At 40.3% G+C, this 57,671-nt stretch carries 60 protein-coding genes and 1 tRNA gene (2 of these 61 running past the window's edge); 26 read left to right on the top strand and 35 right to left on the bottom strand.

Annotated elements, in window-relative coordinates; all coding sequences use genetic code 11:
• From QDI94_RS08895 to acpP, 6 genes are all read right to left on the bottom strand, one after another.
• Positions 1-860, bottom strand: the 5' portion of a protein-coding gene (locus tag QDI94_RS08895) for a glutamate-5-semialdehyde dehydrogenase (protein WP_278868417.1). Its footprint begins 385 nt before the window's first position; the window shows 860 of its 1,245 coding nt (coding positions 1-860); the start codon lies at positions 858-860; the stop codon falls past the left edge of the window.
• Positions 861-873: 13 nt separating this feature from the next.
• Positions 874-1,689, bottom strand: coding sequence for a glutamate 5-kinase (proB, locus tag QDI94_RS08890; RefSeq protein WP_278418213.1), 816 nt, complete (start codon positions 1,687-1,689; stop codon positions 874-876).
• A 120-nt stretch (positions 1,690-1,809) separates the two neighbouring features.
• Positions 1,810-2,742, bottom strand: coding sequence for a homoserine O-acetyltransferase MetA (metA, locus tag QDI94_RS08885; RefSeq protein WP_046431362.1), 933 nt, complete (start codon positions 2,740-2,742; stop codon positions 1,810-1,812).
• 72 nt (positions 2,743-2,814) lie between these two features.
• Positions 2,815-3,003 carry an antitoxin VbhA family protein gene (locus QDI94_RS08880; protein ID WP_101029748.1) on the bottom strand — a complete coding sequence of 63 codons (189 nt, stop codon included), beginning with the start codon at positions 3,001-3,003 and terminating at the stop codon, positions 2,815-2,817.
• A gap of 40 nt (positions 3,004-3,043) precedes the next feature.
• On the bottom strand, positions 3,044-4,483 hold the full coding sequence (proS, locus tag QDI94_RS08875; RefSeq protein ID WP_278474684.1) for a proline--tRNA ligase: 1,440 nt from the start codon (positions 4,481-4,483) through the stop codon (positions 3,044-3,046).
• Between the two features lie 213 nt (positions 4,484-4,696).
• Positions 4,697-4,924, bottom strand: coding sequence for an acyl carrier protein (gene acpP / locus QDI94_RS08870; protein ID WP_101029746.1), 228 nt, complete (start codon positions 4,922-4,924; stop codon positions 4,697-4,699).
• Positions 4,925-5,169: 245 nt separating this feature from the next.
• Here acpP and QDI94_RS08865 point away from each other — a divergent pair, with 245 nt between their 5' ends.
• The 8 genes from QDI94_RS08865 to QDI94_RS08830 all read left to right on the top strand — a co-directional run bounded on the left by QDI94_RS08865 (position 5,170) and on the right by QDI94_RS08830 (position 13,220).
• Positions 5,170-6,015 carry a shikimate dehydrogenase family protein gene (locus tag QDI94_RS08865; protein WP_278868414.1) on the top strand — a complete coding sequence of 282 codons (846 nt, stop codon included), beginning with the start codon at positions 5,170-5,172 and terminating at the stop codon, positions 6,013-6,015.
• 18 nt (positions 6,016-6,033) lie between these two features.
• Positions 6,034-6,570 carry a shikimate kinase gene (locus tag QDI94_RS08860; RefSeq protein ID WP_278418206.1) on the top strand — a complete coding sequence of 179 codons (537 nt, stop codon included), beginning with the start codon at positions 6,034-6,036 and terminating at the stop codon, positions 6,568-6,570.
• A 110-nt stretch (positions 6,571-6,680) separates the two neighbouring features.
• A complete protein-coding gene (gene aroF / locus QDI94_RS08855; RefSeq protein WP_278868412.1) occupies positions 6,681-7,697 on the top strand; it encodes a 3-deoxy-7-phosphoheptulonate synthase in 1,017 nt (338 codons plus the stop codon).
• Between the two features lie 88 nt (positions 7,698-7,785).
• Positions 7,786-8,616, top strand: a complete 831-nt coding sequence (locus QDI94_RS08850) for a prephenate dehydrogenase (RefSeq protein WP_278868402.1) — start codon at positions 7,786-7,788, stop codon at positions 8,614-8,616.
• Positions 8,617-8,634: 18 nt separating this feature from the next.
• A complete protein-coding gene (gene aroB / locus QDI94_RS08845) occupies positions 8,635-9,684 on the top strand; it encodes a 3-dehydroquinate synthase (protein WP_278418200.1) in 1,050 nt (349 codons plus the stop codon).
• Positions 9,685-9,720: 36 nt separating this feature from the next.
• On the top strand, positions 9,721-11,019 hold the full coding sequence (aroA, locus tag QDI94_RS08840; RefSeq protein WP_278418198.1) for a 3-phosphoshikimate 1-carboxyvinyltransferase: 1,299 nt from the start codon (positions 9,721-9,723) through the stop codon (positions 11,017-11,019).
• Complete coding sequence (gene aroC / locus QDI94_RS08835; protein ID WP_278868399.1) at positions 11,000-12,070, top strand: chorismate synthase; 1,071 nt, start codon at positions 11,000-11,002, stop codon at positions 12,068-12,070. Before aroA ends, aroC begins: the two co-directional genes overlap by 20 nt.
• A gap of 7 nt (positions 12,071-12,077) precedes the next feature.
• Positions 12,078-13,220 carry a bifunctional chorismate mutase/prephenate dehydratase gene (locus QDI94_RS08830; RefSeq protein WP_278868396.1) on the top strand — a complete coding sequence of 381 codons (1,143 nt, stop codon included), beginning with the start codon at positions 12,078-12,080 and terminating at the stop codon, positions 13,218-13,220.
• An 80-nt stretch (positions 13,221-13,300) separates the two neighbouring features.
• On the opposite strand, the gene QDI94_RS08825 is transcribed toward QDI94_RS08830, so the two are convergent.
• From QDI94_RS08825 to QDI94_RS08815, 3 genes are all read right to left on the bottom strand, one after another.
• On the bottom strand, positions 13,301-13,810 hold the full coding sequence (locus QDI94_RS08825) for a shikimate kinase (RefSeq protein WP_176789773.1): 510 nt from the start codon (positions 13,808-13,810) through the stop codon (positions 13,301-13,303).
• Position 13,811: 1 nt separating this feature from the next.
• Entirely contained in the window at positions 13,812-15,254 is a 1,443-nt protein-coding gene (gene pyk / locus QDI94_RS08820) for a pyruvate kinase (RefSeq protein ID WP_169923320.1), read from the bottom strand.
• A 214-nt stretch (positions 15,255-15,468) separates the two neighbouring features.
• Positions 15,469-17,457: a CotH kinase family protein gene (locus QDI94_RS08815; RefSeq protein WP_278868393.1), complete on the bottom strand. Its 1,989-nt coding sequence runs from the start codon at positions 17,455-17,457 to the stop codon at positions 15,469-15,471.
• A gap of 242 nt (positions 17,458-17,699) precedes the next feature.
• Between QDI94_RS08815 and QDI94_RS08810 the strand changes: the two genes are divergently transcribed.
• The gene (locus QDI94_RS08810) at positions 17,700-18,707 is read left to right on the top strand and encodes a cohesin domain-containing protein (protein ID WP_278868390.1); all 1,008 of its coding nucleotides are present in this window, start codon (positions 17,700-17,702) and stop codon (positions 18,705-18,707) included.
• A 380-nt stretch (positions 18,708-19,087) separates the two neighbouring features.
• Here QDI94_RS08810 and QDI94_RS08805 read toward each other — a convergent pair whose 3' ends face one another.
• On the bottom strand, positions 19,088-21,412 hold the full coding sequence (locus QDI94_RS08805) for a SpoIIE family protein phosphatase (protein WP_278868387.1): 2,325 nt from the start codon (positions 21,410-21,412) through the stop codon (positions 19,088-19,090).
• A gap of 235 nt (positions 21,413-21,647) precedes the next feature.
• Here QDI94_RS08805 and ruvX point away from each other — a divergent pair, with 235 nt between their 5' ends.
• From ruvX to QDI94_RS08790, 3 genes are all read left to right on the top strand, one after another.
• Entirely contained in the window at positions 21,648-22,073 is a 426-nt protein-coding gene (ruvX, locus tag QDI94_RS08800) for a Holliday junction resolvase RuvX (RefSeq protein WP_278868385.1), read from the top strand.
• 140 nt (positions 22,074-22,213) lie between these two features.
• A complete protein-coding gene (locus QDI94_RS08795) occupies positions 22,214-22,906 on the top strand; it encodes a zinc ribbon domain-containing protein (RefSeq protein WP_278868383.1) in 693 nt (230 codons plus the stop codon).
• A 129-nt stretch (positions 22,907-23,035) separates the two neighbouring features.
• A complete protein-coding gene (locus QDI94_RS08790) occupies positions 23,036-23,275 on the top strand; it encodes a helix-turn-helix domain-containing protein (protein WP_306540659.1) in 240 nt (79 codons plus the stop codon).
• 394 nt (positions 23,276-23,669) lie between these two features.
• Here the strand turns inward: QDI94_RS08790 and QDI94_RS08785 are convergent, their stop codons facing one another.
• Positions 23,670-24,422, bottom strand: coding sequence for a DeoR/GlpR family DNA-binding transcription regulator (locus QDI94_RS08785; RefSeq protein WP_278868380.1), 753 nt, complete (start codon positions 24,420-24,422; stop codon positions 23,670-23,672).
• Between the two features lie 460 nt (positions 24,423-24,882).
• A complete protein-coding gene (locus QDI94_RS08780) occupies positions 24,883-27,576 on the bottom strand; it encodes a valine--tRNA ligase (RefSeq protein WP_278868377.1) in 2,694 nt (897 codons plus the stop codon).
• 215 nt (positions 27,577-27,791) lie between these two features.
• Between QDI94_RS08780 and QDI94_RS08775 the strand changes: the two genes are divergently transcribed.
• Entirely contained in the window at positions 27,792-28,169 is a 378-nt protein-coding gene (locus QDI94_RS08775) for a hypothetical protein (RefSeq protein WP_278868375.1), read from the top strand.
• A gap of 109 nt (positions 28,170-28,278) precedes the next feature.
• On the opposite strand, the gene QDI94_RS08770 is transcribed toward QDI94_RS08775, so the two are convergent.
• The gene (locus tag QDI94_RS08770; protein ID WP_278868373.1) at positions 28,279-28,617 is read right to left on the bottom strand and encodes an SLOG family protein; all 339 of its coding nucleotides are present in this window, start codon (positions 28,615-28,617) and stop codon (positions 28,279-28,281) included.
• A 114-nt stretch (positions 28,618-28,731) separates the two neighbouring features.
• Between QDI94_RS08770 and QDI94_RS08765 the strand changes: the two genes are divergently transcribed.
• Positions 28,732-28,908, top strand: coding sequence for a hypothetical protein (locus QDI94_RS08765; protein ID WP_015523241.1), 177 nt, complete (start codon positions 28,732-28,734; stop codon positions 28,906-28,908).
• A 96-nt stretch (positions 28,909-29,004) separates the two neighbouring features.
• On the opposite strand, the gene QDI94_RS08760 is transcribed toward QDI94_RS08765, so the two are convergent.
• Complete coding sequence (locus QDI94_RS08760) at positions 29,005-29,559, bottom strand: adaptor protein MecA (RefSeq protein WP_278868371.1); 555 nt, start codon at positions 29,557-29,559, stop codon at positions 29,005-29,007.
• Positions 29,560-29,787: 228 nt separating this feature from the next.
• On the opposite strand from QDI94_RS08760, the gene QDI94_RS08755 reads away from it, so the two are divergent.
• Positions 29,788-31,323 (top strand): alpha-amylase family glycosyl hydrolase, encoded by a 1,536-nt coding sequence (locus QDI94_RS08755; protein WP_278868368.1) that lies wholly within the window; start codon positions 29,788-29,790, stop codon positions 31,321-31,323.
• Between the two features lie 78 nt (positions 31,324-31,401).
• Here the strand turns inward: QDI94_RS08755 and QDI94_RS08750 are convergent, their stop codons facing one another.
• Both QDI94_RS08750 and QDI94_RS08745 read right to left on the bottom strand, forming a co-directional pair.
• The gene (locus tag QDI94_RS08750) at positions 31,402-31,896 is read right to left on the bottom strand and encodes a zinc ribbon domain-containing protein (RefSeq protein WP_278868365.1); all 495 of its coding nucleotides are present in this window, start codon (positions 31,894-31,896) and stop codon (positions 31,402-31,404) included.
• Positions 31,897-31,906: 10 nt separating this feature from the next.
• The gene (locus tag QDI94_RS08745; RefSeq protein WP_278868361.1) at positions 31,907-33,301 is read right to left on the bottom strand and encodes a WG repeat-containing protein; all 1,395 of its coding nucleotides are present in this window, start codon (positions 33,299-33,301) and stop codon (positions 31,907-31,909) included.
• Between the two features lie 177 nt (positions 33,302-33,478).
• On the opposite strand from QDI94_RS08745, the gene QDI94_RS08740 reads away from it, so the two are divergent.
• Positions 33,479-33,835, top strand: coding sequence for a helix-turn-helix domain-containing protein (locus tag QDI94_RS08740; RefSeq protein WP_117931210.1), 357 nt, complete (start codon positions 33,479-33,481; stop codon positions 33,833-33,835).
• A gap of 128 nt (positions 33,836-33,963) precedes the next feature.
• Here QDI94_RS08740 and QDI94_RS08735 read toward each other — a convergent pair whose 3' ends face one another.
• Together QDI94_RS08735 and QDI94_RS08730 are read right to left on the bottom strand one after the other, a co-directional pair.
• On the bottom strand, positions 33,964-34,101 hold the full coding sequence (locus QDI94_RS08735; RefSeq protein WP_278868358.1) for a hypothetical protein: 138 nt from the start codon (positions 34,099-34,101) through the stop codon (positions 33,964-33,966).
• A 10-nt stretch (positions 34,102-34,111) separates the two neighbouring features.
• On the bottom strand, positions 34,112-35,554 hold the full coding sequence (locus QDI94_RS08730) for a nicotinate phosphoribosyltransferase (protein WP_015523285.1): 1,443 nt from the start codon (positions 35,552-35,554) through the stop codon (positions 34,112-34,114).
• Between the two features lie 210 nt (positions 35,555-35,764).
• Between QDI94_RS08730 and QDI94_RS08725 the strand changes: the two genes are divergently transcribed.
• Both QDI94_RS08725 and QDI94_RS08720 read left to right on the top strand, forming a co-directional pair.
• The gene (locus QDI94_RS08725) at positions 35,765-35,932 is read left to right on the top strand and encodes a hypothetical protein (protein WP_015523284.1); all 168 of its coding nucleotides are present in this window, start codon (positions 35,765-35,767) and stop codon (positions 35,930-35,932) included.
• A gap of 178 nt (positions 35,933-36,110) precedes the next feature.
• A tRNA-Trp gene (locus QDI94_RS08720) sits at positions 36,111-36,186 on the top strand.
• 157 nt (positions 36,187-36,343) lie between these two features.
• Here the strand turns inward: QDI94_RS08720 and QDI94_RS08715 are convergent.
• The 9 genes from QDI94_RS08715 to QDI94_RS08675 all read right to left on the bottom strand — a co-directional run bounded on the left by QDI94_RS08715 (position 36,344) and on the right by QDI94_RS08675 (position 43,330).
• Positions 36,344-37,519, bottom strand: coding sequence for a site-specific integrase (locus tag QDI94_RS08715; protein ID WP_278868354.1), 1,176 nt, complete (start codon positions 37,517-37,519; stop codon positions 36,344-36,346).
• A gap of 79 nt (positions 37,520-37,598) precedes the next feature.
• The gene (locus tag QDI94_RS08710; protein WP_117520720.1) at positions 37,599-37,784 is read right to left on the bottom strand and encodes a helix-turn-helix domain-containing protein; all 186 of its coding nucleotides are present in this window, start codon (positions 37,782-37,784) and stop codon (positions 37,599-37,601) included.
• Between the two features lie 15 nt (positions 37,785-37,799).
• Complete coding sequence (locus QDI94_RS08705; protein WP_117886817.1) at positions 37,800-38,225, bottom strand: hypothetical protein; 426 nt, start codon at positions 38,223-38,225, stop codon at positions 37,800-37,802.
• Positions 38,218-38,676, bottom strand: a complete 459-nt coding sequence (locus tag QDI94_RS08700) for a hypothetical protein (RefSeq protein ID WP_278868352.1) — start codon at positions 38,674-38,676, stop codon at positions 38,218-38,220. The genes QDI94_RS08705 and QDI94_RS08700 overlap by 8 nt, the downstream gene beginning before the upstream one ends.
• A gap of 142 nt (positions 38,677-38,818) precedes the next feature.
• Positions 38,819-40,114 (bottom strand): replication initiation factor domain-containing protein, encoded by a 1,296-nt coding sequence (locus QDI94_RS08695; RefSeq protein WP_278867605.1) that lies wholly within the window; start codon positions 40,112-40,114, stop codon positions 38,819-38,821.
• Between the two features lie 131 nt (positions 40,115-40,245).
• Positions 40,246-40,587, bottom strand: coding sequence for a hypothetical protein (locus QDI94_RS08690; protein WP_278868350.1), 342 nt, complete (start codon positions 40,585-40,587; stop codon positions 40,246-40,248).
• Positions 40,588-40,693: 106 nt separating this feature from the next.
• Positions 40,694-41,512: a helix-turn-helix domain-containing protein gene (locus tag QDI94_RS08685; protein WP_278867600.1), complete on the bottom strand. Its 819-nt coding sequence runs from the start codon at positions 41,510-41,512 to the stop codon at positions 40,694-40,696.
• Positions 41,513-41,862: 350 nt separating this feature from the next.
• Positions 41,863-42,585 (bottom strand): type IV secretory system conjugative DNA transfer family protein, encoded by a 723-nt coding sequence (locus QDI94_RS08680; RefSeq protein ID WP_169923300.1) that lies wholly within the window; start codon positions 42,583-42,585, stop codon positions 41,863-41,865.
• Complete coding sequence (locus tag QDI94_RS08675) at positions 42,575-43,330, bottom strand: hypothetical protein (RefSeq protein WP_278418488.1); 756 nt, start codon at positions 43,328-43,330, stop codon at positions 42,575-42,577. The genes QDI94_RS08680 and QDI94_RS08675 overlap by 11 nt, the downstream gene beginning before the upstream one ends.
• 529 nt (positions 43,331-43,859) lie before the next feature.
• Between QDI94_RS08675 and QDI94_RS08670 the strand changes: the two genes are divergently transcribed.
• The 5 genes from QDI94_RS08670 (at position 43,860) to QDI94_RS08650 (ending at position 49,306) form a co-directional block, all read left to right on the top strand.
• Entirely contained in the window at positions 43,860-44,348 is a 489-nt protein-coding gene (locus QDI94_RS08670) for a DnaJ domain-containing protein (RefSeq protein ID WP_278868348.1), read from the top strand.
• 448 nt (positions 44,349-44,796) lie between these two features.
• Positions 44,797-45,474: a hypothetical protein gene (locus QDI94_RS08665; RefSeq protein ID WP_278868346.1), complete on the top strand. Its 678-nt coding sequence runs from the start codon at positions 44,797-44,799 to the stop codon at positions 45,472-45,474.
• Between the two features lie 15 nt (positions 45,475-45,489).
• Entirely contained in the window at positions 45,490-46,827 is a 1,338-nt protein-coding gene (locus QDI94_RS08660; RefSeq protein WP_278868344.1) for a hypothetical protein, read from the top strand.
• 103 nt (positions 46,828-46,930) lie between these two features.
• Positions 46,931-48,622, top strand: coding sequence for a sigma-70 family RNA polymerase sigma factor (locus QDI94_RS08655; protein ID WP_278868341.1), 1,692 nt, complete (start codon positions 46,931-46,933; stop codon positions 48,620-48,622).
• Between the two features lie 558 nt (positions 48,623-49,180).
• A complete protein-coding gene (locus QDI94_RS08650) occupies positions 49,181-49,306 on the top strand; it encodes a hypothetical protein (protein WP_278868339.1) in 126 nt (41 codons plus the stop codon).
• A gap of 306 nt (positions 49,307-49,612) precedes the next feature.
• Here the strand turns inward: QDI94_RS08650 and QDI94_RS08645 are convergent, their stop codons facing one another.
• The 8 genes from QDI94_RS08645 to QDI94_RS08610 form a co-directional block, all read right to left on the bottom strand.
• Positions 49,613-50,782, bottom strand: a complete 1,170-nt coding sequence (locus QDI94_RS08645) for a tyrosine-type recombinase/integrase (RefSeq protein WP_278868337.1) — start codon at positions 50,780-50,782, stop codon at positions 49,613-49,615.
• 32 nt (positions 50,783-50,814) lie between these two features.
• Positions 50,815-51,009, bottom strand: a complete 195-nt coding sequence (locus tag QDI94_RS08640) for a helix-turn-helix domain-containing protein (RefSeq protein ID WP_278868335.1) — start codon at positions 51,007-51,009, stop codon at positions 50,815-50,817.
• A gap of 89 nt (positions 51,010-51,098) precedes the next feature.
• Positions 51,099-51,290 (bottom strand): helix-turn-helix domain-containing protein, encoded by a 192-nt coding sequence (locus QDI94_RS08635; protein WP_278868334.1) that lies wholly within the window; start codon positions 51,288-51,290, stop codon positions 51,099-51,101.
• Positions 51,291-51,296: 6 nt separating this feature from the next.
• Entirely contained in the window at positions 51,297-52,151 is an 855-nt protein-coding gene (locus QDI94_RS08630) for a ParB/RepB/Spo0J family partition protein (RefSeq protein WP_278868332.1), read from the bottom strand.
• Positions 52,152-52,168: 17 nt separating this feature from the next.
• Complete coding sequence (locus QDI94_RS08625; RefSeq protein ID WP_278868330.1) at positions 52,169-52,510, bottom strand: hypothetical protein; 342 nt, start codon at positions 52,508-52,510, stop codon at positions 52,169-52,171.
• 191 nt (positions 52,511-52,701) lie between these two features.
• Positions 52,702-53,043 carry a hypothetical protein gene (locus tag QDI94_RS08620; protein ID WP_278868328.1) on the bottom strand — a complete coding sequence of 114 codons (342 nt, stop codon included), beginning with the start codon at positions 53,041-53,043 and terminating at the stop codon, positions 52,702-52,704.
• Positions 53,027-53,344, bottom strand: a complete 318-nt coding sequence (locus QDI94_RS08615; RefSeq protein WP_278868326.1) for a hypothetical protein — start codon at positions 53,342-53,344, stop codon at positions 53,027-53,029. The genes QDI94_RS08620 and QDI94_RS08615 overlap by 17 nt, the downstream gene beginning before the upstream one ends.
• 109 nt (positions 53,345-53,453) lie before the next feature.
• Complete coding sequence (locus QDI94_RS08610; RefSeq protein WP_278868324.1) at positions 53,454-53,834, bottom strand: cysteine-rich VLP domain-containing protein; 381 nt, start codon at positions 53,832-53,834, stop codon at positions 53,454-53,456.
• An 832-nt stretch (positions 53,835-54,666) separates the two neighbouring features.
• Between QDI94_RS08610 and QDI94_RS08605 the strand changes: the two genes are divergently transcribed.
• The 3 genes in view from QDI94_RS08605 to QDI94_RS08595 are tightly spaced (at most 1 nt apart) and all read left to right on the top strand, a layout consistent with a single transcriptional unit that may run on beyond the window.
• Positions 54,667-54,849 carry a hypothetical protein gene (locus QDI94_RS08605; protein WP_278868322.1) on the top strand — a complete coding sequence of 61 codons (183 nt, stop codon included), beginning with the start codon at positions 54,667-54,669 and terminating at the stop codon, positions 54,847-54,849.
• Between the two features lies 1 nt (position 54,850).
• Positions 54,851-56,872 (top strand): N-6 DNA methylase, encoded by a 2,022-nt coding sequence (locus tag QDI94_RS08600; protein ID WP_278868320.1) that lies wholly within the window; start codon positions 54,851-54,853, stop codon positions 56,870-56,872.
• Positions 56,866-57,671: the 5' portion of a restriction endonuclease subunit S domain-containing protein gene (locus tag QDI94_RS08595; protein ID WP_278868319.1), read on the top strand. It continues 670 nt past the right edge of the window; only the first 806 of its 1,476 coding nucleotides appear in the window; its start codon is at positions 56,866-56,868; its stop codon lies off the right edge, out of view. The genes QDI94_RS08600 and QDI94_RS08595 overlap by 7 nt, the downstream gene beginning before the upstream one ends.

The following is a 57,671-nucleotide window of genomic DNA, read 5'->3' as shown; positions in this document are numbered from 1 at the left end:
CCTCTGATTTCAACATTCTTTTTATCAAGCTCTGCTTTGATTACGGGCAGAGCTTTTTCTGCGATATCCTTGTGTACAAGCAATGTTTCAAGCGCATTGCACACAGATGGGCGAGAGGTTTTGCCGTTGAAAACAATATTCTTCGCCATTTCAATATCTGCACTCTTGTCAACATAGATATGGCAGTTACCTACGCCTGTTTCGATAACGGGAACCTTTGCATTTTCAACAACGCTTTTGATAAGTCCTGCACCGCCACGGGGAATGAGTACATCGAGATAATCGGAAAGCTGCATAAGCTCTGTTGCGCTCTGTCTTGTTGTATCCTCAACAAGTGCTACGCAGTCACGGGGAAATCCTGCCTTTTCAAGTGCGTCACGCATAACCTTTGCGATTGCCATATTTGAATGAAAAGCCTCCTTGCCGCCGCGAAGAATTACGGCACTGCCTGCTTTAAGGCAAAGAGCCGCAGCATCGGAAGTTACATTAGGTCTTGCCTCAAAGATGATTCCGATAACACCCATCGGAACTGTTACCTTTTCAATTTGCAAGCCGTTTTTGAGGGTTCTGCCGTCAAGAACTCTTCCCACGGGATCGGGCAAAGCCGCAACCTGTCTTACCCCGTCAGCCATACCGTTGATTCTCTCCTCCGACAGTCTGAGTCTGTCGAGAAGTGACGCTGTAAGACCGCTTTTTTCACCGTTCTCAAGGTCAATTTTGTTAGCCGCAAGAATTTCCTCGCAGTTTTCGCAGAGTGCGTCTGCAATTGCACCGAGGGCAATGTCCTTTTTTGAACCGGCTGTCATAAGAAATCTTGACGCCTCTTTTGCCTTTGCGCCCATTTGTTCAAGTGTAGTCATAATTTTCCTCCGATTATTTAACAGGTAAAAATTTTGTTCCGATTTTTTTCCCGTCAATCACTTCGTAGAGATTTTCAGGATTTGAGCCGTTGATAACGCTGACCTCAACGCCTCGTTTTGTGGCATAATCAGCCGCATGAAGCTTTGTAATCATACCGCCTGTGCCACGGTTTGAACCGGTACCTGCCGCCATTTCAAGAATTTCGGCATTTATTTTCTCGATAACATCAAGCTTTTTTGCATTTGGATTTGTTCGTGGGTTTGAATCGTACAGACCGTCAATGTCGGTAAGAATGATAAGTCTGTCTGCGGAAACAAGGCCTGCAACAATTGCGGAAAGCATATCGTTATCTCCGAAATTGTTGCCCTCAAGTTCATCAATTGTAACTGTATCGTTTTCGTTGATTACAGGGATAATGTTCATTTTGAGAAGCTCATCAATTGTGTTGATAACATTCTGCCTTTTCTGCTCTGTTTCAACAGCGTAACGCGTAAGAAGCAGCTGTGCAACGGAGTGGTTGTACTCGCCGAAAAGCTTGTCGTACATAAACATAAGCTCACACTGACCGATTGCGGCAAGAGCCTGTTTTTTCTTGGTTTCGGAAGGTCGCTTATCAAGTCCTGCCTTGCCCATTCCGACAGCAATAGCACCCGAAGAAACAAAGATAACCTGTTCCCCGCGGTTCTGCAAATCGGAAAGAACCTTGCAAAGCTGTTCAACTCTTCTGTAATTTATTTTTCCGTTTTCATAAGTCAGCGTTGAAGTGCCAACCTTGATTACGGTACGCTTTTTCTCCATAAAAACACCTGTTTCGTTGCGGATTTTCATTTTGCACTTTTTCATTATGTACAATCAAGGTAATTATAACATAATGTGTATGATAAATACAACACTTTACATAACAAAACCCCGAAGTTTTGGCACTTCGGGGTTGATTTTATATTTAATTTAGTGAGGATATCTGTTGATAAGCTCACGGAGATCATACGGAGTTGCCTGATATACGAAATAGTTGAGCCAGTTTGTGTAGAGCAAGGTTGCGTTGCTTCGCCATATCATCGGCGGAGTTTTTGACGCATCGTCATTCGGAAAATAATTGTAAGGAACATTCGGATTGAGTCCCTTGTTTTTATCTCTGAAATATTCCTTGGCAAGGGTGTCACGGTCATACTCTGCGTGACCTGTAACAAACACCTGTCTGCCGTTTCGGCTGCAAATTACGCATGAACCTGCAATCTCGGAAACAGCAAGTACTTCAAGCCCTCTGCACCTTTTCAACGCCTCTTCATCAATTCCCGTATGCCTTGAATGAGGGATTGTGAATGTATCGTCAAAGCCTCTCATAAGCTTATGATGCGGAACAAGCACCTTGTGGGTGTAAATTCCGCTTAATTTTTCGGGCAAAAGGTGCTTTTTTATGCCGTAGTGATAATAAAGACCTGCCTGAGCGCCCCAGCAGATGTGGAATGTTGAGCATACATTATGCTTTGACCACTCCATAATTTCACAAAGCTCGCCCCAGTAATCGACCTCTTCAAAGTCGAGCTGTTCAACAGGCGCACCCGTGATAATCATTCCGTCAAAGCTCTCGTTCTTCACCTGATTAAAGGTCTTGTAAAAGGTTGTCAGATGATGCGGAGAGGTGTTTTTAGAGGTGTGTGATGCCATCTGCAAAAGCTCGATATCAACCTGCAGAGGACTGTTGCCGAGCAGCCTTAAAAGCTGGGTTTCGGTTTCGATTTTTGTCGGCATAAGATTCAGAATAAGAATTTTCAGCGGACGGATATCCTGCCTGAGAGCGACCTCGTTCGGCATTACGAAAATATTTTCCGATTCCAGCACCTTGATTGCCGGAAGATTACTTTGTACCTTGATTGGCATTTTCTCGCCACCTTTATTTTTTCTTACGAGCAGACAGTAAGGCTTATATCATACCTTAGCGTCCCGAACCTGTCATTGTACTATTGATGTCTTATATTTTACAAGCAACTCTGTCTTCATCTGTTCGGTTGTTATTTCACCGTTTGACCAACGGTCTGACAACAATTTTGAACTTTCAGAGGCAGGAACATCCTCGATACTGTTTACGGCATTTGCAATTTTTACTGCACGCCTACGCTTTTTCAAATCAACCGACTGCATTCCCGTCGCCTCCGAAAATATTATTGACTTTATTTACAAATTAATACTGCTTACCCCAGAATACCATATGCTTTGCAGGCTTGCCGCAGCATACGCATACATCCGAGAGATGCTCCTCGTTGAATGGGATACATCTGCTCTTTACGCCGCCTGTAACTTCTTTGATTTTTTCTTCACAGGCTGTATCGCCGCACCACATAGCCTTGATAAAGCCGGGCTTGTTCTTGGCTGTGTCAACGAACTCATCAAATGTTGTTGCTGTGAATGTCTTTTCCTGTGTGTTTTTAAGAGCACGGTCATACATATCGTTGTGAATTGTGGTCATAAGGTTTTCAACAAACGGTACAAGCTCATCAATTGAAACAAATGCCTTTTCACGTGTATCACGGCGAACAACTACGCACTGATTCTTTTCAATATCCTTAGGACCGATTTCAACTCTTACAGGCACGCCCTTCATCTCGTACTCGGCAAACTTCCAGCCGGGAGCGTGGTCTGAAGAATCAAGTTTTACTCTGAACTTTTCGGCAAGTGCCTTTCTAAGCTCCTCTGCCTTTTCAAGAACACCCTCTTTGTGCTGTGCAACAGGAATGAGTGCAACCTGAATAGGAGAAATCTTTGGCGGAAGAACAAGACCGTCATCATCAGAGTGAACCATAATGAGCGCACCGATCATTCTTGTAGAAACACCCCATGATGTTTGATGCGGATAATGAAGCTTGTTGTCCTTGCCTGTGTATGTGATGCCAAAGCTCTTTGCAAAGCCGTCACCGAAGTAGTGTGATGTACCGCCCTGAAGAGCAACACCGTTGTGCATCATCGGCTCGATTGTGTAGGTTTCTTCGGCACCTGCGAACTTTTCTTTTTCTGTCTTTCTGCCGATTACTGCCGGAATAGCAAGAGTTTCCTTGTAGAAATCAGAATAAACATGTAACATTCTGAGCGTTTCTTCTCTTGCTTCTTCTTCGGTTTCATGCATTGTATGACCTTCCTGCCAGAGGAATTCCGATGTACGAAGGAACGGACGGGTTGTCTTTTCCCATCTTACAACGCTGCACCACTGGTTGTAGAGCTTCGGAAGATCACGGTATGTGTTGATAATCTTTTTATAATGCTCACAGAAAAGAGTTTCCGATGTAGGACGAACGCAAAGACGCTCCTGAAGCTTTTCCTGACCGCCTACAGTAACCCATGCACATTCGGGAGCAAAGCCCTCAACATGGTCTTTTTCTTTCTGTAAAAGACTTTCGGGAATAAACATAGGCATATAAACATTCTCGTGACCTGTTTCTTTGAAACGGCGGTCAAGGTCAGCCTGAATATTTTCCCAGATAGCGTAGCCGTAGGGGCGGATAACCATACAACCCTTTACGCCCGAATAGTCAACGAGCTCAGCTTTTTTAACGATGTCGGTGTACCATTTTGCAAAGTCCTCATCTCTGCTTGTGATAGCTTCAACCATTTTTTTGTTGTTTGCCATTTTTATATTCCCTCCGTAAAAATTTAATTTTACTTATTTTTAACATATTTAAAATGTCACACATAAAATTCCGAGGTGTTTTCAACCCATAGAGGTGAAAAACACCCGCACTATAGATTATACACTAAATCTCTGAATTTTCAACCTTTTCGGCAAAACAAAAAGAGGCCGCAAAACGACCTCTCAAAAAATGCGAAAAAATTAAAGATTTAATTATGAATGAGCCTCAATGTAAGAAACGAGTGAACCTACAGTCTTGATGTTTTCGATTTCCTCATCGGGAACTTCAACCTCGAACTCGTCTTCGATTGACATAAGAAGGTCAACAACATCGAGTGAATCTGCGCCGAGATCTTCCTGAAGATCTGTGTCGGCAGTAATCTTATCCTCTTCAACATCAAACTGTTCAGCAAGAATTGCCTTAACTTTTTCTAATACCATTACTAATTCCTCCCGGTAAAAATATTGATTGTCCAAAGTAAATTATAGACAAAAGCACTTGGTTTATGCTACAATGGTATGAAAGCAAACGGATTGCTCTACTTCCCTTATATTATTGATTATTTACCCCTTTGTCAATATATATTTGAAATTTTTTGAAAAATTTCTGATTTTTGCATAAATAATTTCTTTTAAGTTTATTTCTGCATAGCTAAAAATATGAACCTCGGAGGTATTTTTTTATTATGGAAACCAAAAAATTTGCCGTAATCGGTCACCCAATCGGTCACACAATGTCACCGTTTATACACACAAGACTTTTTGAACTTCAGGGCATCAAAGCCGAATATACAAAGCTGGACATTGCTCCCGAAAATCTTGAATATGAATTTAAAAATACCCTTTCAAGGCTTGACGGATTTAACATTACAATTCCGCATAAGCAGGCTGTTATTCCGTTTCTTGACGAAATTGACGCAAAGGCCGAGATGTACGGCAGTGTAAACACCGTTTCAAATAAAAACGGCATTTCAAAGGGCTACACAACAGATCCCGACGGATTTTTAAAGGCTCTTGACGCGGCAGGAATTATGCTTAACGGCAGAATCGTAATTATCGGCTGCGGCGGTGTTGCAAGAACAATGGCGTATGAGGTCGTTCTCAAAAAACAGCCCCTCCTCTTTGCCGTAAGAAAAGAGGATTTGAAAATTGCCGAGGCTTTATGCGATGAAATCGGAAAAACAGTTGCAGGTTGCGATGTAAGCTTCTGCCTTATTGACGAACTTTCGGGCGACATTGATGTGCTTATCAACGCAACTCCCATAGGAATGTATCCTAAGATTGAAAATCAGCCTGTAAGCGACAGTGTAATAAACCGTTGTACAAATGTATTTGACGCTGTTTACAATCCGCTTGAAACAATGCTTGTTAAAAAGGCAAGGGCAAACGGTGCAACAGCCGAAAGCGGAATGGCAATGCTCGTATGGCAGGCAGTTGTTTCTCACGAACATTGGGACGGCTCTGTTTATGACAAGGGCGACATTGCTCAGCTTTGTATCGACTCTGCAAAAGAGCTTGAAAAGAATTTCTGATGAACGGAGAAATTTAAAGTGAACAACATAGTTTTATGCGGATTTATGGGTTGCGGAAAGTCAACCGTAGGCAAAAACATTGCAAGAAAATCGGGAAGAAAATTCCTTGATATGGACTCATACATTGCACAAAAGGCAGGAATGACCGTTTCCGAAATATTTGAAAAGTTCGGCGAAGAAAAGTTTCGTGATATGGAACATGATGCCTGTGTTGAGCTTGCAGGGCTTGAAGGTCTTGTAATTGCATCGGGCGGCGGTGCGTTTACATTCAAGAGAAATGTTGAGGCCTTCAAGGGCAAGGACAAAATTGTTTTTCTTGATGTTCCGCTCGGAATCATCAAGAACCGTCTTAAAAATGACACGACAAGACCCCTTCTTCAGCGACCCGACAGGGACAGGGTTATGAAAGACCTGTATAACAACAGATATCCAATATATCATGCCGCTGCTGATATTGTGATAAAGGGTCAAAACACACCGTTAAAAACCGCTTTTGCAATAATCGACGCAGTAAACGGTACAGATGTGGCTGAAAAACCGCATAAAAACGCTTGATTCTGCATTTATTCTATTGACTATCACGCTTTAAAGTGCTAAAATGACTAAAGAAATATGGCGAACTTCGATTCGTTTCGTCAAAAGTGAATTGAAAGGAAATTAAAGCAATGATTATAGTATTAAAACCGTCTGCAACAGAGGAGCAGATTACAAAATTCACAAATATGCTCAAAGAGAGCTATGATGTAAAGGTTAATAAGTGGGACGGTGTTCAGTCAACCGTACTCGGTCTTATCGGCGATACAACAAAGATTGACATTGAGTATATTGACGCTCAGGACATTGTTGAAAATGTAAAGAGAGTTCAGGAGCCGTACAAAAAGGCTAACAGAAAGTTCCACCCCGACGATACAGTCATTAAAATCAATGACAATGTAACAATCGGTGACGGCAGTCTGCACATTATGGCAGGCCCCTGCTCTGTTGAAAGCGAGGAGCAGATTGTTCAGATTGCAAAGGATGTCAAGGCATCGGGCGCAACACTTCTCAGAGGCGGTGCATTCAAGCCCCGTACTTCACCATACGCTTTTCAGGGACTCAAGGCAGAAGGACTTGATCTTCTCAAAACAGCAAGAAGAGAAACAGGTCTGCCGATTGTAACAGAAATTATGAGAGCATCACACATTGATATGTTCGAGAATGTGGATATTATTCAGGTTGGTGCAAGAAATATGCAGAACTTTGAGCTTCTCAAGGAACTCGGCAAAATTGACAAGCCTATCCTTCTCAAGAGAGGTCTTTCCGCAACAATCGAAGAATGGCTCATGAGTGCCGAATATATTATGGCAGGCGGTAACGATAAGGTTATGCTCTGTGAAAGAGGTATCCGCACATACGAAACATTCACAAGAAACACTCTTGATATTTCGGCTATCCCGATTATCAAAAGGCTTTCTCACCTTCCTGTTATTGTTGACCCGAGCCATGCGTCCGGCAAGTCATGGCTTGTTGAACCGCTTGCAATGGCAGCAGTTGCCGCAGGTGCAGATGGTCTTATCATAGAGGTTCACAACGATCCGCCGCACGCACTTTCGGACGGTGCGCAGTCACTTACTCCAAAGCAGTTTGACGGAGTTGCAAAGAAGGTTTTCGGCTTAAAAAAGGCTGTTGACAAATTGAATTAAGATTTTTACTTTCGGTACGGTTTTTCAACCGTACCGATTTGGACTTTAATTAACTTTATTAAAGAATACACAAACGGAGGCTAATGCAGTGAATATTGCAGTTGTAGGACTCGGGATTATCGGCGGCAGTTTTTGCAAGGCGATAAAAAAGTACACCGACCACCGTGTAATCGGTATCAACAGAACAAAATCTACTGCCGAAAAGGCTTTAAAAGAAGGTGCGATTGACGAAATCGGCACACACGAAAGTCTTGAAAACGCAGACCTAATTATCCTTTCAATGTATCCGCAGGCGGTTGTTGACTATGTTTCAAGGTACGGCGAGTACATAAAAAAAGGTGCGGTTGTAACTGATGTTTCCGGCATAAAGAGGGCAATTTGTCCGCAGATGACAGAGCTTTCCGAAAAATTCGGCTTTGTTTTTGCCGGCAGTCATCCGATGGCAGGCAAGGAAACAAACGGTTTTGATGTTTCGGACGCCGACCTTTACAAAAATGCAAGCTACATTATCGTTCCGTGCAAGGCTAGTGACAGCGTTGTAAATATGCTGTCCGACTTTGCAAAATCAATCGGCTTTGGCACAGTAAAAATCACAACTCCCGAAGAACACGACAGAATGATTGCCTTCACATCACAGCTTCCGCATGTGCTTGCGTGTTCATATGTTTTAAGTCCGTGCTGTCCGAACCACAAAGGCTTTTCGGCAGGAAGCTACCGAGATGTTTCGAGAGTTGCAAACATAAATTCAACGCTCTGGAGTGAGCTTTTCCTTGAAAACAAGGATCCGCTCATTTCCGAGCTTGATATACTTATAGAAAACATTACAAAAATCAAAGATGCGATAAAAGCCGAAGATACTGACGCTCTCAAGGCTCTTCTTGAAAAGGGCAGAGAGGTCAAACAGGCACTCGGAGAATAAAGAGGAAGGAGAACTTTTATGAAAACTATTCATGTTTCCACAGGAAGTCCCTATGACATTATGATTGAAAGAGGTATTCTTGACAATTGCGGCGAGATTATCAAAAAGCTTTCAAACGCAGAAAAAATCACTATTGTAACAGATACAAATGTTGCTCCGCTGTACAAATGGAGAGTTCTCAACTCTCTTTCACAGCAGGGTTATCAGACTACCGCCCATGTTTTTCAGGCTGGCGAGCAGTCAAAGAATCTTAACACAATCGCAGATATCTATGACACACTTGCAGATTTTAAGATGACAAGAAAAGACCTTATCGTCGCACTCGGCGGCGGTGTTACGGGTGATATGGCAGGCTTTGCCGCCGCAACATATCTGAGAGGAATCGACTTTGTTCAGATTCCGACATCTCTGCTTGCACAGGTTGACTCATCCGTAGGAGGAAAAACAGGCGTTGACATTGCACAGGGCAAGAACCTTGTCGGTGCATTCTATCAGCCAAAGGCTGTTTTGATTGATCCCGACACTCTTTCAACTCTCCCCGACCAGTTCATCACAGACGGTATGGCTGAGGTTATCAAGTACGGCTGCATCAAGGACAGCGGATTTTTTGAAATGCTTGCAAACGGTGACGCTCTTGAACACATTGACGATGTAATTGAAACCTGTGTAAAAATTAAGCGTGATGTGGTAAACCGTGACGAAAAGGAAGCAGGGGAAAGAATGCTTCTCAACTTCGGTCACACACTCGGTCACGCAATCGAAAAAATCTACAACTACACAGGCATCACACACGGTATGGCAGTTGCCGTCGGTATGGTAATGATGACAAAGGCAAGCGAAAAGCACGGACTTACCGAGGCAGGAACCGCATACAAGATTGAAGAGGTTTGTGCAACCTACGGCTTGCCGACTACCGATGACGCAAGCCTTGAAAAAATTGCCGAGGCGGCTCAGACAGACAAGAAAACTTCGGGCTCGTCAATCAATGTTGTTTTGCTTGAGAAAATCGGCACAAGCTTTACCAAGAAGGTTGCAATCTCCGATTTGCTCGACTTCATTACACCGTAACACGGTAAACATATTTTAATGAAAGGCTGTGGAAGTATGGCTTTGTCAACCGACAAAAGCAGTAAGCCGTATGTACGGTATCTTCCGTTTGTACCAAACGGCGAAGTGAACATTCCCCCGTCAAAGAGCGATGTTCACCGTGCAATCATCTGCGCCGCCCTCACAAGGGGCAAATGCACAATTGCACCCGTTGCTCTGTCAAATGACATCAAGGCGACAATCGGTGTAATTGAGGATATGGGTTGCACCGCCTCAATAAAGGACAATGTGCTGACCGTTGACGGTACAAATATTTTTAAAACAGATAATGTAACGCTTGACTGCGGCGAAAGCGGCAGTGCTTTGCGATTTTTCATACCCGTAGCCGCAGCCGGTGGTATAAACGCCACCTTTGTCGGTCACGGAAAGCTTCCCGAAAGACCTATCGGAATTTTCACGGAGGCTCTGCCAAAAGCAGGAGTAAAGTGTGAAACCGAGGGCGGTCTGCCGCTCAAGATCAGCGGTCGGCTTGAAAGCGGAACTTTTGAAATTCCCGGCAATGTAAGTTCGCAGTTCATTACGGGACTTCTGCTTGCTCTTCCGCTTGTTGAGGGCGACAGCGACATTGTGCTGACATCTCCGATTGAGAGCGTCGGCTACATAAATATGACAATTCACACTATGGCACAATTTGGTGTTAAAATTGAAACAACCGACAACGGTTGGCACATCAAGGGTGGTCAGTCATACATTCCGCATGATTACACAACAGACGGCGACTGGTCGCAGGCTGCTTTCTTTATGGTTGCAGGAGCACTCGGCGGAAAGGTGACTGTGAACGGCGTTAACAGAAATTCCGCACAAGGTGACAGGAAGATTGCCGAGCTGCTTGCACGGTTTGGTGCAAAGGTAACGCAGACGGATACTTCCGTAACCGTTGAAAAGGCAGAGCTTAATGCAATTGACATTGATGCTTCGCAGATTCCCGACCTTGTACCCGTGCTGACGGTTTGTGCCGCATTTGCAAAGGGAACAACCAGGATTTACAATGCCGAAAGACTTCGCATAAAGGAATGTGACCGTCTTACGGCAACCGCTAAGCTGATAAACGATCTCGGCGGTAAGGTGACTGAGTTGCCTGACGGACTTGTCATAGAGGGAATTGACACCCTCAAGGGTGGATTCTGTGAGGGCTTTAACGACCACAGAATTGTAATGTCGGCAGGTGTCTGCGCAGTAAGACTCAACGGTGAAATTGAGTCAAGCTATGCGCTTTCAATCAACAAAAGTTACCCTGATTTTTACATAGATTATAATAATATTGGAGGTAAGGCTAATGTCCTCGACCTACGGTGATAAGATAAAAATTTCCGTTTTCGGCGAAAGCCACGGCAACGGAATCGGAGTTGTAATTGACGGACTTCCGGCAGGATTTGAGGTTGACTTTGACAGGGTTCTCACTCAAATGGCACGCCGTGCTCCGGGCAAGGATAAAACGGCAACTCCCCGAAAAGAAAAAGACCTCCCGAAGGTTCTTTCGGGTATGCTCGGCAACAGGCTGACAGGCGCTCCGCTTTGTGCCGTAATTGAAAACACCAACACAAAAAGCGGTGACTACGGCAATCTTCTCGACTGCCCCCGTCCCGGTCACAGCGACTACACAGCCTTTGTAAAATATAATGCGTCAAACGATATTCGTGGCGGCGGTCATTTTTCGGGCAGACTTACTGCACCGATTGTTTTTGCAGGTGCTGTCTGCCGTCAGATTCTTGAATCAAAGGGCGTTAAAATTGCCGCCCATATCAGCAGTATCGGCAATGTTTCTGACAGCTCCTTCTCTCCGACGGAAATTGATGACGCACTCATTGAAAAGCTGAACAACTCATCGTTTGCACTCATTGACGAAACAATTGAAAAAACTATGAGGGATGCCGTTGAAGATGCCAGAATGGCACAGGACAGCATCGGCGGAACAATTGAATGTTGCGTAACCGGCATTGACGCAGGCTACGGTGAGCCGATGTTTGAGGGTGTTGAGGGCGTTATTGCCAAGGCTGTTTTCGGTGTTCCCGCAATCAAGGGCATTGAGTTCGGCAAAGGCTTTGAGCTTTCAACAATGAGAGGCTCGCAGTCGAACGATCCGTTTGAATACAAAGACGGCAAGGTCGTTACAACAACAAACAACTGCGGCGGTATTTTGGGCGGAATTACAAACGGAATGCCGATTATTTTCCGTGCCGCTGTAAAGCCTACACCGTCAATTTCACAACCGCAAAGGACTGTAAATCTTCAGACAAAAGAAAACACGGAGCTTGTTATTCACGGCAGACACGATCCGTGTATTGTGCCGAGAGCAGTCCCCGTTATTGAGGCTGTTACGGCTGTTGCAATTATTAACCTTATGTGAGGTCTTTATGAGAGATTTAAAAGAAATCAGAAAAGATATTGACAAAATAGACAATCAGCTTATTGAGCTTTTTAAGCAGAGAATGGATTGTGCAAGGGATGTAGGCATCTACAAGCAGGCAAACAACATTCCCGTTCTTAACGAGGGCAGAGAGAACGAAATTCTTGATGCCGTTGAAAAAAAGGGAGGCGAATACGGCGCATCTGCAAGACTTCTCTACTCAAACATTATGGAGCTTTCAAGGGCGCTCCAGCACAACATTGTCGGCAGCGGCAAAGAGCTTAAAAGCGTTATCAACAATGCAAGCACGGATATTCCGTCAAGCGGAATCAAGGTTGCGTATCAGGGAATCAAGGGTGCTAACGGTCATGAGGCAACCTTAAGACTTTTCCCGAACGGCGAGGCTGTCAATTACAAAAGCTTTGCAGATGTATTTTCTGCCGTTGACAACGGTGAGGTTGCATTCGGTGTTCTTCCTGTTGAAAACTCAAGCGCAGGCTCTGTTTCGGCAGTTTATGACCTTATTCTCAAGCACCGTTTTTACATTGTAAAGGCACTCGATTTGCCGATTGACTACTGCCTTGCAGGTCTTAAACAATCTGCTTTTGAGGATATTGAAATCGTGTGGTCGCATCCGCAGTCACTTTCACAATGTGCGCAGTATATTGCCGACCACGGCTTTGATTCTGTTCCATTCTCCAACACGGCAATTGCCGCCCGTGATGTTGCAAAGGAAAAGCGCCTCAATGTTGCGGCAATCTGTTCATACAAAGCGTGTGAGGAATACGGCTTAAAGGTTCTTGACAATCATCTTCAGGACAATGACGAGAACACAACAAGGTTTATTGTCATCTCCAAAAAGCTGTACATTCCGAAAGATGCAAACAGAATCAGCCTTTGTTTCTCACTCCCCCATGTTACGGGATCGCTGTACAGTCTTTTGTGCAGATTCAATTCGCTTGGTCTTAACCTCACAAAAATCGAATCCCGTCCCCGTCAGGGCAGACAGTTTGAATATCTGTTCTACCTCGACTTTTCGGGAAATGTACGCAGTGAAAATGTTATTGAGCTTGTAAGCCAGCTTAGCGAAGAAATGCCCGAATTTAGTTTTTTAGGCAACTACGCAGAACCGGAGTTTCCTATAAAATAAACAGCGAGGCTTTGTGCAAATGAATACACAACATTATACAACAAAAGCGTCCGAATTAACGGACGCTTTTTACTTTGGCTTTAATTCTGTTTTTCAAGGTCTAATTTTTCAACAATTGCATCTACCGTGGTTTCGATACTGCTCAGTTCAAGTGACACCGTGATATCGGCATACTTTTTATAGAGCGGATAACGCACTCTGTACACATCGTCAAGGGTTTCGCCCTTACCGAATGCAATACCTCTTGTTTTGATGTTGGTAACTCTGCGTTTGATTTCGTCGAGGTCAACATCAATGAAAACAACCTTTCCGTTCTTTTTGAGGTTTTCCATAGCGTTTTGGCTCAGAACCATTGAACCGCCTGTTGCAATAACGGTTTTATCATATTCAAGCTCCGCGCCGATTTTTCCCTCAAGATGGAGAAAATAGTCAAGACCTTCATTATCGAGAATTTTTTGCAGAGGCTTCCCTGCCTCTTTGCAGATTATCAAATCTACATCAACAAAGGAATAACCCAGAGCCTTGGCAAGCAACACACCGACCGTGCTTTTGCCCGAACCCGGCATTCCGATTAAAACTATATTTTCCATATTAAAGAATCCTTACATTAAGTGAGTCTGTGCTTGAAGTCGGGCAGGTCTTGTTTGATGAAAGCACAACAACCGTGTCACCCTTTTTAACAACACCTGTGCTGAGTGCCTTTTCCATAGCCTGTTTTGTGATAGAGTCCGATGTGCGTTTTTCTTCGCCCATAACAGCCATAACACCCCAGTTAAGGCAGAGCTTTCTGCACACAAGCTGTGATGTTGCAACTGCAATAACGGGACAGTCGGGTCTGTAATGAACCATTGCTCTTGCAACTCGACCTGTTGCACTTTCAACAATAATAGCCTTCGCACCTACTGCCTGCGCAATATTCTTTGCGGCCTTGCAGATGCTTGATCTGATCGGGTTGGTGTCCTTCATTCCGTGTTCTTCCACATACTCATGAAGCGCGGTAAATTCACCGTTTTCCTCAGCCTCCGAACAAATTGCGTCAAGCGCCTTTACGCTTTCAATCGGATACTTACCTGCGGCGGATTCTGCCGAAAGCATTACTGCGCTTGTGCCATCATAAACTGCATTGGCAACATCGCTGATTTCGGCTCTTGTAGGACGGGGAGCCGTTGTCATACTCTCAAGCATCTGGGTTGCAGTGATTACATACTTACCTCTTGAAACAACCTTTCTGATAATCGTTTTCTGAATTTCAGGCAGCTTGATAAACGGAATTTCAACGCCCATATCTCCACGGGCAACCATAATACCGTCTGCGTAATCAATGATTGCGTCCATATCGTCAACACCGCTCTGATTTTCAATCTTTGCGATAATTTCAACATACTCATAGCCGAGGCTGTCAATAAAGTCACGAAGAGTTCTAACATCATCGTGATTGCGGACAAATGATGCGGCAACAACTGTTGCACCGTGGTTAAGACCGAACTCAATGTCCTTTCTGTCCTGAGCGCTTACATACGGCATATTGATAAAGTAGCCCGGAATATTGATACTCTTGCGGTTTTTAAGCACACCGCCCTTGTTTACGGTACAAACGATTGACTCGGGATTTACCGACTTAACGACAAGCGAGATAATACCGTCATCAAGCAAAAGCTCTCTGCCGATTGCCTTCTGACCTTCGGATTCAAAAATATCAACAAGCTTAGGAAACGAAAGGCTTACGCCTGTTTCGTCACCCTCTTCTTTGTTTTTAAAAAGACTGAATTCTGCACCCTCAGAAAGCTCAACAGAACCGTCCTTGAATGTGCCGACTCTGACCTCAGGACCCTTTGTATCAAGCAGAATTGCAACATTTTGACCGCTTTCTGCAATTGCCTCTTTCAAGTTCTTGATTGTAACCTCAAGTTGGTCATAAACGCCGTGTGACATATTGATTCTGGCAACATTCATACCTGCGTCAATCATCTTGCGCATCATTTCTTTTGAATCACAGGCAGGTCCAATGGTACAAACTATCTTAGTCTTTCTCATAATTCCTCCGTCCTTTTTGAAATGCTTATATTTCATTATTGTGCATATGAATAAATCTGTGTGAATTTTCCAATCAAACACATTATAGCGTATCTACCTCACAATTTCAATCATTGATTTGTAAAATTTCACATTCTGTGCCTTGTACAAAAAATATTAAAACAAAAACAAAAAATCGGGCAGTTTCCTGTCCGATTTTTGTGTGAATTTGTAATTATAAAGTGACTATAGCCAACTTCTGAATACATGTTGCATCAAGCACCGTAACCGTTCCGTCGCCATTGATATCGGCAAGCACAATTTGATCTGCCGTAAGTGCTGCCGCATTAACAATATACTTCTGAACGAGTGTTGCATCCATTACCGTTACAGTGCCGTCACCGTCAACATCGCCCTTTATCTCAGACGGAGTGTATTCGCTGAACCATTCGTTGCTGATCCAAGCCGCACGACTTGTCATCCAATCAGCCGCATAGTTGTACATATCCGTAAAGCTGTTCTGATTGTAGCTTGTCTTTGTATTGCTTACCGTATATGTGCCTGTTTTTATATCAAAATCAGCTTTGTTCATTGAAGTGTGGTCACTAATCCAGCTGCTCGTTTTGATATACCAGCCACTCTTGTAGTTCATCTCTGCACTGTCCTTGAGAAGGTCGTAATACTGTGCTTTTGAATAAAACTCATTTGAACCCGAATAGTTCTGAGTTTTGCCTGCAAAGTAGTTGATTGCCGGAACAAACTTCTCAAACCAGATATTAACTGCCGCCTTATTAACCTGAGTGTTTCTTGAAAAGTTGTTAATAATGTTGGTGCTGCTCTGAGTGCGTTTTTGTCTGTCCTTGAATCTGCACCACCAGCCTGAATACTGTGTGTAATCCTTAACACCGAAGTTCTTAAGATCCCAAGCACTGCCTGTAGCATTACCGAGCGAATTATCGTAGTCCCATACAGGTGAGCCGAAGAACTTATAGTTACCGTCAGAATCCTGCTTATAAACAAAGTAAACGCTTGAAACACCTGAATCCCAGTTCTTGCCAAGCTCATTTATGAGCCACAGCTTTGCGCAGGAATCGACATCTGCATACTGTGAAAGGTCGGAAGCGGTGTTTTTTGCGGCATTGTGGAAAGCGTTATACTTTTCACGGACATAGTTCTTAACTTCATTATAGCCCTTGTCACCCTCTGAAAGCTCCGGAGCCTTGATTGTAACCTTGATTCCATCGTTACATTTTACATAGTAATCTTCACCGTCCACCGCGTTTGAATCAACTTCACAAAGGAACGGAAAATCCTTGTTTACATTTCCGTCAGCGTCAAGGTATGCAGTATCGTCAATATCGTTGATAAGGGCATTTTTGCCGACCTCAATCTTTTCGGTCATCTGATATGAACCCCAGTAATAACCGTCTGAGTAGAAATCAACATATCTTGAATCCGAAGCATATGGAGTTCCTACTGCATCTGCAAGGTCATAGAGGAAACGGTTTCTTGTAAGTGAATCGTCCTGATAATTTGCAAGGAGAGAGAACTTCTTGCTCTTTGCCATACCGCCGATTGAAACCTTATCGGAATATGTAATGTTAAAGGGCTTTTTAGCCTTGACCCATGTTGAATTGCCCCTGCCCTTAATTTTTTTGATTGAGGTATTATCAATCTTGCCGTTCCTGTCAACAATAGCGCCTGTTGCAGAAGCAGAGTTGCTCTTGTCCTCACTGAGATAAGAGATAAGCTCAGAACCGTTGCCGTCGGCATTGCTGTTATTTACATAAATTGCAGACTCGGCAGATGACTTTAAGAATGTAAGAGAATAGGTCTTGCCGCCTGCACTTACACTGGTTGATTTGTCAATTGTGTAGGAAACCTCCCTTGACTCGCCTGAGGGAATAGTAACATTATTGACTGTAACATTGTTTGAATAAGCATTATAAAGCTCAACGCTTGTTGATGAAACACTGCTCGGAAGGAAAAAATACTTTTGATTTGCGTTAATTTCGTTCATATACTCGTTATGCTCACACTGCCAGGCAACCCACGCATCAGAGTCGGCAGAGCCGCTTACAGCATGGGCGTAAAGTGCGTTCTGAGTTTTGAACGACAGCGTAGGCGAAGTTTCTTCAACAGCAGAAACAGATAACGCAGACATACTGCCGGCTGTCATCAAGCCTGCAAGCACAATTGAAATCGCTTTCTTTGTTGTTTTCACTTTAATCACTCCTAAAAAATAATATTGACAACGAACTTCTCAATATATTCACAAAAAGTTCACTTATTAATCACATCTGTCAAAATTATTGTAGCATTTGCATAAAATTAAAGCAAGTTATTTTTCAATATGTAAAAGCATTATTTTGCGAATTTTCTTTATTTTCAGTATTTTTTTTGATATAATATTATGGTAACGATAGGGTTACAAACCGAATTTTTATAACATAAGGAAGTGGCACAATGCGTAACAGCAAAAAGAAAAACTATTGTCTTATTGCAGCACTCGCATCACTCGTAGCTTTTTCAACAATGGCGGCAAGTGTTATGAGCGGCTGCGGTGAAAATTCCGATGAACAGAAAACGACCAAAATTGTTCACGAAACAAGAATAGACACTCAGATTGAAACCAAAATTGAAACATATACAGAAGTTGTAACCGACGCGCAGGGACACACAGAATATGTTGAAGAAACGAAGAATGTCCCTGTCAACAATGATAAAGCTGTCAGCAACGGCAATTCTTCCGAAAAATCAGAGTCCTCTGTAAATAATAATAATGGAAACAGCAACGAAAAAAATAACGACGGAAATAACGGCGGCAACAATAATAACAACAGTGTAAGCAATTCTCATAATAAGGGTTCAAATAATCAAGCCGCATCAAAAACAGAAAAGTCCGAAGGCAGTAAGACAAACAACAGTTCATCAAAAACGGATTACGGCAAAACAAATAACAGCAATTCATCAAAAACAGATGGAAACAAAACAAACAACAATGGCAGTTCATCGTCAAAATCAGATTCGTCCAAGTCGGATTCATCAAAACCCGAGAGCAAAACACTTACTGTACACGGCAAAAAATATAATATAGGCGATACAGTTGTATGCACCTATAAGCTGACAACACCGGCTGTTCTTGAAAACTATCAGGCTACAATCAGCTATGATTCATCAAAGCTCAGCTGTTTGTCTGCAAAAATGTCAGAGCCGGCAAAGAACGGCGCTATGCTCAACAAAAACCTTAACGGTGAAATCAAAATCTGCGGTTCAAACATCAGCGATGGATACGACTACACAAAGGGCGGAAAATTTATGACCGTAACCTATGTTGTAAAGGCAGGCGGCTCATCTACACCTAAATTCAAATGGGAAATTGCGTCCAGAGCAAGCGACAGCAAGAATCTTATCAGCTCCGGCGGAAAGCCTGCAAGCGGATTCAAGCTGGTCGGATCATACACAAAGGGATAAGTTTATCTGAACTAAACAAAATATTTTAGCAAAAAGGGCTGTGAAGAAATGAAGTTTAAAGCTTCGTTCTTCGCAGCCTGACTTGTTTTGTAGGAGCGAACCGTGTTCGCCCGCCGTGTGCGTTGCACACGATTGGACGCTATGCGTTCAAAATAAACACATAGTTTTCATCGAATCAAAAAATTTAATTGTTCCCGACCGTAACACGGCATTTGTCTGTACAATATAACAGCAACTTTGCGATATTTATATAATTTCAAATTAAAAATATTCTCTTATATTATCTGTGGGTATCTGATGAATGCCCATACAGATTATACATAACCTTAAATAAGCAGAAAAACAATTTTGCGTTTTCAGTTTTGAACTTTCAATTTAAATCAGCGTCCGTTATCCGTAATTCTGATTGCTACGGCGGTGACATCGTCCTCACGCTCGGCTTTACGGCGTTTTACCGCCTCGTCAACAACGGCCTTTGCAAGGTCCTGCGTACTGCCCTCGTTCCATGTGCGAATAAGCTTTTCGAGCCATTTGTCATCGCCCGTAATTACACCGTCTGATACCATAACAATCATATCTCCCGTTGTCAGATTTACCGTGTCGGTTGAAAATTTTATACCGTTTAGAATTCCTGCAGGGAGCGACGGCATTTCACGAGCCGTTACCCTGCCGTTTTTCTTTACAAATGTTACGGGTGCGCCTGCTTTTTTAAAAGTGGTTTTGCCGGTGTAGAGGTCAACACTTGTGACATCAACCGTTGAAAGCGATTCGTCCTCACTTTTCACCATGAGGGCGGAGTTCACAATCTGCAAACAGCTGTCGGCTGAAAGTCCCGCCCTTAGCAGTCTTGTCATAACAGACGCCGCCATATTGCCGTCAACAGCGGCTCTTCCGCCCGTACCCATACCGTCACACACGAGCGCATATGTTTTGCCGAAACCGTCATTGAAATAATTTATGCAGTCACCGCAGAGCTTACCGTTGTCGGCGGTGTGCTGGTCGCTTCCGATTTCAACATCAAACACGGGCATTTCGCACATTGCAATACGGATTCTGTTGCCCTCACGGCTGATTGTCGGAAGGTCAAATCTTCTTCCGCAACAGCGTGAAATCTCACGCATAACCTCGCCCTTAGAAAGCTTTTCGGACTTATTCGAGAGCGTAAGTTCCACGCTCATTCTTCCGCCGTTTGACACAAGGCAGATGCACTCCTCAACAATTGCACCGAGGCTTGTGAGGGCGCTGATTATCCGTTGTGCAGATTCGTTATCACACCGCATTGTGTTGCGAAATTCATCAGCCAAATCGTGGAGAATATCGCCGATTCCGGAAAACTGCCCTGCAACAACGCTCCGCACATCGGTAATCCTTTGTTGTGCCTCAAGCGCTGACTGATATTCACGGTAGTTTGCGTTCATTGAACGGGCAATTTCGCCTTTTTTACAGCAGTTTTTTACGAAAGATTTTTCAACATCTCTTTCGCCTATTGTGCCGTTCGATTCAAGATACTCTTCAAGCCTTGCAAAATCGTCACGGGTGACACCGCCCTTGTGTTCATAGCAGTACATTTTCAGTCCGCAGGTTTCGCAGACTTCATTTCTTGTACCCTCACAAACAGCGTCAAATGTGGGCGAATAGAGCTTTTTCATTTTTTCGGATACCTTTGAAACATCGTTTTTCACATTGCCGACCGCCTTTGAGGCAAAGTCGAGCCGCATAACAATATTTTTTCGCAGAGCCTCTCCGAGCGAGGTATTTTTCTCGCTTGAAAACACGGGCGAAATCACATTGCCGACCTCTTTCGGAAGTACCATAAACACCGCACTTGCGGCAAGGCTTTCAACAAGCACACCCGACGGTGTTCCGAACTGCGAACCGAACGCAAGGCACATCACACCGTTTGAGATTACAAAGGCAATCGCGCAGCCCAATTTTCCGAGCTGTGAAAAAAGCCCCGCCATAAGTCCTCCGAATGCAAAACCTCCGCAGATGTAGCCGTTCTCTCTTGACGCAATGCTGAAAATCGCCCCTGTTGAAATTCCGCTGATTGCACCGCCCGTAACCGAGCCGTAGCGTGAACAGAGCAAAATGACGAGCATTGCAATAATTCTGCCGAGCGAGATATTCTGCCACGCAATACTGCCGAAAGCCAGAATCAGGATACACCCCGACATAACCACGCTTGCGGTTTCCTGTTGCGAAAAAACTTCAAAACTTCTGTTGTCGCCTGCAAGGTGCAGTGCCGTGCTGATAAAATATGCCGCCGCACCTGCAATTACCGCCTCGGTTACGCAATCGGCAAAGGTTGTCAGCGTGCTTGTGCTTACGAAAAGCAACGAAACACCCGTTGCAAAAATCGGAACAAATGCCACAAGCGGAGCAAAAACCTTGCTTTTTGTAACCTTGTCAAGATCGCCGAGCAGCCACCGCAGACCGCCTATTGCCGCCACAACAGCAAGGTAACGAAAGCTGTCCGAGGGTTTGAGCAGGACATAACCGAATGCCGTGCCTAAGAGCGATGACAAAAGATACTTTCTCGGAACTGCCGCCGCAAATGACGCCCCGAACGGTGCAAGGCTTCCGAGAACCGCTCCCCGTGACACCAAAATTCCGCAGAGCAGACAACCTGCGTTTGTGAGCATTTTTCGCATAAAATCGCCCTGAACAGCGGGCTGTCTGCGAGCTAAAGTCGTTTTTGCTTCCATAAAAATCAACATCCTTTAATGATTTACTTCTTTTTGTATTTTCATTATAGAATATTACGGATGACAGTTTTGTCTTTTTGTGAATGAGAATTTTTATATTCTTTTGTAGAAACAAAGTTGTGCAAAAGCTTAATAAAGTAATTACGCAAAAGATTGTTCAACATTAAAAAATGCCGTTGTTAAAATTACGATTTTGCATTATAATGGAACAAACAAAAGTGAAAGGACAGACAAAATGATTATAATGTCAGTTGACCTCGGAAAAGCACGCACAGGCATTGCCGTTTGCGACAAAACCGAGTTTTTAGCGTCACCGTATACGGTTATATTTGAAAAGTCACCGAAACAGTTGCTTGAAAAGGTGTCAAATACAGCCAAAGAAACAAAAGCCGAGCTTATTGTTGTGGGACTTCCGAAAAATATGGACGGCAGTGAGGGCGAAAGCGCACAGAATGCCAGAGCGTTTGCCGAAAATCTGAGCAATGAAACAGGCATTGAATGCGTTATGCAGGATGAGCGTGGAACAACAATTACGGCTCACAATTTTCTCAACACCACAAATACAAGAGGAAAAAAGCGTAAAAGTGTCGTTGACGAGGTTGCCGCCACAATAATTCTTCAGGATTATCTTGACAAAAGAAAATCGGGCTTAAACAGATAAAATCATAAAAGATTTACCCTTCCGATGATTCCGGAGGGTTATTTAATGTACATTTTGAGAATTTTGTTGATTATTGTAATTATTTATGGTAAAATTTTTTCGGAGATTTGATCTCTGATTTTACTTGAGAGAGGGATTCTATGTTTTGTCCGAATTGCGGAAATCAATGTCCTGACGGCACAAAATTCTGTCAGTCATGCGGTACACCGCTCACAAACAATCAACAGCAAAACACTCCGCCTGATTTTAACAATCAGCAGGCTAATTACCAGCAACCTAATCAGCAATATCAACAGCCAAATTACAATCAATATCAGCAACCGAATCAGTATCGTCAACCGATGTACAATCAACCGTATCAGCAGTACCCACAGTATCCCGATAAATTCAACGGACATCAGATGGGTTGGTACAAATTTCTGATTTACTTTGCACTTTTTGCAGGTGCGTTCTTTAATGTATGCTATGCTGTTTTGTACATGACAGGCAGTATTTACGAAACCGAGCAAATTGATCCGCTTACCGTATATTCACTTTATCCGGGTGTAAAAGCGGTTGACATCGTGTATGGCATATTGCTTCTTGTACTTGCCGTTTTTATGATCGTAACCCGTTTTCAGCTTTCAGGATTGAAAAAGAACGGTCCGAAAATGGTTGTTGCACTTTACGGTCTTAATATTGCTATTGCGATTATTTATGCCATTTTAATTTCATGCACAACAGATTACATGGCATTCGATGCGTCAACAGTCAGTCAGTGCGTTTTCCCGATTGTTATGGCAATTGTCAACAAGGTTTATTTTGACAGAAGAAAAGATATTTTCGTGAATTAAATTATGTTGAGAATTTTATAACCTAAAATTCAAGCACGCCGCAGTTTCAAGTGAGAAAAACTGCGGCGTGCTTTTAAGTTAAATGCTTTAGTACTTTTAAGTACTACAAAATCATTATATCACCCATTTATGATAAAGTCAATAGTACCGATAGATACTATACAAGGTGATAATATGTATTTTAAAAGACTGCGTGATTTGCGAGAAGATCATGATATGAAACAAAGTGAAGTTGCCGAATATTTAGGAATTCAGCAGACGGTCTATTCACGCTACGAAAGAGGATTTCAGTCAATTCCTGTTGAGCATTTAATTAAACTGGCTGATTTGTACAAAGTTTCCACAGATTACATTCTCGGCAGAAAATAGTTACAAATTAAAAATTAAAGTCGGGTAGCAGATTTTCAATGCAAAATTTCTGTTCCCGACTTTTTTATTTGTGATACGGCGTGCCGCCGTGCAAAACTGAACCGCCCTCGGCAGTATATATACTGTCTGAGGGCGGTTCGGTTTTACAAGGGGTTTCCTGAAATCATCTTACTGAAATCAGTTGTTTTTAGGGCTTTTTTTGAAAATTCAACTCAGATTTAACGATGCTATCCAATGATAATAAAAATATTTTCGATGCGTTCTCAAAACTGTTAAATCTGCTAAAGCTTTGACAGCACAAAAGCTCCTGCTGTTTTTGATTAAAAAGAACAGGAGCTTTAATGGGTAAAATTATAAAAAGCACTGGCTCAAACTATGTACCGGACAAGGTAAATCAGTACATAAGTTTTATTTTCATCTGCTCACAAAACTCAAGCCATTCATGTGACGGCTTTTCGTCTGTAATCAGATAATCAATCCTATCCCAATCCAAAAAATTAACGAATGCAGTATGGTTGAATTTTGAATGGTCTGCAAGTAATACCACACACTCGGCACGGCTTGCCATCTCAGACTTCAAATCAGCCTCACCTTCGGAAGAATCAGTTATGCCTCTTTCCATATCAAGCCCTTTGCATCCGAGGAGAACAAGGTCAACATTGTACTTTTTCATAGCCTCTTTTGCAGGTTTTCCGTAGAAAGAACGGGTTTTTTCATCATAAAGTCCGCCGGTTGAAACCAGCTTCATTTTACAAGTGTCGAGTTCCTGAAAAATCTGTGCAGAAAAGGTAATTGCGGTAAGATTTTCATTGTCCTTAAAAAGCTTAACAGCCTCAAGAACAGTTGTGCTGTTATCAATCATCATCGTGTTCACACCAATAAATTTATCAACAAGCAGCTTAGCAATTTTCTTTTTGCTCTCAAGGTTGATTGCCTTGCGTTTAAAGAAATGCACTCTGTCATTCTGAGAAGTTGTATTAAGAACAGCTCCGCCGAAAGTTCTGGTAATGATACCGTCATTCTTCAGCTTTTCAAGATCACGCCTGATAGTTTCTTCGGTTACATTATATATTCTGCTTAAATCCGAGACGAAAACCTCGCCTTCGGTTTCAACCTTTTGTCTGATTTCGTCAATTCTCTTTGCCATAAACATTTCCCTCAACTTTTATTACATACTAACATAATTATCAACAAAAGTAAAGGGAATTCGACTGTTTTTACAATAATTTTAACAATCGGGAGCGGATTCCTTCACCCTATACACAAAGGTGTATTAAGCAACCCTTAATTATTATTGAAAAAACATATTATGCCCGAGCGTAACATTGCAACCGTTCGCACAATCCCGTAGGGTATTTACAAAATCTGTTTTTCCATACAAATAAACAACAACTTCCATATACAAAAAACAGTCGGGAAACAATGCGTTGCATTTTGCAAACTGTCTTCCCGACTATAATTTTCCATTTTTAATTTTCAACTTTCAATTTAAAAAGCTCACTCTCGCCCTATTAAGACTATCTGCACAAACATAAAAAGGCTGAAAGAACAACTATGCTCTTTCAGCCTTTGATTATAATTTTATTCTGTTTTATCGGATTGCCAAATTATTTGAGTGCGGCAATTGCGGCCTCGATAAGAGCAATCTGTTCCCTTTCCTTTGCGGCCTGTCCCTTAACCTTTTCAATTACAGCCTCGGGAGCTTTTGCAACAAAGCCCTGATTGTTGAGTTTACCCTCGCTCTGTGCAAGACGCTTTTTAACCTGTTCAAGCTCTTTGTTGAGTCTTGCAAGTTCCTTTTCCCTGTCAACGAGTTCGTCCATAGGAATGTAAATCTTTGCATCTGATGTTACAATATTTACAGCACCCTCAATTTCAAAGCTTTCTGCAACTTCAACCTCGCTTGCAGATGCAAGCTTCTGAATGAACTGTGTACCGTCCCTGAATGTGTCGGCAAACTTTGTTGCAACATAAACCTTTGCTTTTCTTGACGGCGGAACATTCATCTCTGCACGGCGGTTACGGATTGCACGGATTGCAGACATAATTTTTTCCATTTCATCCGCTGCCTCGGGATAATCAAGCTCTGCGTTGTATTCAGGGTACTTTGCGAGCATTACCGTTTCGCCCTCGTGAGGAATTGTCTGCCAGATTTCTTCTGTGATGTACGGCATAAACGGATGGAGAAGTCTGAGAATCTGATCAAGCACATAGAGGAGTACCTGTCTTGCATTCTGAGCGTCCTCACCGTCACTTGAAAGTCTTGTCTTAACAAGCTCAATGTACCAGTCGCAGTAGCAGTCCCAGATAAATTCATAAATCTTCTGAACTGCAATGCCGAGTTCAAACTTCTCAAGATTTTCGTTTACTTCTTTTGCAACTGTGTTGAGAGTTGAAACAATCCACTTGTCCTCTGTTGTGAGAGTTTTCGGAAGTTCATTCTTAACATCGTGGTCATCAATGTTCATGTGAACATAACGGGATGCGTTCCAGAGCTTGTTTGCAAAGTTAGCGCAAGCCTCAACACGCTTGTCGGAATAACGCATATCGTTACCGGGTGTGTTGCCTGTTGCAAGGAAGAAACGGAGTGCGTCTGCACCGTATTTGTCAATAACTTCAAGCGGATCGATACCGTTGCCGAGAGATTTTGACATCTTTATGCCGTTTTCATCTCTTACAATACCGTGCATAAATACGGTCTTGAACGGAGCAGAACCCATATTTTCACAAGCCGAGAAAATCATTCTTGCAACCCAGAAGAAGATGATATCATAACCTGTTACAAGAGTGCTTGTGGGATAGAAATACTCAAGTTCGGGAGTTTTGTCGGGCCAGCCGAGTGTTGAGAACGGCCAAAGTGCCGAACTGAACCATGTGTCGAGAGTGTCCTCGTCCTGATGAATGTGTGTACTGCCGCACTTACAGCACTTTTCGGGTGCGTCTTTTGCAACCATAACTTCGCCGCAGTCATCGCAGTACCATGCAGGGATTCTGTGTCCCCACCAAAGCTGACGGGAAATACACCAATCCTTTATGTTCTCCATCCAATGGAAGTAAACCTTTTCAAATCTTTCGGGGATGAATTTTGTGTCGCCCTTGCGGACAACATCAATTGCAGGCTTTGCAAGCGGAGCCATTTTTACAAACCACTGCTTTGAAACCATAGGCTCAATTGTTGTGTGACAACGGTAGCAAGTGCCGACATCGTGAGTAAGATCTTCAACCTCTTTGAGAGCGCCGATTTCTTTAAGGTCGGCAACAATAGCCTCTCTTGCCTCCATTGTTGTCATACCTGCGTATTTTCCGCAGTCGAGAACCTCGGGTTCGTTTTCGGCAAGCTGTCCCTTTGCCTTTAACTCATTGTATTCTTCAACATCCTTTGCGCCTGTAAGGTGACCGTCATATGTAAAGCAACGGACAATCGGAAGATTGCAGCGCTGACCGACTTCAAAGTCGTTAGGGTCGTGTGCAGGAGTAATTTTAACAACACCCGTTCCCTTTTCCATATCTGCGTGTTCATCACAGACAATTGGGATTTCCTTGTTAAGGAGCGGAAGGATTACATGACAGCCGTGGAGGTGCTTGTAACGCTCATCGTCCTTGTTGACGGCAACAGCAGTATCACCGAGCATTGTTTCGGGACGGGTTGTTGCGATTTCAAGGTACTCGCCTGTTTCCTTAACCTGATAGAGCAAGTGCCAGAAATGACCGTTCTGCTCCTTGTATTCAACCTCGGCATCCGAAATTGATGTACAGCAATGAGGACACCAGTTTACCATACGGTTGCCACGGTAAATTTTTCCGTCATTATAAAGGCGAACAAAAACTTCTTTAACAGCCTTTGAACAGCCCTCGTCCATTGTGAAGCGCTCACGCTCCCAGTCACAGCTTGAACCGAGCTTTTTAAGCTGACTTGTGATTCTTCCGCCGTACACCTTTTTCCATTCCCATGCACGCTTTAAGAATTCTTCTCTGCCGATATCCTCTTTAGTGATACCCTCTTTACGCATTGCCTCAACGATTTTAGCCTCTGTAGCGATTGACGCATGGTCTGTACCGGGAAGCCAAAGTGCGCTGTAGCCCTGCATTCTTCTCCAACGGATAAGAATGTCCTGAAGTGTTTCGTCAAGTGCGTGACCCATATGCAGCTGACCTGTGATATTTGGCGGCGGCATTACGATTGTATAGGGTTTTTTATCTTTGTCAACCTCTGCGTGAAAGTAGTTGCCTTTCAGCCAGAAGTCGTAAATTCTGTCCTCAAACTCTGACGGGTTGTAGGATTTAGCAAGTTCCTTTGCCATAGTCATTACTCCTCTTGATTTATTGTTCGGATAAACCGAGTTCATATACCTTTTTATTATCTCATTTATGTACTGATTTGTCAATTATTCGCAAATAAAATGTAGCATATAATTTCAAATTTATCACATTTAAAGTTTGACGAATAAAGAGTTAAATGGTAAAATATATTGCATAAAAGGGAACAGAAACAAACAATTTCAAGGGTGTGTATTATATGAAAGTCAAGGTTATGTGCCTTGTGCTGTGTGCGATGGTTTTCGCGTCAATTTTCTGCGGATGCGGAAGTAACAAAAATACCGAAATCATCGGCAAATGGGTGCCGACAACAGCAAAGACAAACGGCGAAACAATTTCATACAGCGAACTCGGAGTTGACGAGAATCAGTTCGGGCTTGAATTTAAAGACAGCAGCAACTGCACCGTCACTCTTGCAGGGATTTCATGCGATTCAACATACACCTTCAACGGAACTTCCGTTGACCTCTCGGTAAACGGCACGGCATACAAGCTGAGCTATGACAGCGGAGTACTTACAATGGTGCTTGATTATGATAACGACAGAATCGAATTTTCGTTTTCCAAGCAAAGATAGTTTTGTAAATTTAAAATTAAAAATTTCGGTCGGGCAGCTGCTTTGCAAAATGCAAAGTTATGTTGCCCGACCGTTTTTTATATATGAAATTTTCGGTTCGTTTGCAACATTACTTATTTGCCAAAGCATAAACCTTAATCGGCACATTTTTTCTTTTGCAATTCTCTATAACAAACCGTGTTCCGTGTGACATACCGTCCCAAAATGCAATAACTTCATCGGCATAATCAATTATTTGCAAATTTCTTTTCAAAGGTGCTGACCGCCCGTATCGTTCGTATTCGGGTAAAAATTCTTTTAGTTTAATATTATGTGTCTTAGCGTAATCTCTCGCACTTCTGTCAACACCAATAGCACCACCGCTTACTATTTCAGTTGTATTCTCAGGTAAATAATCGCCTAAATTATTCACTGTAATACTTCTTGAGCCTACTATCGCAATTTTCATTTTTTCACACTCCTAAAATTATGACACCATTATGACATCATAATAGCACCATTTTCGTTTTGACGCAATAATTACATTAAAATAGTGTCATAATAACATTTAGGAGTACCAATTATGGATGATAATATTTTACGATACACTCTGAGAGTTAACCGCACGCTTTTTCAGAAATTCAGATATGTTGCCGACTATGAAGGTCGTTCCGCAAATCGTGAAATTGAGCAGTATATAAAGCAAAGGGTTAAGTCCTTTGAAGAAGAACACGGCGAAATTGAAGTGAAAAAAGATTAAACATACGCATAGATTAACACCCTTTCGGAGTATTTCCGAAAGGGTGTTTTTTTATCAAACAAAACAATTTTCAACTTTCAATTTTCCATTTTCAATTTACACAAGAAACTTTCCTATCACCGCAACTGCGTCGGTATGACACAACAGATTTGCGTTTTCACGCACCCTTGCCGCTGCATTGCGGTGTTTTTGTCTTTCACCGTATTCTGATAACACCCGTATCATATGCTTCGGCAACGAAAAATAATCAAACACAAGGTAATAATTTCCCGACATTTCGTATGCGGAGCTTTTTCTGCAACATATATTACTGCGGTACAAAGCCTCTACCGCATTCAGAAAATCCGACGCATTCGCCATTTTCCAGCACAGACCGCTGTCGGACTTTTTCAGCCTGTATTTTCGTTTTTTCGGATTTGTCGTAACGAGGATACAACATTCATTGCCGAACGAAAAGGCCTCTATTTTCACATTTTTACCATTTGTGTCAAGCCCCGCCCTGCAACAGGCAAGTCGCATAAGTCCGATAATCACCTTTTGATTATCCTCGTTTTTAAAGCTCATTTTTCCGAAATCAAGCTCAAAATTTTCCATATCCGATTCATCAAGCTTAATCAGCAGTTTATTATCGCCGAGTTTGTCAACAGTCAAAATACTCCCTCCCCTAAATTCCGATACACATACATCTGTTTACATATTATGATGGACGGAGCATTTTTGCAAGTAAATATTACTGGAATAAAATTTGGCTGTTTTTTCACACATAATTGTCGAATATAGCGTATGCAATACAAAAAGGTTGCCAACATAACAATTTAATGCTACAATGATGCCGTAAGATACAGCCACAGAAAATAAAAAGCAAAAGGAATGATTTTTATGCCAAACTGGCTTAATGACGCTGTTTTCTATGAAATTTATCCACAGAGTTTTTGCGATACCAGCGGTGACGGAATCGGTGACATCGAAGGTATCATCAGCAAGCTTGACTATGTAAAAAGCCTCGGTTGCAACGCAATCTGGCTCAACCCGATTTACGATTCACCTTTTATGGATGCAGGCTATGATGTTCGCAACTACAAGAAGGTTGCAGAGCGTTACGGCACAAATGATGACCTTGTTCGTCTTTTTGACGAGGCTCACAAAAAGGGAATCAAGATTCTGCTTGACCTTGTTCCGGGTCACACATCAGACCAGCACGAATGGTTCTTGGAGGCTAAAAAAGCCGCAAAGAGCGAATATTCAAACCGTTACATTTTTACAAAAAGCGTATGGGACGCACCGCCGCAGTACCGTATGATGTGCGGACTTTGCGAGCGTGACGGCAACTATATGGTAAACTACTTCAGCTCACAGCCTGCTCTTAACTACGGTTTTCACGAAATCACACATCCCGAATGGCAGTTGCCGTGTGATCATCCCGACTGTCTTGCAACGGCAGAGGCTATGAAGGATGTTATGCGTTTTTGGCTTGACAAGGGTGCTGACGGTTTCAGAGTTGACATGGCTGACTCACTTGTTAAGAACGATGACGATAAAATTGCAACGGCAAAAATCTGGCGTGGTGTGCGTGATATGCTCGACACGGAATATCCGAATGCCGCAATGGTTGCAGAGTGGTGCAATCCAGAAAGAGCAATCAACAATGCAGGTTTCCACATGGACTTCTATCTTGACCACTACGGAAACGGCTACAGCAGACTTTTCCGCTACGGTGAATTCGGCGATCAGGCTGTTTTCAATCCTAACGGCAAGGGCGATATTAAGGCATTTGCAGATGAATATCTCCCTAACTATGAAAAGACAAAGGACAACGGCTACATCAGCTTTATGACAAACAACCACGATATGCCGAGAGTTACAGCATATCTTGACAAAGAGGCTATCAAGCTTGTGAATGCATTCATTTTCACAATGCCGGGTGTTCCGTTCCTCTACTACGGTGATGAGATCGGTATGAGATACCAGAAAGGCATCGTAAGCAAGGAGGGCGGTTACTCAAGAACAGGCTCCCGTACTCCTATGCAGTGGAACAGCGGTAAGAACCTCGGCTTCTCAACAAGTGACGAGCCGTATCTTGCAGTTGATAAGAGTGCCGACGCTCCGACTGTTGAGAATCAGAAGGACGACCCCGACAGCATCTACAAGGTTGTAACAGACATCATTGCACTTCGTCACAAGTACGATGACCTTAAAGGCAACGGTGAGCTTGAATTTATGTATGAAGAAGGTAAAATTCCGTTTGCATACAAGAGAGGCAACCTCGTTATGTACTTCAACCCCCTCGGTGAAAGTGCAGTAATGAACGCAAAATATACAGGCAAAACAGTATATGCCCTCGGCAACGCTGAATTTGCAGACGGCAAAGTAACAATGTCACCGCAAAGCTTCGCCCTCGTAGAAATTGACGGCTGATTAAATATAATTTTATAGTTTAAGCATAAAAACACCCTTTCGATAAACTCCGAAAGGGTGTTTTAAGTTGAGTTTTATTTATAATTGACTTCCGCATTTAACACAAAAACTGCTGTCGGGTTCATTTTCTTCTCCGCAGTTTGGGCAGGTTATTTTCATTTGTGAAACCTGCGTTGTTGATTTTAGATTATATCCGCAGGTTTTGCAAAATATATCATTCTGACCTATCGGATTTTTGCAGTTTGGGCAATACAGGCTGACGCTTTCTCCGACATTATTATATGAAACTGGCATATTCGGAAAAACCATAACATTATTTTTTGGCTTTATGCACACCATAACAATGCCTGCAATAACCATTACCACCGCAAGAGCCATAAATATGTAACACGGTATTGAATTTGTCGCATTTGTTCTTGCCTGATAGTCCTGCATAAAGCCCTCTGCCCAATGGGTTCTTGTGGACTGCACATCATAAAGCTGAACGGCTGACACAATAAATGTTATCACTCCTGCCACAATCAAAATAGCGCCTATCACTTTTAATGCAGGATTTCTTTTTGTTTTTCCCATATATTTCACCTCATTCCGCTGTTACTTTGTAAACTCTGGATTGTTTATTTTCATATTTCTCGAATAATCCATTTCCAATAGGATAAAAACCTTTTTCCTGTATTGAATAAACTGTATTGCCCGACAAATCCAATATCTCAGTTTTTACGCTATTTTCCAAAGAGTAAACAACTTCAAACAAACCGTTTTGGTCAACTGAAGAAAAGTGTTCAATTTCATACTCATCGGAAGATTTCGTATAAATTGTACTACCATTAATATCAACTAAATTATACACTCCGCCGTCATCTTCAGTAACACAATACCCATTAACAAAACCGCAATTGAGATTTCCTTTAAATACATTATCTGTTATCGAATTACCGTCTATATCTGTTACAATTTTATTATTTTTAATATAAGTTTTGTTATCATACTGCGAAACTACTCGACCAACACCTAAATAATCCTCTGATATTTCAAAATTACTGTCTGAAATTTCTCCCTGTCTGTCGATCAAAACAATTTTATCATTTTCATCTAAGGCAAGAGTATATTTATTTATATTCTTTTCAAAGTCAACAAAGGCACTAAAACTATCATCTTCAACACCGTTAAATTTAACAATTTCCTTATAATTAAAATCAACAACAACCTTATTATTAAAATCTATAAGTCCGTATTTTTCGTCTTTTTTTGCCCTAAACAGTGTTGAAGAAGCAAGAGAAAGTTCATCATATTCAGCAGGAACAATTTCATTTAAATCCAAATCTAATGCACCATATTTATATCCAGTTTCCTCTTTTTTACCAAAAACAATTACACCGTTATCTATTTTGGGTGAGCCATATTCCGAGTCTATATACTTCAACTCTTTTGTTTTCAAATTGTACAAGGCATATTTATCCTCGCTATGAATTGGAAATCTAAGAACAGTATAATCACCGTATATGCCCTGTATCTGTCCCGACTTTCCATAGCCCTCATTAAGTGAAACATTGGAAATATTAGCAACCATATTACCATCTAAATCAAATATTACATTATACGCACAAAAATCAGTAGAATTTATATTTGAATAAGTAACTCTCACCACCAAATACTCACCATAAACTATCGGATCGGTTATTCTAAATGCACTATCCGATATTGAATATCCGCTTGAGGTTGCCGCTTCTTCGAGTGAAATTTCTTCAAACTTATAGGTTTGATTTTTCTGCGGAATCGGTGCAACATAGTTTGTGTCCTCATAATTTGGCTCTGTTGCAGGCTGTGTGGTCGCAGCCTCGGTTGTCACGGCTTGTTGTGACGAATTTGCATTATCTCCCGACTGCGAAGCGTTTGACTGATTTCCGCCGTCATTGCAGGCACACAAAACCGAAGTCAGCATAACTGCACTTAAAACACCTGAAATGATTTTTTTCACAAAGTATTCCTCCTCAAAAATATTTTTCGTTCTCAAATAAGCTGAAACTATTTTCTAAAAGTAAACTTTTAGTTTAAAAAGTTTTTGTTTAGCTAATAATTGTATTATACAGTTTTCGCTTACAAAACGCAAGTGTTTTAAAATATTCTTATCAAAAACTTTTTTGAGGTGAATATAATGTTTGATTTCGGATTAAGAATACGAGAACTTAGGGAGTCAAGACATATGTCGCAGGAAAGCTTGGGCAGGAGAATCGGCAGAAGCAAGCCTGTTATAAGCAATTACGAAAACAACATCAAATATCCTCCGCTTGAAGTTTTAATTTCAATTGCAAATGTGTTCAATGTTTCGCTTGATTACCTTGTTGGCATAGAAAAGAAGGACGCACTCTACATTAACAATCTGAACGAAACACAGTCTAATATAATGAAACTGCTCTACGAAGAATTTACCGATTGCAATCTTAAAGGCAAAGAGCTTTCATCACGCCAACAAAAAATATTAAGCCTGCTCTTAATTGAGTTTTTGAAATGAAAACCAAATCAACATTTTGACATATAAAAACACCCTTTCGATAAACTCCGAAAGGGTGTAATTTTTTAAAATATAACAAAGCGATCGTCACTACGGTCTTAAAAAACGAAAAATGACTTTAAATGTTGTTATGGAACAACAGTCTTTTGAATATTGGGTGCGTCAACAATTGAAACAATACCGTCGCTGTTCACATCGTCCATCGGGAAAGTTTCGGCATTCTGTATTATATATGAATCAAAAAATGTTTCAACTTGCCATTGCAATTTACAAAAATCATTTTTCATAGATGTTGAGCAAAAGAGCCTTGATATCATAAAGCTTCTTTGAGAGGTCAACATAATAGTTATGCGGATTTTCAAAACGCTTAACCTCGTCCCAGAGAAGGTCAATCTGCTCACGGCAATATGTTGCGATTTCCTCAATTGACGGTGACTCATACACGCACTTGCCGTTCTTGAAGATTGGCACAAGAAGCTCCTTTGCGGTATAGTTATCAAGCATTTTTGTTTTCCAAACCGCATTCGGATCGAAAATTGTTCTCGGCTTTGAATCGTCAACAACCTCATCATAAATGCAAAGCTCATCGGCAATAGCCTTGCCGCTGTCCTTGTCAAAATAGCGATAAACCTTTTTGAAGTGCGGATTTGTAATCTTGGTTGTATTTTCGCTGACCTTGATTTTCGGCACAATTTCACCGCCGTCATTTTCAACGGCAACAAGCTTATAAACACCGCCGAATACAGGCGAACTTGATGAAGTGATGAGTCTTTCACCGACACCGAATGTGTCAACCTGAGCGCCCTGCATCATAAGGTCACGAATAAGGTACTCGTCAAGAGCGTTTGACGCAGTAATTGTACATTCAGTAAGACCTGCGTCATCAAGCATTTTTCTTGCTTTCTTTGAAAGATAGGAAATATCGCCCGAATCAAGGCGGATTGCACACTTGGTCTTGCCCTGCGGAAGAAGAACCTCCTTGAACACCTTAATGGCATTCGGGACACCGCTCTTTAATGTGTTGTATGTATCAACAAGGAGAGTAGGATTATCGGGATACATCTCGCAGTAGGTTTTAAAAGCGTCATACTCGCTGTTGAACATCTGAACCCATGAATGTGCCATTGTACCGCCGGCGGGGACACCGTAAAGCTCGTCTGTAAGTGTGCAGGCTGTACCCTTGCAGCCACCGATATATGCGGCTCTTGCGCCGTCAACTGCGGCATTTGCACCCTGAGCACGGCGTGAACCGAATTCAAGCACGGCTCTGCCCTGAGCGGCACGGACAATTCTGTTAGCCTTTGTCGCAATGAGAGTCTGATGATTGATTGTGAGGAGAAGGAATGTTTCAACAAGCTGAGCTTCAATTGCAGGCGCTTTGATTGTCATAACAGGCTCGTTCGGGAAAATCGGAGTTCCCTCGGGGATTGCATAAACATCACCGCTGAATTTGAAGTTTCTCAAATACTCAAGAAACTGCTCGTCAAAAATGCCCTTGCTCTTGAGATACTCGATGTCCTCGTCTTCAAAATGAAGTTCTCTGATGTACTCAATAGCCTGTTCAAGACCTGCCATAATCGCAAAACCGCCGTTGTCGGGAACTTTGCGGAAGAACACATCAAAATAGACATTCTTTTTATAAAAACCGTTTTTAAAATAGCCGTTTGACATTGTAAATTCGTAGAAGTCACACAGCATAGCCATATTTTCTTTTTTCATAATAATCACCTTGAATGAGATTGTATATTCTGTAACGCAGAAGTATAGATATAGTTTAGTCTTTTTTCGTCAATTTGTAAAGCGGAATTTGCACAAAAGCCGTTAAAATCCAGCCCTCTTGCCTATACATTTTTAATATCTCGGTTGACATTTTACCGCTTAAAGGTATAATTAAGTTATATCGAAAACGATCCACTCGGAGGTAAAAATATGAACAGCGAAAATAATAAACTCTGCCCATTCTGCGAAAGCGAAATGATGATTATTCAGGACAACCTCAACAACGGCAAGCCGTACCTTGAATGCCCCACCTGCGGACTCCGTTTCCAAATTGAAGGCTTCCCCGAAAATCCGCAGGAAATCAGAGAAACTGAGTGATTTGGTCTAAACATTTGTATTGCAGATATTGAAAAAATCACCGCTCGGCTCAAAATGTCAAGTTTCACAAAAATGTGTTGACAAATCGACTGAACGGTGATATAATCTATCTTGCGTTGAAATTTATAAGTAAGTTTGCAAAACCGACTTTCATAATTTCATCGGTTAAAATTAATATAGGGGTATAGCTCAGTTGGTAGAGCAGCGGTCTCCAAAACCGCGTGCCGAGGGTTCAAGTCCTTCTGCCCCTGCCACAAACAAGTCCTTGAAAATGGCTTAAACAAGCCGTTTTTGAGGATTTTTTCTTTTTAGTCAGAGGTTAAAAAACTTCGTTAAAAACCGCTTTTCTAAAAATTTTCTAAAAATGCTCGAAATCCATTTTCTAAAACTTTCTAAGTAATTCTAAAAAATTCACGCTGAAAAAATATTGTTAATGGAGTTAGATATACTTATTTTACTTGTCTTATCCGTGTGTGCATAGTAATTTAACGTAGTTGTTGAAGAACTGTGCCCTAACCATTCCGCAACCTGAACAACAGTAAATCCCATATTTAAAAGATTACTTGCTACACTGTGCCTTAAATCGTGAAGTCTGATTGTCGGTAAATCGCTTTTTAAAATCATTTTATGGAATGTTCTTGTAAGATAATTCGGCTCTATAACTCGTCCGTCTTTCCAAGTACATACATAATCTGATTTTATGTAACCGTCTTCTAAAAGCTCTTTCATTTTCTCCTGTTCCTGCTTATGCTTTTTAAGAAGATTATATACATTTTCAGGAATAGGAAGCGTTCTATAACTGCTTTCTGTTTTCGGCGGAACTGTTATAGAACCACCTATATTCTGTTGCAAAGTTTCTGAAACGGTTATTGTTCGCTTTACCATATCTATACTGTGCCACTTTAAGCCGAGAACCTCACCACGGCGAAAACCAAACAACGCACACAACACAACAGGAATTTCAATTACTGAGCCTTTGAACAAACTTAACAGCTCTTTGACTTGTTCCTCGTTAAGAAATTCGCTCTTGTGCTTTTCTGCTTTCGGAGTCTTTGCTGTTGAAGCTACATTATAATATAGTATTCCTCGTCTTACTCCGTCATTCAAAGCCTTGCTGATTGTTCGGTGAATGTGTTTTATCGTTGTTGCCGATAAATGTTCGCTACCGTCAGTCTTGCTTTTATCTGTAAAGAGATAATTATAAAAGTCCTCTAACATACACGGTGTCAAGTCCTGTAACTTTGTTCTTCTGCTATTAAAATAAGGAATAATATGATTATTAATATTGCCCGAATAACCTCTGTATGTTGACGGTCTTAATTCAGGCTTAATATTTTTCAGCCATAATTCGATATAATCAGCAAAATACAAGTCGGAATAATTCAGATTTTTCCTGTCATACTCATTTCGTTTCTCTTCGAGGAAATGTTCAGCTCGCTTTTTGTTGCCTTTTACCGTATAGCCTGTACAAAACCATTTTGTCTTGTATTTAGGCTTTCCGTTAGCCTGAATTTCATCAGTCTTAAAGCTCAAAACAGCATAATATTTTCCGTCTTTAACCTGTAAACTACCTCTTGTTGTTGCCACTTAAAAAACTCCTTTCAAAAGCAACAACTATCAACTCAACTATATTATAAATTGAATTAATAGCTGTTGCAAGTGTTTATTAAGTATTTGCCTGATTATTGATTAAAAAATCAATCAACAATTGTTTAGGAATAATATATTTCTTCCCTATTCTCAAATTTGGAATTGTATTTTCTCTTAATAATTCATACACCTTACTTCTGCCGATATGCAAAATAACCATTAAATCCTCGGCAGTAAGCACATCAGAATAACTTTCCAACATACTCACACACCCCCTCTAATCAGCAGGATTGTCAAGGCTTTCTACAAGCTCAAGAAACTCCTTACAAGAAGTGCGCCTGCCGTTTTCATCTTTTGAAGGTCTTTTAGAGCGGTAGTTATCTCCGTGAAGAGGTATTCCTAATTTACCTAAAAAGTATCGCAAGTCTTCAAAACTGTAGCCGTTATAAGATGTACCCATTTTTTGACCGTTACTCATGTCGATTATCCAATATCTCTGACACGCTCTGTACCGTAATTCCTTATAACCCAAGAACACCGGCTTTAATTCATACCCAGCTTCTCGAAACACTTCCTTAATACGCCAACTGGAATAATAATCATATGTCGAGATGAAAGTTAAATCGCTAAGCTCGCTACCGCCTGTATATTCGAGGATTTCATCTGAATCATCTTCATCACACATATTCTTTTCTTCAATCATATACATCACCTTCCACTTCGCAATGAGGATACTTGATACCTTCAAAGAGGGCATATTGCAAAATCTCGTCTGCCACAACTGGGTTAATAATAAAATTATCGAAGTCAACCTCTTGACAAAAAGCTATATTATTTGCAAATGCAATATAAATACCTCTTAAAAGGCGCTCTAAATCTAAGGCATATTGCTCTCCGTTTCGGGTATAAATATAGACATATCCACCCTCGGCAATCGGAAATAATATATCGTCAGTGCCTTTGGCATCACCCACATACCGAGTTGCTTCTACCCAATGCTGTGCGTTACCGAAAAAGGCTAAGTATAATATGTGGCTTAACGCTTCCTTTGATAACTTCAAGTTTCTGTATACCATGCTATTGTCATAAAAAGAGTATACACAAACTTTCACTTTGTGATTTCTATTCCATTTTTCACTTAAATTCTTTTTCATAGTGAAAACTCCTTTCTGAATTATAAATATAAAAAGAATATTGAGTTAAAATATTTAAGTATTTCGGTTTCTCGGTTTTTCGGTTTTATATTTATTTGAATTAGTTAGTTTTTAGGAAATAGGTTTCTCGGTTTTAAATGTTTTACTCCATATCCTTTGAATAAAAAGTGCGTTCAAATTCCTCATCAGATACTACCTGATTATCTGTGTTACTGCTTGTATTTATTGCCGTTAGTGTAAACGGATTGTCACTTTCAGAAATTTTCTTTATAATCTCTGCAACATCAATCTTTGTAAGGTCAACACTGACAAAGCAATCTGATAAACTTTGCTGTGATAAACTAAGAAAATTCTTTCTAAGCCAAGCCCTTATCTGAGGGTTAATTTCAAGTTTTTTCTTATGGTATTTCTTGTATATTTCATACAGAATACTCCAAAATTCAGCAACAGCTTTTTCACCCCATATAACGCTGATTTTGTATATCAAAGGGAACAAACCGCTACCGTAAATAATATGCTGAATGCTTTTATTCAAACTATTGTTAGCAGGACTTTCACAACGCAAAGCGTGAAAATTACTGCATTCAATTATTTTAAGCAGGTCGTTTGTAAAATCAGTAAAACAGCTGTTAAGAGGGTCATAAAAACGGTATCTGTCACATATTTTGCTTGCAATGAACTGCGATACAGAAACATCATCTGTTATATGTTCCAATTGCTCGGTTATTTGATGAGCATAGTTTCCTCTGTATGAAGCCTCAAATCTAACCCAACTGTCGCACTGCAATGCTTCATCAAGGCGAAAACCGTTGTTGCTAATTTGCTCCGATTTTTTATCATAAACCCGAAGTAGTGACTGTGCGTTTTCAGCCCTTGAACCGATATAGATTGACTCAGTCACCAAATTTTTTTCAACAGAAGAAATCTTTCTTTTACTGTGTCTGTAGTTACAGTCAAGCACCTGTAGACTTTCGTCCTTTAACCTGCTGTATATGCTATGCGGTGATAAATCATAATTTTTGTAGTCAGCAGTTAAATCTATACGGCTCAGTCTGTATCTGTATAACGGACTTTCAATGTTGCTTAAAAACTTTCCGATATTTATATTCTCACCGTAGAAATCAAAATACCGCTTTTGATATACTGCCCAAGAGTGAGCAGAGAAACGAACTAATATTCCCATATGCACAAAAGTTTCGTGTAACGCTATAGTGAAATAATATGGAGCGTTCTCAATAGTAAATGCTTGTGAATATGCCTGCGGCTTTTTATCACGCATTTCTACAACTTTACCGAGCAACAATTCTATGTCCGCCTTATAGATAAATTCCTGTATCATTGAATAAGCTGTACTTTGCCAATCGTTACAAACATCATCAATCGGATAAAAGAAAACTAAAGAAAATTCATCTACACCGACTTTCAATTCTTTATCCATTCATATAATCACTCCTATAATATCGAACGCATATTCGATAAAATTATATTATCCCCTTCATTAAAGTGAGGGGATTGACTTGCCGTCAGGCGGTTCGCACCTTGACGGTGCTACCGCCCACGGCAAAGCAATTACTTTTGCGGTTTAAGACTCTCATTAACTAAATGAATAGCACTTGCCTTTGCCGCAATCTGATGTCCTGCACTTGTCCAATACAGCGATAATTCAAGATTATCAAAGCGTACATAAATACGGCTGTTGCCGTCAATAGGATTGTCAATCTGTTTATCACTGTCAATACGAACGCTAAGCCTATCAAACTTATTTTCCTCAAGAATAACGATATACTTATATCCTGTAACCGTGCTTGTTCGGCGTCCATCCACATAGGCATATGACGGTATAACATCTATCAACAATAACTTACTGCCAACAGAACCCAGTACATCAATTTTTGCATTTTTAATATCCATAGCTATCTCCTTTCTGTTTATTTTGAACTTCATTTGAAGTTCTTGATTATATAAAAACACATGGAGTTGCGAATTTTGGGATACTTTGGATAGGAAATACCCCTTTTTAAGAATTTTTAAAAAATTTTTCTGCTTCTTCAAGCCACAACTTCAAGATTTGCGTTTGCTTTGCATAGTCATAATTACGAAGTAATTCCATAAGTTCACTGGGAAAGCCCTCTAAGAGATATGTACCATACAATAAGTAATCTAATGAACATTTTGTAGTGAGCGAAAATCTAATCAGATACTCAAGAGCAGTATTTCTTATGTCTGTGTACTTTTTGCTCTGAACATCACTTTTCTTTGAATGATACTTGTCCATTGTGTTTTTAGATACACCTAACAATTCGCTGAACTGTTTTTGTGTCAATTTCCTTTGTTGATGATTACAAAAATACTTGCGTACCTCATCTAATCGAGCTCTATAATCAAGAAAAAAATCTTCATCTTCATCATCAAAATCTTCGATATATTTTGAATTACCCTCTAATAAATTAAAGCAATTAAAGCAAAAATCGTTAATCTTGCTTTTACCTGAATGTTTACAAATTTTCCTTAATTCTTCAATTTCGGGTAAATTATGACCGAAAACCAAATAATCTAAAGAAACATTAAAACGCAGATGAATGAGAAATAAAAAATCAGTGGACGGAAAAACGATTCCGTGTTCAACCTTACTGACATAATCCTTTTTATAGCTAAATTCAATGTCAGTAAGCGAATAGTCACCGTAATTATCATAATCATCATCAATTTTCGGGTTTAAAAACTCAAGAAACTCATTTACAGTCTTAGGCTGACCGTTAAAGCCTTCTTTTCTAAGCCCCTTTCTCAACTGCTGTATTCTTTCTCCAATAGCCTTCTTGTATGCATTTCTTTGCATAATTATTGACAACTTTCTTGTGCCATAAATTTACACAGAGTGCAGGACACACTCTATAAGTGCTTATGTTAGAAACGCAGGGAAGAATTGATACTCAACCAAGGTTTAGATGTATCAACCACGACAAAAAAGGTATGGTTTTAGATTTTGAAAGTGTTAGGGTACAAAGAAATGTGTTATAGGGTATAGTGCAATTTTGGCTAATAGTAAAAAACGCTATTTTATCGACCATAAAAAATTGCCATAAACCACAAGAAACGACAATTTATTTTAAAGCATAAAAAATAGCCCAATCAGAGTAATGATTGAGCTATTCTTGTGCATAAATATTCAATTTGCTGTATAAATAATTATCGGGATAAAGCTGTTTTTATAACGGCTTTTGTATCGTTTATGTTTCGTAACATAGGCACAACTATTTCTCTCAAAGGCTTTCCGTCAGTTTGCAGATATCCTTTGCCCCTTGATTTTGGTTCTATCATCTCCTTATTATCATTAAATACCATTGCTATACTCTCTTTGCTGAGCGTACCAAGACCTACCACATTGCCAAAGTTATCTCGTCCTGTAATATATGTTGAATCGGCTCTTTGTAGTGACATAATGATAAAAATATTTGCACCTCGACCTAACATAAGAATGTTGGCAAGTTTTTGCTTGTAGTTATCCTGCTCTTTCTTTACGGCTAAAGAACTGAGGAAACCCGACCACTCATCAATACATAAATAAATCGGTTCATATTCTGAATTTACACTTGCATTTGCCATTCTGTTTTGTAATTCATCAAAAACACAGTCAACAGCTTCACCGACAGAATTATGCTTATAGTAATTCCGACAGTCATTAAACTCAATAAAGTCAATGCCTTTAAAGTCTGCCAAAATCAATTTGACAGACTTCTTTGCTATTTGACCTAATATGTATGTTAGAAGATAAGTTTTACCGCTTCCGCTTGGTGCTACTATCAGCATATGAGGTACAGAGGAAAAGTCCACCGTAACAGGCACTTTTACACCCTGTGAAAGAATAGATAAATCTACACCGACAGTTAATTTACTGCTATCAAACCTCATCGTCATACACCTTATCTGTTGTTATATTCAGCTGTTCATCTCTCTTTTTGGATTTGATATAATGCCTTACATCATCTTCACAGCTAATATACATCACGGCAAATTTTAGTAAATGCTGTTCCTCGTTATATACAACCTTTTCAATATATACGCTCGGTATCATACCGTAGGATTTGCTGTTGTAGTATGAGGGTAAATTAACCATGCCGTAATTAAGCAATTGAGCTTCAATATACGATTGGATAATTTGCTTTAATGTATCTTCATCAAAGTCATATGATTTTTTTGGCATAATAATCTGAAAGGTGTAAAAAATACAGTTGTCAACACATAGTGGATTGTACCCCTCTTTTAAGAGAGAACTGCAATCTTTACCAAGCGGAAGTTTTAAAAACTCGTTGTTGCTCTGTAATACATCATACAAAAAGTAAAGTAAGCTCGGATAAACGCTGTTTACAACTTTCATTCTTGCTTTGTTTGAAGCAAAATTAGCTGTTAAGCGAAGAGCGGATTTGATAGATTTTCTGTCGCTCAATTCCAATACCAACAAGAAAACCACAACCAAAACAGTCATTGCAATTAGGCAGATAAACCCTGTCAGCAAATAACTTACTGCTCCTGACAAAGAAAACGGTATTCCGAGTTTGTTGCACTCTGAAAGATATTCAGAGCCGAAAGCCATAATTACGAAAAAAGCTACTGCAAAATAGGTGAGCAGTACCACCCTAAAAGATTTTTTATTCATAAAAAATCCTCCTTCATATTTTTTGAACCTCTAAAGCAATCTTTGAAGTTCTTGATTATATAAAAACACATGGAGTTGCGAATTTTGGGATATTTGTAACTAATCATAACGAAACCGCAGGAAATTTTATATTTTCTGCGGTTTGTTTATTTTATAAGGTTCGCTATGGTTAAAGCCATAGCGTTATTTTTTTGTCCGATTTTTGCCGATATTCACGCTCACAAGCCTTAACTGTTTTCTATATTCAAATCGTCACCGTAGGCTTTAATTTCACATTTTGCTCCGCTTATTTTATAAGTAAAGAATTGCCCTACGGCGTATCGTAAACTTGCTTCTTGACTTATGAAATTTCACTACGCTTTTAATGCTCAAAAAGCCCAGACGATGACGATTTAAACGAATATAAAAAAATCAGAAAGGAGTGAAAAATACAGCGTGAATATCTAAATCGGACTTATTAAAAGCCCACCAATTCAGAATTACCGAATATAAATTTTAATTGAAATCAACTTTCAAAGGAGAAACCATTATGAAATACTTTACAAAATGCAAAACAGCCGAAGACCTCAAAAAGGAATACAGAAGATTAGCTAAACAGCTTCACCCCGATTTAGGCGGTGATACAGAAGAATTTAAGGTAATGCAAAACGAATATGAGATTATGTGGGAACGCCTGAAAAATATACATACAAATTCAGAGGGCGAAACCTACACCAAAGAAACAACGGAAACACCGCAGGAATTTATAAATATAATCAATGTGCTTACAAGCCTTTCGGACATTGAGGTTGAAATTTGCGGTACTTGGTTGTGGGTATCGGGAAACACCAAAGCACACAAAGAAGTGTTGAAAGAATTAAAATTCCGATACGCTCACAAAAAACAGGCTTGGTATTACCACACAGAGCCGTACCGCAAGAAAAGCAAACGAGAATTAACGCTTGATGAAATCCGTGATATGTTCGGTTCTGAAAAGTATAATCAAAGCGAAAACAAAACTCCAACATTACACAGTTGACAAAAAAGGGGAACAGCTGAAAAGTTGTTCCCCTAAAATTGAAATTACTTCAAATTTTACAGTTTCATTCATATAATTTTTGAAAGTTATTTTACAAAAATATTGAATTTTCACATATTGTATGCTAAAATAAAAATGCCAAACAAATTTGAATATATCAGCATATTAGTTGTGTGCATTTTTATCTTTAGGTAAAAATGCAGGCTCTTATTTGCATACTGCTTTTATGTTGATGTGAAATTTGTTTGGCGACAAAAGGGCTATGTGTTTTTCGGGTGCGTAGCTTGTCTATGTACCCTTTTTTTAATGAAAAATAAAAAGTTTTAATAAAATTTAATTTTTTCTCGCAAAAAATGAACCTTTTTGACATTTCAATTGTCTAATATATAGAGCTTACGACATAAGCCCTTTGTCGCCAAGAATATATGATGAGAGGAAATGGAATTTTATGAAAAAAATTATTTGTTTAGCACTGGTTGCAACCTTTATAACCTCTTTGGTTGGGTGTTCAAATTTAGCTCCCGAAAGTAGCAATAACAGCGAATCTGCAAAACCTAAAAGTATAAAGAAATTATATGAGCGTGAAGTTATTCAATTTGCCGAAGATAACGGTTATGAATTTGAAAGGTCTGATACTTCTGATATTGCTTCTGACAGCGGTGAAACTTTAGGTGCTTTAACAGTTGTCAGAATTTCAGGTGTAGTTTCAGGAAACAAAGAAAATGAAACAACCACAGGTGTATCGGCAAATAATCAAAAGAGTGTTTATGGCAGTAACATAATCAATGCAGGAAGCTCCTACGGCGGTAACTTTACGATTATGTACATAGCGTATTCTTCAAATGAATACGCAGAAGCAGGAGTAAGCTCTTTTATTTATGATTTGGAAGATAGTTATTATTTTCGTGAAAAAGAGCATTACACAGTGGCAGATGAATCAGGCGATAATTATTATAAGCACACATTTTATATGAATCCTGATGATGAACTGATAGATACGGACTATTTCCAATATTGTGAATTTTATTCAATCGACAATACTGTATTGATACTAATGGTTAATAATGCTTCCGTAAAAGATGAAGCACTTAAAAAGTTTAACCGCTTATTTCAATACAACAAATAATAGAGGGGCAATGGTATGAAAACCACAAAATCTTTAATTTTATTGATTGCAATGTTAGTGCCAATGACAAGTGTTGCTTTAAGTGGCTGTAATGGAAATAACGAAGTTTCAAAGGCTACCCCCGATCAAGCGACCGCACTAATTACAACACAGCAAGTAACTACACAGGCACAAACAGAACCAACGGTTGCAGAAACTACACAAGCACCAAAAACTGATTACAAGGAAGCATACAAAGCATATAAAACTATACTTCAACAAAATGCCTTTGAAATCAGAGCGTATGATTATCAGAACAAAACAGATGAGTCAAAGCAAATTGTTTTTGAGGATATAATGGGTGATTTTACCCCTGAACTGATATTTGTTAAGTCTGTTGAAGATACATACAACGATTACACATATGTAACGCTAAATATATATACTTATTCTGACGGAGAGTGTAAAAAGATTTCTTTTAAAGATAAGGACGAATACCAGTTACAAACATCACTTCAACATACATATGACCCGTACATTTTATTTAAATCATCTGACGGTAAAGACTTATACTTGTTTACACAACGAAGATTGACAAATAATGATTGTAAAATTTTCAAATTTACAACAGATAATTGTGAAGAAAATGAGGTTGATTTTAAGCTTACTATGGATCAGCTTAAAAGTGAAATTCCTAATTTAAGCAATTCAGGCAACCTGTTTGATGAAGAAGTCGGTTACGATAAATGTGATAAGTATAAATACGATATTCTTGATAATATGGGTTCTTTGCTGTTATACAGTGATTATCTGGATAGTGATTACGGCAATTATTACAGCCCTGAGAAATGCAAAGGTATGTCATATTCAGAAGCAATGTCTTTTTTAGCTAAGTATGACAGCGACTCCCAAAACAACGCAGATTACAGTCCGATAGCAGGATTTTACAGGGTTATTAAAAACGGTATGGTTAGCAGTACGGTTGAAATAGCTGATGACGGTACATTTAAATGTGAAGTCAAAGGCTTTTCGGCAGATAAATATTATGAGTCTGTATGCAGTGGTGTTATTACAAATCTTAAAAAGATAAGTGATAATAAGTATACCTTTAATTGCGGTGATACTGTTATTGATGATGAGCCTGAAACAAGGAATATAAGCGGTAAAACTTGGACAATAGAGCACTGTGATAATGATTTTGACACAACAGATGAATTAACTCTTTACACTGCAGGTACTTATCCTACTGATATGAGAGAAAAAGATTATCAAAATTATAAATTTTGGAACAGAAACAATTCAGAAAATCCCATACCGAATAAAATGATATTTCTTGATAACGGTTCAATTTATGATTTGAGCAGTAAAAATTGATTTTTTAAAAATTTTCAAAAAATCTCTCGAAAAAATGAACCTTTTTGACATTTCAATTGTCTAATATATAGAAACGCAAAAAAATTATAAAGGAGGAAATATTATGAAAACAATCAAAGAGCTTGTATTGAGTGCTAAAAACGGCAATAAAAAAGCATTTGATAAGCTGTATGAGCTTACACATAATGATGTGTGGTACAACTGCCTTTCTTTGCTCAAAGATGAAGAAAACGCAAAAGACATAATGCAGGAAACCTACATCACCGCATTCTTAAAACTTGATACACTCAAAGATGAAGAAAAATTTTGCGGTTGGATTATATCAATAACTGTAAACAAATGCAAAAACAAATTGAAAGGAAAGGTGGAATATCAGATAGATGATGAAGTTCTGATTACAGAAGCAGAAACAGATGAGTTAATGCTCCCCGAGGAGTACATAACCAAAACCGAAAAAAGAAAAGTACTTTTACAGATTATGGAAGACACACTTTCATTCAATCAGTATCAGACTGTTTTAATGTTTTATTTTGATGAAATGTCAATTTCTGAAATTGCACAGGGACTTGAAATTTCAGAGGGAACGGTAAAATCTCGCCTTAACTCTTCAAGGGCAAAGATGAAAACCGCAATTGAAGATTACGAAAAAAAGAGCGGTGACAAGCTTCACGGCGTTGTTGTTGTACCTTTCTTTACAACTATTTTCAAGGAAGAAGCAAAGAGCCTTGCAGTACCGAACATTACAATCAAGCTCCCGAACGGACAGACACTTGCAACCTCTGCAACAAAAGGCATTGCAACAGGTGCAAAGTCAACAGTTTCATCTATCGTAAAGGCAACAGCAACTGCGACAGTAAAAACAAAGGTAATTGCCGTTGTCTGCGGTGCTACAATACTTGCAGGCATATCAGCAGTCGGCATAAGCATTCTTGCAGGCTGTAACGCTGAGAAAGAACCGACAGAACCGTCAGTAATATCTTCAACCGTACAGACATCAACTGTTCCAACAACTGTACCTAAGACTACAGTACCAAAGGCAGTTAAAGATTTGGTAGACAAGGGTGAAATCAAGGTCGACAAAGACGGCAACATCACTGATAAGAATGGTAAGAAAGTCGAAGTAAAAGACGGCAAAGTAGAAGTAAAAACCGACGACGGTAAGACAGTTACAGTTAAGGTTAACGATGTAAAAACTACGGTATCTAACAAAAACAACAGCAACAAGGGTAACACCGAAAAGAAAGAAGATACCAAGTCAAATACATCAAAGAAAGACAACACTTCTTCAAACACCAAGAATGATAGCAGTTCTTCAAGTAACAACCAGAAGCCAGCGTCCAAGCCGAGCAACTCTTCAAATAATAAGCCAGCGTCAAATACTACAGCGACTGAGGCTCCGAAATACAAGTACTATAAGCATCACGATGCTGTGACAAAATATCACCCTGCAGTGACAAAACATCACGATAAAGAGTGGATTGTAACAGGTACTCACGAGGAACCAGTGTATGATTATGATTGGGTAGATGTTTGCAATGATTGCGGTCAACAGTTAGTAGATGCTAACCAGAGAAAGACCCATCTTCTTTGGGAAGTAAGAGAAAATGGTGGCAGAGGCTCATATCACGCTGAAAAACAGCAGGTTCAGGTAGGCACAAAAACAGTAGAAGACGGTCATTGGAAAGACGCTTATGACGAAGTTATTACTCCAGCTTGGACTGAAACAATCTCTCCAGCTTACGACGAGGAAGTATCTGAAAATGATCACTGGGATAAGAAAGTTCTTATCAATTAAGCGTGTTGGTATTAATTCGACAGCAAGTATAAATCCTTAAAATAATTATTGGGAAGAGAGGGTTCTTTATGAACCCTCTTTTTCTTTGCTAAAAATAAATATTATACTAAAGAAAGTATTCAATTTAATTATAATATATGGTAAAATATAATAGAAATAAAAGTAAAGGTGTGGTTGTACTTATGATAATTTTATATATTTTCCTTGTAATGTTTTTTATTGTAGCTTTGGTAGCGACATATGAGAATCATTTATATAGTATAACTTATGGTAGGAATAGCTTTTTAGGTATCTTGGTAATTATTTCTTCCTTAGTAGCTATGGTGTTAATGTTTATTGCTATTTATGTATTTCAGTAATTTGTAAAATGGAAAACCAAGGGTATTAATAGTGTAAAAATAATTACTTATTTAAAAATAGAAAGGTTGTAGAGTATATGGATATTGGAGTACTACTATTTATCTGTTCAGTAGTAGTAGGTTTACTGGTTGTGATTTATATGTGGTACACTTTTTAATAGAAAAGCAATCATATTTAAAATAGAAAGGAAGTATTAAGATGACAATATACAGTTTTGTAGGTGATGAGGATTTAAAAAATATTTTTCACCTACCAGCTGAGGAAGCGGTAAAGCACCCTGACTATAATAAATACATAAGGGTATTATCAAAAGCAATAAGTTGATAGATGTTGCGTTCTCTAAAATCTTTCTAAAAATTTTCTAAAAATTATCCGAAATTTCTTCTTTCGGTTAGTGTTACTATGTGTTATTTAATGTTATTTTGTACAAATTATTGTTCTATAAAGCAAATATGATATGTTAAATAACACTAAAAAATCAGTAATAATCAGTAATAACATCTTGCTTCGACTGCTCCAAAACCGCGTGCCGAGGGTTCAAGTCCTTCTGCCCCTGCCACTCATTTTTGGCTTCGGAAAGCGATTTCCGAAGCCTTTTCTCTTTTAATTCTACCAAAAATTATACCATCTTTATGCGATGTTCAAATTTATGGCGCTGTCGAGAGTGTTAATCGTCGCCTCCTTTGCGGTCTTGCGGCGGTTGATATATATTCTCTCGGTGCTGTTTACGCTTTCGTGTCCGAGCAAAACGGAAATGTCCTGAATCGGTACGCCGTTATCGTCGAGGATACTCGCCACAGAGTGACGAAAGCCGTGAATCGTACAATGCGGCAAGCCGGCGTTTTCGGTCAGACGATTTACAACTCTATTGATTGCACTGAGATTGACATACGGCTTTCCGAGAACGGTGCGCACAATGAAGTCGTGGCTTCTGTCGTAGCCGTTGCCAAGCAGTTTGGAGTATTCTTCTTGCCTTTGCTTTTCGGCTTTCAGCTCTCCGATCACAAAATCGTTTATCGGAATTTTGCGGTTACTGCTCTTTGTCTTTGGCGTTGTAGTTTGCATTGTCACGTTCTTGCGGCTGCCTGTTCTGCTCTTGTTGACGTTCAGGAGCTTTTTGTCAAAGTCTATATCCTCCCACGTTAAGGCGAGCAATTCGCCCTTTCTCAGCCCTGTATAAAGGGCTAAAAGCAGGAATATGTAGATGTGACTCTCGTGTTCCTTTGCATAAAGCAGGAGCTTCCTGACTTGATGTGCGTTGTATTCGGGAACGTCCTTCTTGATGCTGTGCGGAAATGACGGCATACGGCTTCTCGACACTGGATTCTCCTTGACGTAGTTGTTCTCGACGGCGTACTCATACGCCGATGACAGCACGCCACGGATATTCTTGACCGTTTTATATCCTAAACCGCCCTTGCCGTTTGACTTGCCGTGTTGAGAGAGAAACACAAAGTATTCGGTAAAGGATTCAGGCTTCATATCCCTGAATCTGTAGTGCTTCGGCTCAAAATACGGCTTGATTTTGCCGTTGACGGTTTTGTCGTAGGTTTCCCACGTTGAGAGCTTTATAATGCCCTCAATGCTTTTCAGCCACTTGTTGAGAAAGTCGGTAAAAAGTGCATTGTCGCATTCGAGATTTAATCCCTGATAGGCTGCAACAATCTCCCGCATTTTCTGATCCGCACGGCGCTTGTTGTTACCCTTGACGGGTATCTTGGTGGCAATCATTTTCTGTTTGCCGTCTACACGAAATTTAGCGTAGTAGTAATTGCCTTTTATAACTAAGCTTCCATCCAATTTTTTATTTGTCCTTTCTTTAGATTTTTGATTTAGTTTTCCGTAATAGCAGCTATAAAATTTATAACGCTTTGTTTCGGTACGATATATCTTTTTCCCACCCTGATATTCCGGATTTCGTTGCTTTTCAAGAGAGAGTATACTGAATTCTTCCCGATATGCAATATCTCCATTACATCTTCAATGGATAAAATCTCATCGTACTCAGCAAATATTTCTTTACTCATTTTACACCTTTCTTATTGGTTGAAAGCCCGCTGTGATAACAGAATATCACAACGAGCTATCAACTATCAAATGTGCGAACTAAAAAGCACTAAGCGGTAAGAAAATCAATAATGCTTTTCTTTGGAATGATATATCTTTTACCGACTTTTAAGGTATGGATTCTACCCGACTTCAGCAAGTCATAGACTGTAACCTTACTGAGATGCAGCATTTTTGATACATCATCAACCGATACCACATCATCGTATTCGGTAAACATTTCATATATGTTGTCAGCCATTCATAATCACCTCGCTTTCCTGTTTCTGTTTCGGACACGACGCTGATAATCGGCTTGCGCCAGCTTCATCATTCGCCGTTGAACTTCCTGCGGACTGCATTTTGGAAAATATTTACTCAGCTCGTCATACTGAAAGCTGATTTTCTCTCGCTGATTGGGTTTGTCCTCTGAGATAATCTTCTCGATTGTTTCGCTGTCAAGTCTGCCTGATTGCGAAAGCTTTTTCATTTGGATAGCCTGTGATAGCGAGGGCGTTTTGTCCTCCAGCTCTATCGCTTCAAGCAAATCCTGCTGCTCATATTCATCGAGATATGACAGCTCTACGCCTACGCTGAATGCAATACGTTCCTCGTCAACCATTTTCAATAGCTGCGGAATAAGATTTGTTAATCGTATGTAGCGCTGGATTTGATTTCGGCTTTCGCCACTCTCTCTTGCGATTAATTCATCTGTTCTCAACTTTGTCCCAACTTGGGACGAAGTTTTACCTTGATGTTTCATAGCTTCGAGCTTCATCTTATAGGCAAAAGCCTTCTCGCTCGGCAGGATATGCTCACGCTGTAGGTTAGCGTCAACCATAGCGATCACCGCTTCATCGTCCGTCATTTCTCTGACGATTACCGGGATAGTATCAAGTCCGAGCTTGCGGCACGCTTCCAAGCGGCGGTGACCTGAAATTAGTTCATAACCGCCGTCCGGCAGCGGTCTGGCGAGCAGCGGCGTTATCGTTCCGACCTTGCCGATGCTCTCGACAATCTTTGCCATATCCTCATTGTCCGCCACGGTAAACGGATGATTTCGGAATGGCTGTATTTCTTTGATGGGAATGCTTTGAACATCCTCTGTTGTTTGATATTTCAATAAGTGTTCTCCTTTCTCTACTTCCACTTGATCGGACTTTTCTCTGGTCGTAAAAACTCGCTCTCAATATTGCTGATAAAATACGCCCAGCGTTTTATTTCACGCTCGACGACGGTATCCTTGTCAACAACACCGAGTTGGTACGACCTTTCCAAAAGCTTTTGTGCTGTGTGGATCATTTCGTTTAGTGAGTTTATCGCCTGAAAGAATCTGTTATCCGGTCGCTCTCTCGGCTCATAGCCTTTGATTAACATTCGGATGACGCTTGACTGCGGTAAGCCTGTCAATACAACCTTTCTTCTGAATTCAGTTTCTTCCTCCGGTGTAAACCAAAATTGCTTTTTGATTCTGTTGCTCATTTCTTTCTCCTTCCTGTTTGGGGTATTAGGGTTCTCCCTAACAAGCTGCACTGCTTTTGCTCCGTTGGGAGTAAAAACAGTATGCTTGCTAAGACTGTGCACAGTTACCGAAGCTTGCGTGTTTGGGAGTACAAACACACTGCTTGCTAAGATTTGTCATGCATTCTTGAACTGTCAACAAATCTGTCACGCTATTCTCGTTTTTCACTGCGCCGATAACGATAGAGCTCGATGATTCTCTTTCGGTTCGTCCGTCTGAAACATACATCAATACCGTCACTGAAATACAAGTCGATACTATATTTGTTAAGCAGCTTCGTAACTGTATTTGGCGGTGTAGCGGTATCGTTCATAGCGTAAAGCAGGTCTGTAGCCGTTCCGAGCCAATGTGACTTGTCAGCCATAAAATATCTCAACCTTCCGAAAAAAGGATGCTCCTCGGTCAACTTCGGATAGCCTTCACTGTCAGGTTTTTGCAAGGCTTCGGCTACAATCAAATCCGCTTTCAACTTAGCTTCATTGTTCCTGTCCAATGACTTCCACCTTCTCCAGATAGATTTTGTTCAGACTACTTTCCGAATAAAAAAGTCGGAGCTTCGTACCGATTGGCATATAGTAAAATCCGAGGTAAGTCTGCCACCAGAAAATCGGTGTGATGATTTTCCTTCCGTCGTCGAGCGTGAGAAAAATGCGAATGGATTTCTTGTGTCCCTGCGCTTTCATTTCAAGCGTTCCGGTGAACTCTCCGACCTCCTCCATCATCTGATAGTTCGAGGTGTCGATCATCATTTCTCTCATCTCAACCAACGAAAAAACCTTTGCGTTGTCGTTCATTTGGTTCTCCTTTCCACTTTCCGAAAAAAGATAAATTCGCCGCCTATATAGGTAGGTGTGTTAAGGTAAACTTCTTCTTTTTCGGTTAGTTATTTTTTTATTTGTCTATTTAGTTATTTATATATAGGAGCTGCTTCTGTCGTTCACGCTGACGGCGCTTGCGTTCGGCTGACTTCTGCCGCTTGATTCGTTCGGCGCAATGATCGCAATAGCGTTTGTTGCGAGCCTTGGAATAAAAGCGTGAGCCGCAGCTCTGACAGCGCTTGTAGTCGTTGCCGCAGATCAGCCCCCGATACAGTTCCTTGTCGAGAGGAAGCACAGCATTCTTGAAATGGTTGCAGAAGATGTGATACTTGGAAATCAGCTGCACACAGGTATGCGTTTCTCCGTCGTCGAGCAACAGACAGTTGCCGTCCATACAGTTGCAGCACTCCCGCCTGACCAAGCGGCTGACCTTCCGAAACTGTCCTGCCTTAATTTCAATGAGCATTTGACCTCCTTTCCTGTCACGCTTAATAAGTCTGAAAATGCGATGGGAAATATAATTACTCTCCTTCGTGCGTTTTGTCGCTCAGAGGTCGCATTTTGAGCGGCTTATGAGAGCTGAAAAGCGTGACATCAAACTGTATGTTGTGTGTCAGCACTGCCAAAGCGTACTTTCCTGACAGGCAATCCTGCTCGACGCTGTGCCGTCAGCCTTCCGGCTGCGCTCGCTCCGTAGAGGTCGTGGCGATTTATCCTTCGCTTGGCAGCTATTCAGTTGTAGGTTTGTTTCGGCGGGTATCACATCCTTTCTAAATATCCCTTCACCCTATACGCAAAAAAATCAGGGAAATTATAAGCCTTTTCAAAAAGTTTTTTGAAAATCTGCTTCTTTTACAAAAAGGGCTCTTCGGTTTTGTTGATTATTCAGTTTTGTTTTTGTCCTCCATATATAAGGGAATGGGAAAACACTTTTTGCAACCGTTTTTAAGAATTTTTCAATGCCCTCCATTATGTATGGAGTGGGAAGGCGTGTTTTTCAGGGTAGCACTAAATGTTTTGTAGACTTGCATAAAACCGGTTCTTGGTTTTTGTGAATTACAACAAGTTGATTATTACCCCATCCACTTATACCCAATGGGAGAGGTCGAATTTTAAGTCTGTTTCAAAAATTTTTTGCAAAAAATAACGCCTGCTGAAAAGCAGACGATTAATTCATAAAAGATTTTACGAAATTGTATTCATTGTTACAAAAAAAGTCTCTGTTTGAAATTGAATAATCAGCATTAAAATGATATCATTATATCAAGATATTTTGATATCAAGTTGAGGTGAAGTCAGTGGATGAAAAAACAAAACAGGTACAAGTCCGTCTTACACCTGAAATGCACAGTAAGTTAAAAGGGACACTGGCTTTAAACGATCGAAAGCTTGTTGACTTTTTTAACGAAGCTGCCAAAGCTTATTTGACCGATAAATCAGCTTATGAAAAAATGATTGAAAAAATTTTAGGAGGAAAATAATATGCCTGAAACAAAAGTTATTGTAATTCCGGAAGGAAAGATTTGTGACTATGTTGACGGAAAATTCCGCAATGACACACCGGAGGAGTACGTTAGACAGACAATTGAAAAGCGTCTTGTTAATGAGCACAAGTATTCTCCTAAACAAATCCGAATTGAGTACACTTTGCAACTGGGTTCAAGAAAACCTCGTGCTGATATTGTTATTTTTGATAATTCAGATATTGAGCAAACTCAAAATAATATTAAGCTAATCATCGAGTGTAAGAAAGAAACAGTTGACGCTCGTAATGCAAAAGACGGCGTTGAACAATTGAAATCCTATATGTCAGCTTGTCCTAATTGCGAATGGGGTATGTGGACTAACGGAAAGCAAAAAGAAGTTTTTCACAAATATGTTGATGATAAAGGCAATCTTGCTTTTATGGATTACAATGACATTCCTTCTGCCGACGGCAATCTGGATGACATTAACCGTCCTAAAAGGTCTTCGCTGAAGAACGCCTATGATGATAATCTTCTTTTTGTGTTTAAAACCTGCCATAACCATATTCACGTCAATGACGGCTTGCAAAAGCAGCCTGCCTTTTTTGAGCTATTAAAGGTTATTTTCTGCAAAATAGAAGATGAGCGTAATATTCCTAAGCCGTTGGAGTTTTATACCACCTCCGAAGAACGTTCCAATCCTGATGGTCAGCTTACGGTTAGAAAACGAATTTCCAAGATTTTTGAAAGAGTCAAGAGAAAACACGGAAAGATTTTCGATGCCAATGATGAAATAAAGCTCTCTCCCCGTAGTCTTGCTTATATTGTTAGCGAACTTCAAAAATATAGTTTATTAAATACTAACATTGATATCAAAGGAAAAGCCTATGAAGAAATTGTAGGCGCTAATCTTCGAGGTGATCGAGGAGAATTTTTCACGCCGAGAAATGTTATGAAAATGGTTGTGGAAATGATTAATCCCCAAATTGATGAGAAGGTTTTGGACAGCTCCTGCGGAACCGGCGGATTTCTTGTAACCGCTATGACACACGTTATAGCACAGCTTGAAAAAGATTTCTCTAAGGATATTGGATGTGAAAGAAAAGATTGGGATAGCGATTCTGTCAGAGCTTTTCAAGATAGAATATCGGAAATGGCTGCTACCAATTTCTTTGGCTTTGACATAAATCCCGATCTTGTAAAAGCTACCAAAATGAATATGGTTATGAATAACGATGGAAGCGGTAATATTTTGCAAACCAACTCTTTATTACCGCCTCACGAGTGGAGCGATGACTTCAAAACAAAACTTGCAGAAGCGCTTGGTGTAAAGAAATCTGATATAAGAAACCACACCACCTTGGAATTTTTCAACGTAATCGTAACTAACCCGCCCTTTGGAAGCAAAATTCCGGTTAAAGACAAAAATGTACTTGAGCAATTTGAATTAGCGCACATTTGGGATAATGATAAAGCAAATAACAAATGGACGATGACAGAACGTTTGCAATCGTCTGTCCCTCCTGAAATCCTGTTCATTGAACGTTGTACTCAGTTGCTTGTCCCTGGCGGAAGAATGGGTATTGTTTTGCCTGATTCGATTCTCGGTTCACCGGGATTAGGCTACATCAGAGAGTGGCTGATTAAAAATCATCGAATCGTTGCCAGTGTCGATCTTCACGTTGATACTTTTCAGCCTCGTAACGGCACACAGACTTCTGTGTTGTTCCTGCAAAAGAAAACAGAAGAACAAAAGCAAACGGAAGAAACAAGCGGGACAATGGCTGACTACAATATATTTATGGCTATGGTTGAAAAGGTTGGTCACGATAAACGTGGTAATCCTATTTTCAAGCGTGATCCGGAAGGTAATGAAATACTCGTTCCCGATACAAACAGTGTTTTGGTTTTAGGTGAAACCAGCGAAGGCGATAAAACTGTCTCTCATCAGCAAAAAAAGAAAGTTGAGGATGACCAAACACCTGATGTTCCCGAGATTTTCGCAAAATGGAAGCAACAGGAGGGTATAGCGTGGTAAACAGTAATTTGGCACACAAATTAGATAATGAAAATACTATTGACGTTGAAACAAATGATATACCATTGAAATGGTGTTCAGTGTCTTTGTCTGATGTTATTTTTCGTGGTAAACGTCTTGAAGCAAGTGTTTTCGATGTAGAGGCAATACAAGCATTAGCACTGATTAATAATGGCAAATATAAAACGGTACCATTATACGGAGATCAAGGAATTGTCAACAAAGCACATTACGGCAGTAGATTAAAAAGGAACTATGTAACACCTGAACACGAGAACAGCATAGGATTTATCAGTAGTTCTGAAATGTTGGACATATATCCAAGACCTGTAAAATTTATGGTTGATGGAGAAAAAGTTCACGACTTGCATGTCAAAGAGGGAACCGTTCTGTTATCCCGTTCTGGAACAATAGGCAATGTGACTTTTGTAAATAAGACACTTTCAAAATTTCTTGTTAGTGAGCATGCAATTCGTTTGGAATGTACAGATAATTCTGGTTATGTATATACATTTCTAAAAACTAAAATTGGCAAAAAATTAGTTTGCTCAAATATTTACGGAGCTGTTATTCAGCAAATAGAACCAGCGCATCTGACAATGGTACCTGTGCCTGATGCACCAAAGGAAATCAAAGAAAGAATACATAATCTTATTGTCGAATCTTTCAAATTGCGTGATGAATCAAACGAATTAATTGACCAAGCGACAGCCTTACTTATTGATGAATTGAAGTTGCCATCTATAAGCGAGTTTAAACAAAATAATATAAAAAATTCTGCAAACGTAAATGCATTTAA

Origin of the sequence: Ruminococcus bromii, assembly GCF_928721825.1 — a bacterium.
Classification (GTDB): domain Bacteria; phylum Bacillota; class Clostridia; order Oscillospirales; family Acutalibacteraceae; genus Ruminococcoides; species Ruminococcoides bromii.
This window is presented reverse-complemented; position numbering and strand designations above follow the sequence as displayed.

Excerpts from the sequence above, each read along its gene's own strand:
- aroA (WP_278418198.1), top strand. The coding sequence starts at position 9,721 with ATGGCTTTGTCAACCGACAAAAGCAGTAAGCCGTATGTACGGTATCTT.
- QDI94_RS08830 (WP_278868396.1), top strand. The coding sequence starts at position 12,078 with ATGAGAGATTTAAAAGAAATCAGAAAAGATATTGACAAAATAGACAAT.
- QDI94_RS08625 (WP_278868330.1), bottom strand. The coding sequence starts at position 52,510 with ATGAGCAACAGAATCAAAAAGCAATTTTGGTTTACACCGGAGGAAGAA.
- QDI94_RS08700 (WP_278868352.1), bottom strand. The coding sequence starts at position 38,676 with ATGAAAAAGAATTTAAGTGAAAAATGGAATAGAAATCACAAAGTGAAA.
- QDI94_RS08675 (WP_278418488.1), bottom strand. The coding sequence starts at position 43,330 with ATGAATAAAAAATCTTTTAGGGTGGTACTGCTCACCTATTTTGCAGTA.
- QDI94_RS08740 (WP_117931210.1), top strand. The coding sequence starts at position 33,479 with ATGTTTGATTTCGGATTAAGAATACGAGAACTTAGGGAGTCAAGACAT.
- QDI94_RS08780 (WP_278868377.1), bottom strand. The coding sequence starts at position 27,576 with ATGGCAAAGGAACTTGCTAAATCCTACAACCCGTCAGAGTTTGAGGAC.
- QDI94_RS08640 (WP_278868335.1), bottom strand. The coding sequence starts at position 51,009 with ATGAGTAAAGAAATATTTGCTGAGTACGATGAGATTTTATCCATTGAA.
- QDI94_RS08725 (WP_015523284.1), top strand. The coding sequence starts at position 35,765 with ATGAACAGCGAAAATAATAAACTCTGCCCATTCTGCGAAAGCGAAATG.
- aroF (WP_278868412.1), top strand. The coding sequence starts at position 6,681 with ATGATTATAGTATTAAAACCGTCTGCAACAGAGGAGCAGATTACAAAA.
- QDI94_RS08615 (WP_278868326.1), bottom strand. The coding sequence starts at position 53,344 with ATGAACGACAACGCAAAGGTTTTTTCGTTGGTTGAGATGAGAGAAATG.
- aroC (WP_278868399.1), top strand. The coding sequence starts at position 11,000 with ATGTCCTCGACCTACGGTGATAAGATAAAAATTTCCGTTTTCGGCGAA.
- QDI94_RS08655 (WP_278868341.1), top strand. The coding sequence starts at position 46,931 with ATGAAAACAATCAAAGAGCTTGTATTGAGTGCTAAAAACGGCAATAAA.
- pyk (WP_169923320.1), bottom strand. The coding sequence starts at position 15,254 with ATGAGAAAGACTAAGATAGTTTGTACCATTGGACCTGCCTGTGATTCA.
- QDI94_RS08660 (WP_278868344.1), top strand. The coding sequence starts at position 45,490 with ATGAAAACCACAAAATCTTTAATTTTATTGATTGCAATGTTAGTGCCA.
- QDI94_RS08880 (WP_101029748.1), bottom strand. The coding sequence starts at position 3,003 with ATGCAGTCGGTTGATTTGAAAAAGCGTAGGCGTGCAGTAAAAATTGCA.
- QDI94_RS08690 (WP_278868350.1), bottom strand. The coding sequence starts at position 40,587 with ATGGATATTAAAAATGCAAAAATTGATGTACTGGGTTCTGTTGGCAGT.
- QDI94_RS08680 (WP_169923300.1), bottom strand. The coding sequence starts at position 42,585 with ATGAGGTTTGATAGCAGTAAATTAACTGTCGGTGTAGATTTATCTATT.
- QDI94_RS08600 (WP_278868320.1), top strand. The coding sequence starts at position 54,851 with ATGCCTGAAACAAAAGTTATTGTAATTCCGGAAGGAAAGATTTGTGAC.
- QDI94_RS08730 (WP_015523285.1), bottom strand. The coding sequence starts at position 35,554 with ATGAAAAAAGAAAATATGGCTATGCTGTGTGACTTCTACGAATTTACA.
- QDI94_RS08750 (WP_278868365.1), bottom strand. The coding sequence starts at position 31,896 with ATGGGAAAAACAAAAAGAAATCCTGCATTAAAAGTGATAGGCGCTATT.
- acpP (WP_101029746.1), bottom strand. The coding sequence starts at position 4,924 with ATGGTATTAGAAAAAGTTAAGGCAATTCTTGCTGAACAGTTTGATGTT.
- aroB (WP_278418200.1), top strand. The coding sequence starts at position 8,635 with ATGAAAACTATTCATGTTTCCACAGGAAGTCCCTATGACATTATGATT.
- QDI94_RS08670 (WP_278868348.1), top strand. The coding sequence starts at position 43,860 with ATGAAATACTTTACAAAATGCAAAACAGCCGAAGACCTCAAAAAGGAA.
- QDI94_RS08650 (WP_278868339.1), top strand. The coding sequence starts at position 49,181 with ATGACAATATACAGTTTTGTAGGTGATGAGGATTTAAAAAATATTTTT.
- QDI94_RS08665 (WP_278868346.1), top strand. The coding sequence starts at position 44,797 with ATGAAAAAAATTATTTGTTTAGCACTGGTTGCAACCTTTATAACCTCT.
- QDI94_RS08825 (WP_176789773.1), bottom strand. The coding sequence starts at position 13,810 with ATGGAAAATATAGTTTTAATCGGAATGCCGGGTTCGGGCAAAAGCACG.
- QDI94_RS08755 (WP_278868368.1), top strand. The coding sequence starts at position 29,788 with ATGCCAAACTGGCTTAATGACGCTGTTTTCTATGAAATTTATCCACAG.
- QDI94_RS08695 (WP_278867605.1), bottom strand. The coding sequence starts at position 40,114 with ATGGATAAAGAATTGAAAGTCGGTGTAGATGAATTTTCTTTAGTTTTC.
- QDI94_RS08795 (WP_278868383.1), top strand. The coding sequence starts at position 22,214 with ATGTTTTGTCCGAATTGCGGAAATCAATGTCCTGACGGCACAAAATTC.
- QDI94_RS08685 (WP_278867600.1), bottom strand. The coding sequence starts at position 41,512 with ATGCAAAGAAATGCATACAAGAAGGCTATTGGAGAAAGAATACAGCAG.
- QDI94_RS08785 (WP_278868380.1), bottom strand. The coding sequence starts at position 24,422 with ATGGCAAAGAGAATTGACGAAATCAGACAAAAGGTTGAAACCGAAGGC.
- QDI94_RS08810 (WP_278868390.1), top strand. The coding sequence starts at position 17,700 with ATGCGTAACAGCAAAAAGAAAAACTATTGTCTTATTGCAGCACTCGCA.
- QDI94_RS08635 (WP_278868334.1), bottom strand. The coding sequence starts at position 51,290 with ATGGCTGACAACATATATGAAATGTTTACCGAATACGATGATGTGGTA.
- QDI94_RS08610 (WP_278868324.1), bottom strand. The coding sequence starts at position 53,834 with ATGCTCATTGAAATTAAGGCAGGACAGTTTCGGAAGGTCAGCCGCTTG.
- metA (WP_046431362.1), bottom strand. The coding sequence starts at position 2,742 with ATGCCAATCAAGGTACAAAGTAATCTTCCGGCAATCAAGGTGCTGGAA.
- QDI94_RS08765 (WP_015523241.1), top strand. The coding sequence starts at position 28,732 with ATGGATGATAATATTTTACGATACACTCTGAGAGTTAACCGCACGCTT.
- QDI94_RS08775 (WP_278868375.1), top strand. The coding sequence starts at position 27,792 with ATGAAAGTCAAGGTTATGTGCCTTGTGCTGTGTGCGATGGTTTTCGCG.
- proS (WP_278474684.1), bottom strand. The coding sequence starts at position 4,483 with ATGGCAAACAACAAAAAAATGGTTGAAGCTATCACAAGCAGAGATGAG.
- QDI94_RS08710 (WP_117520720.1), bottom strand. The coding sequence starts at position 37,784 with ATGTTGGAAAGTTATTCTGATGTGCTTACTGCCGAGGATTTAATGGTT.
- QDI94_RS08865 (WP_278868414.1), top strand. The coding sequence starts at position 5,170 with ATGGAAACCAAAAAATTTGCCGTAATCGGTCACCCAATCGGTCACACA.
- proB (WP_278418213.1), bottom strand. The coding sequence starts at position 1,689 with ATGAAAATCCGCAACGAAACAGGTGTTTTTATGGAGAAAAAGCGTACC.
- QDI94_RS08770 (WP_278868373.1), bottom strand. The coding sequence starts at position 28,617 with ATGAAAATTGCGATAGTAGGCTCAAGAAGTATTACAGTGAATAATTTA.
- QDI94_RS08790 (WP_306540659.1), top strand. The coding sequence starts at position 23,036 with ATGATAAAGTCAATAGTACCGATAGATACTATACAAGGTGATAATATG.
- QDI94_RS08805 (WP_278868387.1), bottom strand. The coding sequence starts at position 21,412 with ATGGAAGCAAAAACGACTTTAGCTCGCAGACAGCCCGCTGTTCAGGGC.
- QDI94_RS08705 (WP_117886817.1), bottom strand. The coding sequence starts at position 38,225 with ATGATTGAAGAAAAGAATATGTGTGATGAAGATGATTCAGATGAAATC.
- ruvX (WP_278868385.1), top strand. The coding sequence starts at position 21,648 with ATGATTATAATGTCAGTTGACCTCGGAAAAGCACGCACAGGCATTGCC.